Here is a 56,803-nt window from a genome sequence, read left to right as displayed (position 1 = left end):
CCGATTCTTGCACAACCTGGCCATCAGGCCACTGGTTGCGGGCTCAACCACTGGCGCACAGTGGGCTCATGAACGTTTTGTGGATCTCCGCCCACCCGGATCAGCGTTCGCTCAACGCCGCCCTGCGGGACGAGGGCCTGCGGGCGCTGACCGAGCAGGGCCACGAATACCAGCTGTCCGACCTCTACGCGATGCACTGGAACCCGGTGGTCGGCCACGAGGACTACGGACACGACCCGGCCGACCGGCTGCTGGTCGCCGGGGAGTCCGCCGCCGCACTGGCCGAGGGACGGCTGAGCGACGACATCCTGGCCGAGCAGGCGAAGATCACCTGGGCCGACGCCGTCGTGGTGCAGTTCCCGCTCTGGTGGTATGGGATGCCGGCGATCCTCAAGGGCTGGTTCGACCGGGTCTTCGTCAAGGGATTCGCCTACGGGGTCGCCGATTCCAGCGGCAAGGTGCTGCGCTACGGCGAGGGCAACCTGGCGGGCAAGCGGGCGCTGGCCGTGATCACCGTCGGCGGGCGGGAGTCCACCTTCAGCCCCCGCGGCGTCAACGGCGACCTGGAGCAGGTGCTGTTTCCCTTGCAGCACGGCACTTTCTGGTATGCCGGCCTGGCACCGCTGCCACCGCTGGTGTTCCACTCGGCGGACCGGATGCGCGAGGCCGAGTTCGCGACGGCCACCAAAGAGCTCCGCCGCCGGCTCGAAACCCTGGACACGGCCGAGCCGGTGCCGTTCCGCAGCCAGAACGGCGGCGATTACGACGAAGACCTCGTCCTCAGGCCGGAACTGGCCGCGGGGCGCACCGGGCTGGAGATCCACACCCGGTGACCAGGTCACTTCCGGCGCGCAAGCGCTTGCCCCGACGGGGAATCCGCCGCCAGCGCGCGTAGCAACCGGACAGTGGGCGCGATCGGCCTGCCGCCGATCCGCTCGGTCAGCGCCTGATGCAGGCTCGCCTCCACGCCGCGAACCCGCTTCGCGAGCTTGCGGCCCTCGGGGGTGAGCGAGAGCAGCACGTGCCGCCTGTCCGCCGGGTCGGTTTCGCGCAGCACCAGGCCCGCACCGACCAGCCGGTCCACGATCCGGCTCGGGCTGGTGCCCGACTCGCAGACCAGCAGCTCGCCGAGACCGTTGAGGCTCAACGGTTCCCGGTCGGCGAGCAGGCCGAGCGCCTCACCCTGGGCCGGGGTGAGCCCGAGCGGCCGCAGCCCGGCTGCCAGCATCCGGTTGCCTTCGCGCTGGACCGCCAGGATGAGGTAGCGCAGTTCCTCGATCTCGTTCATTTCGTGGTGAGCACGACCTTCCCGTTGAGCTCACGCCGTTCCAGCGCGGCGTGCACGCTTGCCGCTTCGCGCAGCGGGGCCACCGTGCCGACCTCGGCGCGAATGTCCCCGGTGTGCGCGAGCTCAAGCAGGCAGGTCAGGCTGCGCCGGTACCAGTCGTGATCGGACCGGATCTGTCTCGGCACCATACAGAGCGCCGTGCGCTTTCCCGGCAACAAGCCCCTGAGCTGTACCGCGACCGCGCCGCGGACGGTATCGGTGACCATGTGCCCTGGCCGCCCGGCGAAGGCGTAACTGACCAGCGTCCCGCCGGGCGCGAGTGCGCGGTAGCCCTTGCGCAACCCCGCCCCGCCGAGGTGATCGAAGACCGCGCGCACGCCGCCGGGCTCCTGCCCACGAAGCACTTCCTCGAAGTCCTCGTTCCGGTAGTCGATGAAGTGCACTCCGTTGCGCCGCAAGCGTTCCGGTTTGGATGCCGTGCCATACATCCGAAGGTGCCGTAGTTTTCCCAGCTGCGCCACGGCTTCCCCCACACCACCGCTCGCGCCGTGGATGAGCACGGGGTCGCCGTCGCGGACGCGGCCGTGGGTCTCGAGCAGGCTCAGCGCGGTCAGGTAGTCGAGCGGGATGGTGGCGGCGGTGTTCGTGTCGAGCCCGTCGGGCACCGGAACGGGCAGCCAGTCCGGGACTGTGATGTGTTCCCGGTATGCGCCCATGCTCGGCAGTGACATGGCGACACGTCTGCCGTCGCGCGTCTCGCCGACCAGCTCGTAGCCCGGCGTGAACGGCGGTTTGCGCTGCAGAAGGTAATCACCGGCACGCGCCATCAGGTCGGTGAACCCGACCCCGATGGCCAGCACCCGGACATCGACATGCCCCGGCCGCGTCGGCGCGGCGTCCTCCGCCACGTACTCAAGCACTTCCGGCCCGCCGAAGCGGTTGACGACCAGTTTCATGTCGACTCCAAGGTTTAGATGTGCCGACATCATATGTCGTGACATCTACTTACGCCAGGATTGGGCCGACTGCGCCATACCGCGGCTCCGGACGCAGTCACCTGCACCGATTCAGCGCCCGGAAAGCGTTTTCACCCGGTCAGCGAGGACACCCGAACGTGGACCGGGGGGCCCAGCGGCGCCGTCGGCTACGCGAGACGTTCGGACCCGAGTACGAGCGGACGGTGCAGGAGAGCCCGAACCGGATCAAGGCCGAAAAGGAGTTGCTGGAGCGGCAGAAGCGGCACGACAAGCTCGACATCCAGCCACTTTCCGACTCGGCGCGGGTGCACTACCGGCAGCAGTGGTCGCTGATCCAGGAACGGTTCGTGGACCGTCCCGGCGACGCGATCGTCGAGGCGGACCGGGTGCTGACGCAGCTGATGGCCGACCGCGGCTACCCGACAGAGGGCTACGAGCAGCAGGCCAGCGACCTGTCGGTCGAGCACGCGCGCACCCTGGAGCACTACCGGACAGCGCGGGAAACCTTGCACGGCCACGAAAAGACCAATGCCGACACGGAGTCGCTGCGCAAGGCGATGGTGCACTACCGGACCGTGTTCGACGACCTGCTCGGTGAGCGCGAGGGGAGCAAGTGAGATGAAGGCGGAGGGTTTGACCACGGAGGACCTCGCAGAGCCGGAGATCGAACTCTTCGAACGGGACAAGGTCGAGGACTTCCTGGACAGATGGCGCTCACTGCAGACCGGGTTCGTCGACGACCCCCGCGAGGCGGTGCACGACGCCGACCAGCTGGTCGCCGAGGTGATCCAGACGCTGGCGACGACGTTCGCCGAGCACAAGCGGGTACTGGAAAGCCAGTGCAGCAAGGAGAATCCGTCGCAACGGAAGACCTGCGTGTCGCGCTTCAGCGCTACCGCACGTTCTTCAACGAGCTGCTCCGCACCACCTGATCCCAGGCAGCACCGACCGCTCCGCCTTCCCGGCGGGGCGGTCGTGTCCACAACGGACATCCCGATCAGCTCCGGTGAGCCAGCGCGCCTCGATCAACACCAGGCGGCCATCCGGCTTCAGCAGGCGCAGCCACTTGTCCAAAGCAGCCGGGTTGGGCCAGGACCACGTCGTACGCACCCGGCGAGCATCGCGGATCGGCCATGTGGGCCAACCAAAACAAGGCCCGACGCGAAACAGCCCCCGCCGAACACGGCGGGGGCTGTTTGCGCTGGTCATCAAAGTGGCCAGGGCCGGGGTCGAACCGGCGACCTTCCGCTTTTCAGGCGGACGCTCGTACCAACTGAGCTACCTGGCCGGAAACGCCGGCTGGGAGCCAGACGCTATTGCGACCCTGACGGGACTCGAACCCGCGACCTTCGCCGTGACAGGGCGACGCGCTAACCAACTGCGCCACAGGGCCTTGCTTGTACTGCGTACTCCCAACGGGATTCGAACCCGCGTTGCCGCCTTGAAAGGGCGGAGTCCTAGGCCGCTGGACGATGGGAGCTCGGCCGGTTTCGGCGAACCGACCGACCGCGCTCTCAGGTCCCCCCGGGAGCGATTACCAGCATAGGGCACGCCTTTCAGCCCTTCCAAACCGGTATCCCCTAAGCCCGCGAACAAGGGTTGACCTGCACGGATCCACTCACGGTACGCCGAACAGCCGCGATTTCGGCGCCACTGGGCCGAACGTGGCCCGCGTCACTGTTCGCGGGCTAGCGTTGGGCCGGGTTCTGACCGTCCTCGTCAGGAATCAGGCCGAGCATGTCCAGCAGCTGGGCGCAGTCCGCCGCATCGGTCGCGCCCGCGGCCACAGCCAGCCGTGCCCGCCGCACCTGATCATCCGAGACCCGCGGCGCATCGGCCCCGCCGGCACGCTGCGAAGGCACCCCACCGTCGGCGCCTTCATACCGAAGGAGGAACTGTCGAACTTCCACAGACCCGCTCATAGCCCCTCCAAGACGACTCGTTCACAAGCGACTTGGCCGCGAGGCTAGTCAGCGGAATATCTCCACCACAGCCCCCCGCAGAGTGAACCTGCCCCATCCTGACCACGACAGACAGCCACCATCGCAGGTGAACGCACAGCGACCAGGAGATGACGCAACGACCGAAAAACTTGCCTCGACCACTCGCGTCCGCGGCCGAACTCATGTAACAATCGACTTGCTGACACACCCCCGGTCAGCGCCTGTGGAGATCCCCTCCGGCCCCCGCGTTCCTCCCCCTGGCGCGGGGGCCTCTCCATTCCTACTCGCGGCGGCTGCCGCTTCGCGGGGCCCTTATTCCCTGCGAGGCCGAGCCCCCAGCGGACCCCGGCGCGCCAAAAGCTCACTTGGTTGGTCGATGTGTTGTTGGTGGTTGACCTGGGCGGATAACGGACAGTTTGGTTCACGCTGGGCCATGTGGGGGCGGCGAGCGCCTGAATGGCGCAATCTGAGGCTCCGCTGAGTGTGTTGTGGGTCACAAAGGGGTGGGCGGCGAGATCTAAACGTTATCGTGGCCGGGTGCCTCTCCCATCTATAGGACGCCGCGGCAACACCCGGACCAACCTGAAGCCGGTGAACCCCGGTCGACACCGGAACTCGCCGGCCAAGGAAGCCGAGGCCGCCGTCGAAGACCACGAACTGACCAGCTACCTGGCCGCGCTCGCCCCCGAAGCGGGACCGGAAAGCACTGGTACCGGCAAGCGCTTCGGCGAAGCGCAGGTGTACCAGCTCCGCATGAACCTGGTCGCCAGCTCCCAGCTGCGCGAACTCGCCGACGAACGCGGGACGTCCCCGCAGGCGCTGGCACGCGACTGGGTGCTCGAGCGCCTGTCGTGGGAAGCCCAGGCCGCCTCCTCGCAGCGGCGGCAGTTCGCCGACCACACCGGCGACGCCCACACCGACCAGCACTTCTTCGACAAGACCTGGGACCCCCAGCAGGTCTGACCCCGCAAGACCCCCGCCCCCAGGAAATCCCCCGAAAACCTGGCCCCGACAACGAAAACAAGCCCCCGGCGGAATCCCGCCGGGGGCTTGCGACGTTCAGAACAGGAACGACGTCAGATGACGCGCACCTTCTGGGCCTGGGGGCCCTTCTGGCCCTGACCGACCTCGAACTCAACGCGCTGGTTCTCCTCGAGGGTGCGGAAGCCGCGCCCATCGATCTCCGAGTAGTGCACGAAGACGTCACCCTCGCCGCCATCCTGGGCGATGAAGCCGAAGCCTTTCTCGGCGTTGAACCACTTCACAGTGCCTTGCGCCACCGCTTTACTCCTCGTTACATCCGCATCGGCTGCCGCCGTAGCGACACCCGGGCCGCCCCGGGCGGTTCCAACGAGACGAGCAAAGAGCGTGCGGCTCCGGGCTCGCGTCAGAAGTTCCGCGAGTGTGAAGCCACTAACACGCAAAACGACGGCCTAGGGGCAGCGTACCGGGATCTGGCGAAATCTGAACCCCTATCCGGCCGCTCCCTTGATGTCACCTAAACGTCGTACAACTCGGCGTACGAAGATCAGGCATGCGCCCGATAGGCTGATCATCCTTCGGACGTTCGCAGCAAAAGTGACCTGCATCACAGCCCCTTGTGTCAACGTCCGAGCGCGCAGCGGCGTCTGATTGAGCAAATGGGGAAAAGGGGAACCAACCGGTGACAAGACTCAAGACCGCGCTGATCGGCCTTGGCCTGGCCGCGGTGCTCGGGCTCAGCGCCTGCACCAGCGGCTCGGACACCACGACGACGAACACCCAGGCGCCCGCCGGCGGCGCCGCGCCCGCGCAGGCGGAATCCGCCAAGCTGACCACCACCCCGGCGAACGGCGCACAGGACGTAGCGCCAGGCGAGCCGGTCACGGTGACGGTCGCGGACGGCGAGCTGCAGAACGTCGCGCTCACGAACGCCGATGGCAAACAGGTGGCGGGCCGGCTCGCCGCCGACAAACACACCTGGACCACCACCGAGGACCTCGGTTACAGCAAGACGTACACCTGGTCCGGCAGCGCCGTCGGCAGTGACGGCAAGCCGGTCCAGCTCACCGGTTCCTTCGGCACGGTCACGCCGAAGCGGCAGATCTCCGGCAGCCTCAACGTCGGCGACGGGCAGACCTACGGCATCGCGATGCCGATCGCGCTCACGTTCACCAGCAAGGTCACCGACAAGGCCGCCGCCGAGCGCGCGCTGTCGGTCGAGACCACGCCGAAGACCGAGGGCTCGTGGGCCTGGCTGTCCGACACCCAGGTGCACTGGCGGCCGAAGGCGTACTTCCAGCCCGGCACGAAGGTCACCGTCAACGCGAACATCTACGGAGTCAAGATAGGCGATGGGACGTACGGCAAGCAGGACCTGACGTCCACGTTCACGATCGGCCGCTCGCAGATCGTCAAGGGCGACACCACCACGCACCGGATGCAGGTGATCAGGGACGGCGTGCAGATCGCGGACTACCCGGTCAGCTACGGGCTCGACTCGGACCCGGGCCGGGTGACGCACAGCGGCATCCACGTCGTGATGTCCAAGTACCCGGTGTATTCGATGAGCAACCCGCGCTACGGCTACACCGATGTGAATGTGCCGTGGGCGGTGCGGATCTCCAACAACGGCGAGTTCATCCACGGGCTCGCGGCATCGGTGTGGGCGCAGGGAAAGAAGAACATCTCGCACGGCTGCCTGAACCTGTCACCGGCGAACGCGAAAATCTATTACGACGGGGTGCTCACCGGGGACCCGGTGGAAATCACCGGCAGCACGCAACAACTGTCGGCCAAGGACGGGGACTACTCGGACTGGACCTATTCCTGGGACGACTGGACGAAACTCTCCGCGCTCAACAGCTGAGCCCGAAAACGGCGATGGCCCGCCCGGACGCGAATCCGGGCGGGCCATCGCCGTTCGTACTCAGAAGACGTGCCCTTCGAGATTGGAATCGGCCGGCGGGATCACCTCGATCTTCTCGGTGACCTCGTGTTCGTCCAGCAGTGCGGGCACGGGGGTCATCTGCTGGGTCATGTCGTCGAGCAGCCTCGCGGCTTCCGCCACGCTGGGTGTGTCTGTCCTGTCGGTCATTTGCCGCCGTCTCCTCCCACGCGGTACCGCCTATCTTGCCGTGGCGCACATCACCGCTCAACGCCAGGTATCGGCGAAATACCCGGGGCCTCAGCGGCGATGAACTAGTGGGCCAAGCAAGTGGTCCGACCAAATCCCGAACCCGGCGACCGCGCGCGGTCCATGCCGGCCGGAAAGACTCCGAGGAGGAAGCACATGGTGTTCACGGCGCTGTTCGTGGAGGGTGGCCTTGCCGTTGGTATCGCGGCGCTGTTGGTGACCTGGTCGCGACGCCGCTTCATTCCTCGTCCCGAGGCCATCGCCGAGGTCACCGAGTGAAGTGAGCAAGAAAGTGCCCCGCCCTCCTCGGAGGACGGGGCTTTTCCTTGTCCCGCAATCAGTTCGCGGCGGCGCTCAGCCCCTGGGACGGCGTCGCCTGCAGGTTGATCTTGGCCATCGGCACCCGCGCGGTCTCCGGGATCCTGATGATCGGCACGAGCGCGATCGCCGCGGCGACCATCAGGTAGAACGCCGGCCAGTCCTCGTTGCCGGTGCCGTGGATCAGCGCGGTCACGATCACGCCACAGGTGCCACCGAACAGCGAGGTGGACACGTTGTAGCCGATCGCGAAGGAGCCGTACCGCACCCGCGTCGGGAACATCAGCGGGAAGGTCGAGCCGATCACGGCGAGCATCAGCACCAGCAGTAGTGCCACGATGCCGAAACCGACCACCAGCAGCGCGATGTTGCCGCTCTGCATCAGCTTGATCGACGGGTAGCTCAGCACGATGTAACCGATCGCGGCCGTCAGCAGCAATGGCTTCCGGCCGATCCGGTCGGACAGCGCGCCCAGCGGGGCGATCAGGATCATCTGCACGATCTCCACCCCGATGATGATCAGGGTCGAGGTGTTGTCGTTGATCTTCAACGTATCCGTGAAGTAGGTCGGCATCGTCGTCAGCAACATGTAGTCGGCGATGTTGAGCAGCAACACGATGCCGATCAGGTTCAGGATCATGCGCCAGTTCTGGGTCAGCGTCTCCAGCAGCGGCGCCTTCTCCGCCTTCTCGCCGGCCTTCTCCATGCGCCGGAACTCCGGCGTGTCCTCGAGCTTGGACCGGAGGTAAAGCCCGACCAGACCCAGCGGCAGCGCGACGAAGAACGGGATCCGCCAGGCCCAGCTCGTCACCTGGTCCGAAGTGAACGACAGGGTCACCGCCAGCACGACGACGTTGCCCAGCACGTAGCCGGCCAGGGTGCCCATCTCCAGGAAGCTGCCGAAGAAGCCCCGGCGCCTGGTCGGCGCGTACTCGGCGATGAACGTCGCCGCGCCGCCGTACTCACCACCGGTCGAGAAGCCCTGGATCAACCGCAGCAGCAGGACCAGGATCGGTGCCCCGATGCCGATCGCGTAACCGCCGGCGTAGGTCGGCAGGCAGCCGACCAGGAACGTACAGCCGGACATCAGCAGAATCGTGATCGCCAGAACCTTTTGCCGACCGATCTTGTCGCCCAAAGGGCCGAAGAACGCTCCGCCGAACGGCCTAACCACGAACCCGATCGCGACCAGTGCCAGCGACTTGAGAACGGCATTGCCTTCGCCGGGGAAGAACACCGTGCCGATCGCCGTCGCAATCGCACCGGAGGTGAACACACCGTAGTCGTACCATTCGGTCGCGTTACCCATCGCGGACGCCAGAACGGCCCGTTTCACCGTTCTCTGGTCGATTTCCGATTCTTGAGTCACTGCTTCTGCCATGCGCCCCGACCTCCTCGTCCACAGTTCCGTACCAGCGATCAAGGTTGCGACCTTAGTGGCATCCTCGCCATTGGTAGTAATTTTCTCGCGTCTCGTGGTTCTTGTCTCTTCGAGGACGGGGTATGCGCGAGCCGACGGGCGCACCGCGTTAACTTGGTCAGATGAGCGAGGCACCCCGCACCGGCCGGCGCACTCCGCCCTGGCCTCCGGTGGAGACAGAGCCGTCGGAGTTGCACCCTGACGCGCCAGGGCCCGGCGTCAAGCTGCCGAGGCACTACGACGAGTGCTTCGGCTGCGGAGACATCGAGAGCGGGCTGCACATGACTTCCACCGTCGGGGAAGGCCACGTGGTGCGCTCGCAGTTCGAGGTCACCGACGCGCACCAGGGCGCGCCGGGGCTGGCCCACGGCGGGCTGCTGGCCTGCGCGTTCGACGAGGCACTCGGTTCCGCGGTGGGAAATCTGCGGCGACGGCCCGCGGTGACCGGGAAGCTGGAGACCGACTTCCTGCGGCCGGTTCCGGTGGGCTCGACGCTGCACATCGTGGCAAAACTCGACGGGGTCGCCGGACGCAAGATCTACGCCAGCGCCAACGGCCACCTCGACGCCGAGGACGGGCCGGTGGCGCTCCGCGCCCGCGCGCTGTTCGTCGAGGTCAGCTTCGAGCATTTCACCACGCACGGGCATCCGGACGCGCTCGAGAAGTTTTCACAGACGGGCGGCCGGGCGCGCGAGGACTGGGACATCAACCCCTGATCGGTCAGGTGAGTGTGCGCGGGCGGATGGCGTTGGCGCGGTCCACCAGCTCGATGCGGTCCTCCTGGCTGTGGGCGAGGCGGGCCAGGGTGCGGTAACAGCTTTCCAGTCCGAAGCGAACGTCCCTTTCGGACAGTGGGAGGCCCAGCACCCTGGTGCCTGTCCGATGTCCCGGCGGAGCGGACTGCACCCACTGGAACGCCGCCTCCAGCACCTCCGCCGCCATCCTGGTGCGACGCTCGGCGTCCAGGCTCAGCCTGTCCAGGCGGGCGCTCGCGTCGGCGAGGTCGCCTTCGGACACCACGGCGTTGCCGTTCACCCTGGTCTTGATCTTGATCGCCGTCACCTGCGCCGCGACGAAGTGCGTGGACGAAGCGGGCACGGATTCCAGCACCTCGACGGCGCTCGTCCGCGCGCCCTGCGCCAGATAGACCCGAGCCAGGCCGAAAGCAGCACTCACGTACGACCGGTCGGTGCGCCACACCAGCTCGTACAGCCGCGAGGCCGCGAAGTAGTCGCCGACGCCTTCCGCGCTCACCGCGAGCGCGAGCTTCGGTGCGATCTCGCCGGGCAGGTCGTCGTACACCGCTTCGAACGCGACCTGTGCGACGCGCTGCCGTCCGCCGGCCAGCTCGATCAGCCCGCGGTGCCAGTCGATCCGCCAGTCGTGCGGGTAGCCGGCACGGATCGCGAGGTACTGGGCGGCCTGCAGTTGCCTGCTCGCCTCGGCCAGTTCGCCGAGCTCGATCCGGGCGCGCACGATGCGCAGCCGCACCTCGATCGATTGGCCCGGCGCGCTCGCCAGTGAGTCGATCGCGCCCTGCGGGTCGACCGCCGCCATCGTCGCGAGCACACCGGCCGCCGGGTCGCTGGTGTCCACCTGCGGGATCGGCAAGCCGGCCACAACCTCGCCGGCACCGGGCAGCGGCACCGGCGCGCCGGGGTCGGGCACCACGATGCCCACCCCGAAGCTGTTGGTCTCCGGACCGAACACAGTGGACGCTCCCGGCCGCGGCCGACCGGTGCCCATCGCCAAGATTTCGCGCAGCACACCGGAAAGCTGGTCGGCCATGTCCTCGGCCGTGATGAACCGGCGGTCCGGGTCGCGATGCGTCGCACGCTTGAGGAAGCGGTGGTAGGAACCGAAGAGCTTGAACAGCGGGACGGCGTCCGGGCTGGGCAGCGAGTCCTTGAACTTCGTGGTGTAACCGTTGAACTCGAAGCTCAATACCGCCAGCGTGCGGCCGACCGTGTAGAGGTCCGACGCGATCGACGCGCCCTGGGTGGCCAGTTCCGGCGCGCTGTAACCGGTGGTGAAGAACAGCGGGCTTTCGTAGTCGTCGAGCCGCCGCACCGCGCCGAGGTCGATCAGCTTGAGCTGCTCGTGGGTCTGGATCACGTTGTCCGGCTTGAGATCGCAGTACAGCATGTTCTGGCTGTGCAGGTAGCCCAGCGCGGGCAGGATCTCCAGCCCGTACGCCAGCACCTGCGCGATCGGCAGCGGTTCGGGGCGGCCGGCTTCGCGGTAGTGCGCGAGCGCGAGCTGCCGCAGCGACTGGCCGCCGACGTACTCCATCACGATGTACCCGACGGAATGGCCGGTCGTGGGGTCGGGATGCTGCACGAAGTTGTAGATCTTGACGATGTTCGGATGCTCGACCTCGGCCAGGAACCGGGTCTCGTTCACCGCCGCGGCGACCGCCGTCGCGTCGCCGGTGTCGATCAGTCCTTTGAGGACGACCCAGCGGTCGTTGACGTTGCGGTCCCTTGCCAGGTAGATCCAGCCCAGCCCGCCATACGCGATCGCGCCGAGCACCTCGTACTGGCCGCCGAGCAGGTCGCCCTCGCGAAGCTTGGGCAGGAACGAGTACGGCGTGCCGCACTTCTCGCAGGTGCCCTCGGGCCCGGCCTCACCGCGGCCGACCTTCGCCGAACAGTTGCCGCAGTAGCGTTTTTCCTCGCTCACCACGGGGTTGGCGAGCACCGCCGACGCCGGGTCGCGGTAGGGCACCGGCGGCACGTCGACCAGACCGGCGCCGAGCCTGCCGCGGCGCGACGTCCGGCGGCCGGTGCGCCGCGAACCGTGCGGGAACGCCCCGGTGCCGGTGCCCGGCCCGGTGCCGGAACCGCTGACCGGCCCGCTGCCCGAACCGGTGTGCCTGCCGTCGCTGGAGCGTTCCGGGAGCACGCTTTCCGTGCCGGGATCGGGAAGTTCCACCTTATCGGGCGGGGTCTGCACCGGCGGGGCCGGCGGCATGATGCTCTGCGTCGGCGGCGCCGGCGTGGCGAGCACGCTGGTCAGCTGGGTTTCGGGCGCCGCGTGCTGCGGGGTGGCTGGCGGCGACGCGACCGGCGGGATGAACGTCGTGCGCTCGGCGGCGTCTTCACTCAGACCGTCCAGGCGCCCCGAGATCGGCTCGTTGTCCGGTGCCGCGTGCCTTGGGCGGGAGTCTTCCGACATCATGCAACCTTCACTGGTACGAAACGTTCGGCGGCGACGCCGGGCCGAGCACGGGCGCGACCCAGTAGTTGTAGTTCTGCTGCCAGACCCCGTTGCCGCGAATGCTGTCGAGCACGGAGTTGACGAAGCGGACCAGGTCCTCCTGGCCCTTGGCGATCCCGACCCCGTAGTTCTCCTGCGTGAACCGGTCGCCGACGACCTCGAGATTCGGATCCTGTTTGGCCATCCCGGCGAGGATCACGTCATCGGTGGAGATCGCGTCGACCTGGCCCTGCTGCAGCAGCACGAGGCAGTCGGACCAGTTGCTCACCGACACCGGGACCGGTTTCGCCGGCGCGTTCTGGATCGCGGCCAGCGACGTGGAACTGCTTGCGGCGCAGACCTTTTTGGCGCCGAGGTCGGACATCCCGGTGATCCCGGAGTTCTTGCGCACCAGCACGCGCTGGCCGGCCTGGTAGTAGTTGGCCGAAAAGTTGATCCTGCTCAGCCGGTCGCAGGTGATGCTGTAGGTTCGCACCACCACGTCCACGGTGTGGTTCTCCAGCACGTCCTCGCGCTGCTTCGACGGGATCGCCGTCCACTGCACGTGCCCTTGCCACGTACCGAAAATGGCGTCCGCGATCTGCTTGACGATCTCGATGTCGAAACCCTCGAGATCCCCGGTGGACGGGTTGAGGAAGCCGAACAGGTAAGTGGTCTGGTCCACTCCGGCGATCAGCCTGCCGCGCTGTTTGATCCGGCTCATCGTGGAGCCGGACGGCATCGCCGAACTCGGCGAGAGGCTGCGGGTGTCGCAGTTGGTCGCGGCGCCACCGCCGGCGGTCTGCTCCGCACCACCGACGTTGGCCGGCATCGGTGCTTCGACGCTGCCCACCGGCGCCGGGTCGACCGGCGTGCCAGCGCTGCCACAGGCACTGCCCAGCAGCGCGAACGCCACGAGCAGCGCCGCGAGTCTTCTTCTGCTCACCGGTACTCCCTCAGGCGGTCGCGGATCCCCATCGTCACGCCGCCCGCCGCGACCACGGCCAGCACCGCCACCCCCGGCGCCAGCAACGTGAGCGTCCGGTCGGCGCCGCGGGTGCTGTCGAGGAAGTTCTGCCGCCCGATGTCGATCGCGTTGACCAGCGCGTCGTCGAGTCTGCCGAACGCGGCAGCGGAACCGTCGGGCAGTGAGGTGTCCACGGCCTTCTTGACCGCGTCCGAGTACGCGCCGCCGTCGTCCTTGGCGCGAACGTCCTTGTGCGCTACCAGCCACGCGTCCGCGGCGGACACGGCGGTGTCGATCTGCTTCGCCGCTTCGCCGGTCATCAGACCCTGCGCCTCGTGCAGCAGCCCGGTGAAGATCGGCGCCAGCTGCTGGAAGTTGATCTCGTAGTCGGCGCCGTCGCCGCGCGCGACCAGCGTCATGGTCTCGTCGGCGCGGCCCTGCACCGCCGCGCTGCGCGCACGCACCAGCACGTCCACCGGGTGGCTGCCGTCGTTCTGGCCGTCGCCGACCAGCGCGGACTGGACGATCAGCGCTACCGCACCCCACAACAGCACCAGCACCATCGCACCGGTCGCCACGACGAGACCGACGTTGAGCAGCCGGTTGGTCCGCTTCGTCAGATAGATCTGGGTGGCCACGAGCGCTGCGAGCAGGACAACGAGCAGCACCGTGCTGAACCACGGGAAACCGCTCACGTCGTCCTGTTCGGCGCCGAGCCGGTCGGTGTCGATGTGGTAGAGATCCGAGGCGGCGGGCAGGATCGTGGCGCGCATCAGGTTCGAGGCCTCGCGCAGGTAGGAAGCGCCGACCGGGAAGCCCTGCAGGTTGTTCGCGCGGGCCGTTTCGATGATGCCGGTGTAGACGGGCAGGTTGCGGCTGATGATGTCGACCTTGGTGGCCGCGTCGGCCACGCCTTCGGAGTCCGAAGCGGCCTTCGCGAGCGCGGCCCCGGCGCGCGCGATGTCCTGGTCGTAGCGGGCGCGTAGTTCGGGCGGTTCGGCGCCGACCACGAGGAAGGCGTTGGCCGAGGTGGCATCCGCGTCCGACAGCGAGCGGTAGACCTCCTGCGAAGCCGCCGTCAGCGGTTCGCGGTGGTCGATCAGCTCGTTGATGGTGTCCTTCTTGCCCTGCACGGCGATGGTGCCGACGAGCCCGGTGACCAGCGCGAGCACCACGAGCCCGACCCCGATCAAGGTGAGCCTGCCGGGGCTGGTGCGCACGGAGCGCGACAGCCCGCGCACAGCGGCGACCGGCAGGTCGAGCAGGCCCGCGAGACCGGATCGGCTGGGTTCGGACGAGGTGGGCGCGTCGGGCGCGGGCGGCGGTTCGGCCGTCGGCGCGCCAGGTCGCGTCGCGGTGCTCGTCATCAATTCCACCCCTCGCCCAGAACTACCACCGGCATGAAGGTATCCGAGTCGCCGTGGCCGTCGCCATCGACTCCGCCGGGTGGCCGGGATCAGCACTGGTTATGCGGTCGGCGTTATTGATATGTATCTCACCGGTTGCCGCGTCGAGTCACGATCGCCGGGGCCGTGGAAAAGGCAGCGCCTGCCCGGGCGCGTCGGGGCAACGCACGACCGCCTCGACCCGATCGCCGAACCGACGATCGTGAGTGCCGAGTCCGATTTGTTCAGGCGGTCGCCGCCGCTCGACCCGGCCAGGGTCCCGTCCTCCTCAGCGTGACACCGCGGGCACCACGTCCACCACGGCGGCCGGGGACTCCAGGTGCACCATGTGCCCGGCGCCTTCGACGTAATGCACCCCCGAGAGCGAGCGCGCGTTGCCCGGCGGGATGACCGAGTCCTGGTTGCCCCACACGAACTCGACCGGAACGTCCACTTCGGACAACAGCGGCCGCACGTCGAGCGGCTGCAGCAGCGTGTCGAGCAGCGTGGTGAGCACCTTGTCCACGCCGTCGAGCCGTTTGTACCTCATCAGGTCGTCCGCCAGTTTGCGGGTGGCCTGCGACGGGTCGGCGAACAGCGCCGCCAGCTGCGGTTTCAGCTCACGGCGGGACGAGGCGGCGGCGAACCCGCGCAGGTAGCCGGCGTTGATCTCCTCGCCGAACCCGGCGGGCGCCACCAGGGTCAGCGAAGACACCTTGCCCGGTTCCCTGGCCGCGACGACGACCGCCACCGCGCCACCGAGCGAGTGCCCGACCAGGTGTGCCCGCTCGATCCCTTGCGCGGCAAGGAAACCCAGCACCGCGCTCGCCAGCGTGTCGAGCGAACCGTCACCGACGTCCTTGCTCGACTCGCCGTGCCCTGGCAGGTCCAGCGCGTGCACGGTGCGCGTCTGGGAAAGCGGCTCCTGCACGAACAGCCAGGAGTTCTTGTCACCGCCGTACCCGTGGATCAGCACCACGTGCTCGTCGCCTTCGCCGAGGGTGGCATAGGCGAGCGTGCGGCCGTCGACCTGCACGGTGCCCGTGACCGGACCGGCGACCTCGGCGACCGCACCCGAATCCAGCTCCGCACGGGCCAGGCGGGCGGCTTCGTCGATCTCCTCCTCGGTCACGTCGGCCGGAGCGATCAGCGCGATGGTCCCGCCGACCGGCACTTCCTCGCCGACCTGCGCGATCACCCGGCGCAGCACGCCTTCGTCGGACGCTTCCAGGGTGCCGGTGATCTTGTCGGTGTCGATGTCGGCGAGGTCGTCGCCGTCGGAGATCTCGTCACCCTCCTGCGCGATCCACTCGGTGATCTTGCCGCTCGCCATGGACAGCCCCCATTTGGGCATCAGCACCCTGGCGATCATCGGGTCCACCCGGCCACCGCCTTGGCTGCGTTGACGACACGCTGCGCGTCGGGGATGTAGAGGTCTTCGAGCGCGTCGGAGAATGGCACGGGCGTGTGCGGCGCGGTGACCATCTCGATGGGCGCGCGCAGCGACCCGAACGCCTCCTTCGCGACCAGCGCGGAGATGTCGGTGGCCAGGTTGCAGCGCGGGGTCGCCTCGTCCACCACGACCAGCCTGCCGGTGTTGTCGACGCTTTCCAGGATCGTCTCGGTGTCGAGCGGGCTGGTGGTCCTCGGGTCGATGACCTCGGCCTCGATCCCGGAGCCTGCCAGCTCGGCGGCGGCCGCTTCGGCGACCGAGACCATCCGGCCGATGGCCACGATCGTCACGTCGTCGCCGTCGCGCACGATGTTCGCTTCGCCGAAGGGGATGGTGTAGCTGTCTTCGGGCACTTCGCCGCTCATGTCGTACAACGCCTTGTGCTCGCAGAAGATCACCGGGTCGTTGTCGCGGATCGACTGGATCAGCAGCCCCTTCGCCTCGTATGGGCTCGACGGGACAACCACCTTAAGACCGGGGATGTGCGTGAAGATCGAGTACAGCGCCTGAGAATGCTGCGCTGCCGCGCGGAGCCCGGCGCCGTACATCGTGCGGATCACTACCGGGGTCTGCGCCTTGCCGCCGAACATGTAGCGGAACTTGGCCGCCTGGTTGAAGATCTGGTCGAAACAGACGCCGAGGAAGTCGATGAACATGAGCTCCGCCACCGGCCGCATCCCGCGAGTGGCCGCCCCGATCGCGGCGCCGATGAACGCCGATTCGGTGATCGGCGTGTCCAGCACCCGGCCCGGGAACCGGTGGTAAAGCCCTTTGGTGACACCGAGTACGCCGCCCCACGCGTCGTCTTCGCCGGGGCTGCCCGCCCCGCCGGCGTTGTCCTCGCCCATCACGATGACCGACGAGTCCCGTTCCATCTCCTGCGCGAGCGCCTCGTTGATCGCCTCGCGGTAGCTGATCGTGCGTGCCATGGTCGCGCTCCTTTCAGTACGAGACGTAGACGTCGGTCTCGAGATCGGACCGGTCAGGTTTCGGCGCCGCCTTGGCCTCGGTGACGGCGGCTTCGATCAGGTCGGCCACCTGCGTGTCGACCGAGTCCAAAGTGGACTCATCCAGTTGGTCGGTCTCGGTGACGCGTGCCCGGAACCGCTTGAGGCAGTCCCGGTGCTCGCGCGCGTCAGCCACTTCACTGGCGCGGTAAGTCTGCTGGTCGCCCTCGAAATGCCCGAAGTAGCGGGTGAACTTGACCTCGATGAGCGTGGGGCCGCCACCTTCGCGGGCGCGCTGGATCGCTTCGCCCGCCGCCTCGTAGACGGCGAAGAAATCGAACCCGTCCACGATCACGCCCGGCATCCCGAACCCGGCAGCCCGGTCGGCGATGTTGTCCGCAGACACGGACCAGGTGCTGGACGTGGCCTCGGCGTAGCCGTTGTTTTCGGCGACGAAGACAGCCGGGAGCTGCCACACCGAAGCGAGGTTGAGCGCTTCGCACGTCGTGCCCTGGTTACTCGCTCCGTCGCCGAAGAACGCGACGCCGACTCCGCCCGTGCCCTGCTGCTTCGCGGCCAGCGCAGTGCCGCAGATCAGCGGCGGCCCACCGCCGACGATGCCGTTCGCGCCCAGCATCCCCTTGGACAGGTCGGCGATGTGCATGGAACCGCCCTTGCCGTGGCAGGACCCGGTCTTGCGGCCGTAGATCTCGGCCATCATCGCCTTGACGTCCACGCCCTTGGCGATGCAGTGCCCGTGCCCGCGGTGCGTGCTGGCGATCGAATCGCGGTCGTCGAGGTGCATGCACACGCCGGTCGCGGACGCCTCCTCGCCGGCGTAGAGGTGCACGAACCCGGGGATGTCGCCGGTCGCGAACTCGTCGTGCACCCGTTCCTCGAACGCACGGATGGTGCGCATCATCCGGTAGGCGTCGAGCAGCCCGTCGGCGTCAAGCCCGTGCGCGGCGGGTGTTCGCAAGGTGTCCGTCATCGTTGACGTTCCTTTCTGTGATCAACAAACCCAGCGCCGCCGCCTGAGTCAGGGCGGCGGTGACGTCGATGCAGCGCGGCCCATCGAGCCGCAGCCGGACAGTGGCGGGGGTGTCGCGTCGTAGTTCCAGCTCGCGCTCGCCGTCCACGGCGACGACCCCGCACGGCACGAGCTCGACGATCTCGCCGGCGGGCAGCCGCCGGAAATCCCGAACCCCGACGGGCACGACGAGCCCGGGCGCGATCGGCGCTTGCACGACCCAGCGGGCCTGCTCAGGCGGGGCGAAGGTGAGCGCGACACCCGAAGGCGTCTCGCGGTCGGTGGGACACAACTGCCCGGCCACGCTGGACAAACCGATGGCGTCGGGCTCGGCGAAAGTGCAGAACAGCTCGGTCAGCAGCTCCGGCTCCCACAACGCGCGCGAACCGACGTACGGGGACACGGAGCCACACACGTCGACGAGCGCCAGCTCGACCCTGTCCCCGGCGGCGACTTCGAGCACCGCGGCGCGATAGGTGGCGTCGACGGCGCCGGTCGCGACGAGACCAGCGGCCAGCCCGGCGACCGTAGCCTCCCGGAGCTGCGGGAACGCGTTGTTGGTGCCGGTGGACAGCGGGAGCAGCGGCACGTCGCCGCACGCGGCTGCAGCCACCCGCGCGGTGCCGTCGCCGCCGAGGCAGACGATCGCGCGGGCACCGTCGTCGATCATCCGGCGGACGGCGTTCGTGGTGTCGCGGGCCGTCTCGGTCAGCTGATCCCGGTCGCAGAACTCCACGTCCGGCCAGGGATCACGCCTGGTCCGGACTGCACGCAGAACAGCGGCGGAGATCCCGGCGAGGTCGGTCGACAGCAGCACCCGGCCGACGCCGACCGCACCCAGCGCGGTGAGCATCCGCTGCACCATGTTGGCCTTCTCGGCCGTCGGGAACACCGAGGCCTTCGCAACCAGGCGACGGATGTCCCGCCCGGAGGCCGGGTTCGCCACGATGCCCACTGTGCGCTCGGTCACATCTCAATGGGACACCCGGCGCCACCCGTCGCGGAAGGGTTGCAAGAGGTTGCACGCACGAAAGCAGCCCCCGCCCGAAACGGGCGGGGGCTGCTTTCGAAGACCTGATCAGATCACGTTGACCGAGGTCGCCTGCGGGCCCTTCTGGCCCTGGCCGATCTCGAACTCAACGCGAGCGTTCTCCTCGAGGCTACGGAAGCCGTTGCCCTGGATCTCGGAGTAGTGAACGAAGACGTCGCCGCCGCCGTTGTCGGGAGTGATGAAGCCAAACCCCTTCTCGGAGTTGAACCACTTCACAGTGCCCTGAGCCATAAAAGTATTCTCCATATACTGCAAATCAACAGGGCATCGCTTCGATACCCCAGGTCGACCGCGAGACGGTTTGCTCTCCCGAATGGGAAACCACTACGCCCGCGAGGTCTTGCGAGCGTGGGTAAACACGAACACAAAATCTTGAGACCACGTTCAGTACATCACAGATCGGGCTCGAACGCCAACTTGTCCAGCCTGGCGGGCGTCGGCCAGCGCACCTGCCAGGCCCAGCCGAGCTTCTCGAAGATCCAGATCAGCCGGGCCGTGATGTCGAGCTGCCCCCGCTTGACCCCGTGCCTGGCGCAGGTCGGGTCCGCGTGGTGCAGGTTGTGCCAGGACTCACCGAAGGAGAAGACCGCCAGCGGCCAGAAGTTCGCGGCCTTGTCGCGGCTCGCGAACGGGCGCTCGCCGATCATGTGGCAGATCGAGTTGACCGACCACGTGACGTGGTGCAGCAGGGCGACCCGGACGAACCCGGCCCAGAAGAACGCCGTCACGCCGCCCCACACGGACCAGCTGATCAGCCCGCCGGCGATGGCGGGCAACAGGAACGTGGCGGCCACCCACACCGGGAACAGCTTGTCGACGGTGCGCACGTCGCGGTCGGCGAGCAGGTCCGGGGCGAACCGCTCGGCGTTGGTCACCTCGCGCTCGAACAGCCAGCCCATGTGCGCGTGCCAGAAGCCCTTGGCCAGCGCCTTCGGCCCGGTGCCGAACAGCCACGGCGAGTGCGGGTCGCCCACCCTGTCGGAGAAGGCGTGGTGCCGCCGGTGGTCGGCCACCCAGGTGGTGGCCGGGCCTTGCGCGGACAGGTTCCCGGCGATCGCCAGCGCCACCCGCAGCGGGCGGTTCGCCTTGAACGAGCCGTGCGTGAAGTGGCGGTGGTAACCGGCTGTCACCCCCAGCCCGGAGATCACGAAGAACGCCGCCCCCAGCCCGATGTCGAGCCAGCTCAGTCCCCAGCCCCAGGCGAAGGGCACCGCCGCGACGAGCGCGACCAGTGGCAGCAGCACGAACACCTTCACCAGGACGTGTTCGGACAGCGACCGGGTACCGGAAATGATTGGTTTCGGTTTACGGACGGGAGTATCAACAGGCATACAGAAATACCAATATTTCGTGTTTAGGGGGAAATGGCAGCTAAAACTGACCCTACGCGAGCACGCACGGAAAGGCGAGAGCCCGACTTACCGGCCACACACAGATCACACGCAGATCTCAGTCGGCCCCGTGCTCGGCACGGAACAGCGCGGACAACCGCACATCCGGATTGATGACGTCCGGGTCCGTGCGCACGTCGATCACGCTGGGCCGCTGGTGGCGCAGCGCTCGGCCGACCGTGGGTTCCAGTTGCTCCGGCGATTCCACTGTGTAACCGACGGCGCCGAAAGAACGCGCCCAGGACGCGAAATCCACCGGATTGAGCGCCACCCCGGACAACCTGCCGTGCGTACGCGCCTGATGGACCGCGATGTCCCCGTACAGCCCGTTCTGGATGACGACCACGATGATCGGCGCCCGGTAGCGCACCGCCGTCTCCAGTTCCTGTCCGGTCATCATCACGCTGCCGTCGCCCACCATGGCGACCACGGTCCGCTTCGGCTGCGCGAGTTTCGCGGCGACCGCGGCAGGCACCGCGTAGCCCGCCACCCGATCGGCCGGGCCGAGCTGGGTGCGCGGTTCGGTGAAACACCAGTAGCGATGCACGAATCCGGCGAAACTACTCGAATCCATCGTGACCACGGTGTCCTCCGGCACCACCTTACGCACCGCCCGCACCACCTCGGCCGGGTGCACCAGCACGCTTTCCCTGGTGTCCGGCGGGGTCATGTACGTGTGCGTGGACGCGTTCGCCGCCGAGCTGCGACGGGTGCGCGGCTCGGCCACCGCGCACAGCTCGCGCAGGAACGGGCCGATCTCGCAGTCGATGCGGAAGGTCAGCCCGCGGCGGCGGGACGGGACGAGCCCAGTGCCGATCATCACCAGGGTCTGGCCTGCCGACGGGTAGCGGAAGTTCTGCGTGGTGATCTCGTCCAGCCGGGTGCCGACGGCGAGCACCAGATCGGCGCGGTCGAGTGCGTCCAGCTGTCGCGCCGGGACACCGATCCCGAGGTGTCCGGCGTAGCGGGCGTGGTTCTCGGGGAAGGCGTCCTGACGGCGAAAAGCGTTGTACACGGCGAAACCGAGCTGGTCGGCCGCGGTGATCAGCTCGGCGCGTGCGCTCCGGGCCCGGCTGCCGGCGATCACCACCGGGTAGCGCGAGTCGGCCAGCAGCGCGGCCACCTCGTCGGCCGACCGGATGAGCTGTCCACTCCGGTCCGGCGGCGGCGCCGGCTTCGACAACACCGCGTCGAACGGGGCGACCCAGAAGTCCGTCGGCACCGACAGTACGGCCGGACCGCGCCGGCCTCGCCGCACCTCCTGCAGCGCTTCGACCAGCAACTCCGGCACCTCGGCCGCCGTCTCGGCGCGGGCCGTCCACTTCGAGAACGGGCGGAACAGGCCGAGCTGGTCCGGGCCCTCCTCCATGTCCGGCACCAGGTCGTTCGACGGGCGGTCGGCCAGCAGCACGATCATCGGGGTCTCGTCCTGGTGCGCCGTCTGCACGCCGATGGCCAGGTTCATCACGCTGGGCCCCGGCGCGCCGAGCAGGATCGCCGGGACGTCACGGAGTTTGCCCTCCGCCTCGGCCATGAACGCGGCGGCGGACTCGTGCCTGGCGGTGACGAGCGTCATCGACGGTTCGAACTGGATCGCGTCGAGAAGTTCGAGAAAAGAGTCACTCGGCACCGTGTACGCGCGCCGCACACCGGCGTCGACCAATATCCGGACCGCCGTGCGCGCAACGGTCCAACCTCGCTGATACGTGATGGATCAAGGTAATCAGCGTGCACAACTCCGGTCAAGTGAGGCCCATACGCCTAAGCTCGGGCTGTGTCCGAAGAAACGGTGTTCACCTACGGGGCGCCCGCGCTGAAGTACGGAGCGGGCGCCAGCGACGAAATCGGCTACGACCTCAAACAGACCGGCGCGCGCCGCGCGCTCGTGGTGACCGATCCCGGGGTCGCCGCCACCGGCTGGCCGCAGCGGGTCGCCGACGGACTGACCGGATATGGCCTGGTGGCAGAGGTTTTCGACGGCGTGCACGTCGAGCCGACCGACATCAGCATGGCCAAGGCGGTCGAGTACGCGCGCGGTAGCGGGCCGTGGGACGCGTTCGTCGCTGTCGGTGGCGGGTCGGCGATCGACACCGCGAAGGCGGTGAACCTGTTGACCAGCAACGAAGGCGAGCTGATGGACTACATCAACCCGCCGGTCGGCGGCGGCCGCGCGCCCAGTGCTCCGCTGAAGCCGCTCGTCGCCGTCCCGACCACAACCGGTACGGGGTCCGAAAGCACCACGGTGTGTGTGCTGGATGTGTTGTCGCTGCGGGTGAAAACCGGTATCAGCCACCTGAAACTGCGGCCGACGCTGGCCGTGGTGGATCCCCGCCTGACCGTGACGCAGCCGGCCGGGGTTACGGCGGCGAGCGGGATGGACATCCTGTGTCACGCCGTGGAGAGCTACACGGCCAAGCCGTACACGGATTTCGAGCGCAAGCAGCCCGAACAGCGGGTGCCCTACTGCGGTTCGAACCCCGTCGCCGACATGTTCGCCGAACGGGCGCTGACGTTGCTGCGGGACGCGCTGCCCGCCGCGGTGGCCGACGGCGAGGACCTGCACGCGCGGGAAAACCTTTCGCTGGCCGCGACTTTCGCCGGGATGGGCTTCGGCAACGCCGGGGTGCACATCCCGCACGCGAACGCGTACCCGATCGCCGGGCAGGTGCGCGACTTCGTCCCCGACGGCTACCCGCCCGAGGAACCCCTTGTGCCACATGGAATGGCGGTGTCACTCACCGCGCCGGAGGCGTTCCGGTTCACCTTCGAGGCGGCGCCGCGGCGGCATCTCCACGTCGCCGAACTGCTCGGCCCGGACGTGCCGCGCCCTGCCGACGACGCCGACTACCTGCCCGAAGTGCTGCGGCGATTGATGTCGCGGATCGGCATCCCCAACGGGATCGGCGCGGTCGGCTACGGCGAGTCCGATGTGGACAGCCTCGTCGAGGGCACGGTCAAGCAGCAGCGGCTGTTGTCGATCGCGCCGCGCACACCGACCGAGGAGGACCTGGCCGGCATCCTGCGGCGGTCGGTGAGCCTGTGGTGAGCTACCCGCACTGGCGCACCGTGCCGACCCGTTGGAAGGACAACGACGTCTACGGGCACGTCAACAACGTCGTGCACTACTCGGTGATGGACACGGTGATCAACACCTGGCTCATCGAACACGGCGGGCTGGACGTGGAGCAGAGCCCGGTGATCGGGCTGTGCGTGGAATCGCACTGCAACTACCACGGCTCGGTGTCCTTTCCGGACGTACTGGAGGTGGGCCTGCGGGTGGCGCACCTCGGGCGGTCCAGCGTCCGGTACGAGATCGGCATCCACCGCCATGACCGGTCGGAGGTGGTCGCGGAGGGACATTTCGTGCACGTCTTCGTCGACCGCGCGACGCGGCGGCCGGTGCCGGTCGAGGGCAAACTGCGCGAATGCCTCGAAGCCCTGCGGCCCTAGCGGCTCACCTGCCGCACACGTTCGCGGTGGGAAGATGGGTTCGGGAGCGGCGCACTTGGCCTGCGCCGCTCCCGTCTAAACTTCGGCCGTGATCTCTGGTTTCGCGATAGCCGTGACGGTGTGCGCACTGGCCGTGGCGATCTGGAGCTTCCTGCAGGCCGCGCGGAACAAGGAGCCGGACCGTCCGCTGCTGATCAGCATCGGCGTGGTCGAGGTGCTGCTGGTGGCGCAGCTGGTGATCGGGGTCGTGCTGCTGATCGGCGGCGGCCGCCCAGGGAACCTGGTCACGTACCTCGCCTACCTGATCGGTGCGCTGGTGATCATCCCGGTCGGCGCCGCGTGGGCACTGGCCGAACGCAGCCGGTCGAGCACCGTGATCCTGGGCATCGCGTGCCTCGCGATCCCGGTGATGGTGCTGCGCCTGCACGAGATCTGGGGAGGGGCCAGTGCCTGAACCGAAGAACACCGCGACCGGGCCCGGCCGCATCCTGGTGGCCGTCTACGGGATCTTCGCCCTCGCCGCCACTTCGCGCGCGGCCGTGCAGATCTCGACGAAGTTTCACGAGGCCCCGCTGGCCTACATCCTGTCCGCGCTCGCCGCGGTGATCTACATCGTGGCCACCGTGGCACTGGCTCGCCGCGGCGCCACGTCCTGGCGGGTCGCGCTGGTCTGCCTGTCGGTGGAGCTGCTGGGGGTGCTCGTCGTCGGCACCCTGAGCGTCTTCGACCGCGAAGCCTTCCCGGACGCGACGGTGTGGTCGGTCTACGGGGAGGGTTACGTGTTCATCCCGCTCGTACTGCCGATCATCGGCCTGTACTGGCTGCGCCGCACGGCGCGGGTGCCTAGCGGCTCGTAAGGCGTCCAGCTCGCGACGAGGACCTCGGTGCGCGGCCGGGTCCGGCACTCGAGGCCGTGTTGGCGCTGTCACAGGACGCCGGCCTCGTCGTGGGGCGGCGGGGAGTCCAGTGTGGACTGTTCCTGTGGCCAGTGTGACGGTTGGGGCGGGGTGATCACCCCGGCCTGACGACACCGGCGTGGGGCCGCCCGTTAGACTGCGCGTGAGGGCCGTTAGCTCAATTGGTAGAGCTGTGGACTTTTAATCCATAGGTTCCGGGTTCGAGCCCCGGGCGGCCCACTCTTTCCCCAGGTCAGGGAGCTACCCGGGTTCGCCGGTTGATCTTGGTGCCGGTTTTGCCCAGGACGTTCAGCACCAGCGCGGGCTCGCGCGATCCGGCCGACGTAGGTGTCGGTCGTCTGCGACACCCGCGAGTGGCCGGCCATGTCGCTGGTCTCCCGTGCAGGTAGGGCATCGGTGACTCGGGTAGCCATGGTCCGCCGGAATGTCCGGGGCACGTCTCGCCCCCGGACCATCGGGCCTATTCGCCGCAATGCCGGAATGGCCGTCGCCAAGTGCGATGCTCACCCAGTGCCCCCGGAACCGGTCGCCCAGCTGCAATGGGCGCAACCCTCGGCCGCGCGACCAATTGCGGCCGGTCCGGGTCGCCGCGCGTTGCTAAGGCCCTTCCCCCTCAGACAGCGCCGACGTAAATCGCTGGAACGCAGGCATCCGCGATGCAAGCCTGATCAGTATCCCGACAACAGGCGCGCCCGGGACGCCCGAGGCGAAGAGTCGAACCGGTGGGAGTAAGAGGCGGCAGACGGGGCGCCCGCGCGCGTAGCGCATGCAGACGGCGCCCTGAGTCGGCCCTACCGGACCCGGTACATACGACACCATTGATTTTGTACCCACAGGTTCCGGGTTCGGGCCCCGGACGGCCCACCGATGCTGCTTGAGCGGTCGGCCTCCCTCAGGTAACGAGGTGCGCCTTCCTAGCAAGCAGGTGGACCTCCGGGAACTGGCGTCGGTCGGTGGGCTGGGGCTCTCGGACCATCCGGGCGACCTCGGCCAGGCCGGACTTGCGCAGCAGCGCGGCAAGGTGGTCGGGCGACCACCGGTAGGCCGGGGCGACGGCATGGTCGAAGACCTGCGTCAGGTGGGCCGCGCCCTCAGTTGCGGAAAAGCCGAGGAGGAGGTGACCACCGGGGGCCAGCACGCGGTGGAACTCCGCCAGGATGGCGGGGACCTCTGGCGGCGGCGTGTGGATGATGGACCACCGTGAGAGCACGCCGCCCAGTGAGCCGTCGGCGATGTTCAGCGCGGCCATCGAGCCCACGTCGAACCGCAGACTCGGGCAGGCCTCCCGGGCCAGCTTGATCATCGCCGGAGAGGCGTCGACACCGAAGGCCGCCACGCCCAGCCCGTCCAGATAGGCCGTGACGTGGCCGGGCCCGCAGCCCAGGTCCGCGACCGGACCATTCGGACCTACCGCCTCGGCGAAGGCGTTCAACATCGCGCGGTCCAGGGGGCTGTCACGCAGCGAGTCACGGAACAGCTCCGCATAAGTTGCGGCGGCAGCGTCGTAAGCCGAGCGGGTGGCCACGCCCGCGAGAGTAGTCGAATCGCGATCCAGCACGTCGCGGCGTTTCAGCTCGGCTCCTCGAAGACGGTAGAAGCACGGTAGGTTCCCGGCGCCGTGCCGAACTCGCGCTTGAAAGCCTTGGCGAAGGCGAACTCCGACGTGTAGCCGACCTCCTTGGCGATGGTCCGCAAGGGCGCGTCGCCGCGGCGCAGTAGGTACGCCGCCTTCGTCATCCGCCACCACGTCAGGTACCGGAGCGGCGGCTGACCGGCAATCGTCGTGAAGCGGCGGGCGAAGGGGGCGCGGGAGAGGCCCGCCCTGGTGCCGAGTTCCTCGACGGTCCACGGGTGCGCCGGGTCGCGGTGGATGGCCAGCAGCGCCGCGGAAACCGCCGGATCGCTCAACGCCGCAGCCCAGCCGGTCGCCGCCGGTTGTTCGGCGTACCACGCGCGCAGGATGTAGAGCAGCAGCGTGTCCAACAACGCGGGCACGACGATTTCCCCGCCAGGCCTTGGTTCCGCCATCTCCGTGCCCAGCAGGTCGATGGCCGCTCGCAGCGAGGGATGGCGCCCCAGCCGGGCCGGCAGGTGGATCACGGCGGGCAGCTCGTCGAGCAACGGATGCACCCTGACCCGATTCAGCAGATACGCCCCGCACAGCAAGACGGTTGGAGCGTTCCGGTCGATCTGCTCTGCCGGCTCGCCGTCGCGTTCCAGGCGCAGCTCGGCCGAAGTCGCGGGCCCGGCCGCGGTGTCGGCCAGTTCGTGGGCGGCCCCGTGCGGCAGTAACGCCACATCGCCCGGGCCGAGCCGGACCGGCTGGCCATCGACGGTCAGCGTCAGCGAACCTTGCAGCACCACGTGAAAACCCGCGCCGGCGAACTCGGGCGCCCGCAGCCGCCACGGTGGCCGCAGCTGCTGCCGCGACGAATGGGGGCTACCGGTGCGCATGGCAGCGATCGCGTCGCTGAGCACGTCCATGCTCACGACTCTAGTGAGTCGAGACGATCGGACATGTCCAGGATTTGACCGACCGAGTTGGTCAATCAATACTACGGAACATGCGAGGTCGGGTTCCGCCGCAGCCGGTGGAGAAGATCGCCGAAGCCGCGGCGCGGGTGTTTCTGGCCAAGGGGTACCGGGCGGCCGGGATATCCGACGTGTCCGCGGCTCTCGGCATGAGCCATGGCGCGGTGTATACGTACGCGAAGAGCAAGGAAGCCTTGCTGTATCTGGCTTTGCTACGTCTGGCCAAGCCGGAGTCCTTCGCCGGGCTGAAGATCCCGGTCGCCACACCGGCCCCCGAGGAGATCGTGGCCTTGATCGAAGCCGGCGCCGCCCGCAGCGGGTTGCCGGTGCTGACCGGGGCGAGCGGGCCGCGGCGCGTGCCGATCGCCGAGGAGTTCGGCGCGATCGTCGACGAGTTGTACGAGTTCGTCGGCGGCAACCGGCATCTGCTGGCGCTGGTCGAGCGGTGCGCTCAAGACCTGCCGGAGCTGGCGCAGGTCTACTTCGTGCAGCACCGCCGGAAAATGCTGGCCGACCTGGATGACTACTTGACCCGACGGATCCGCTCGGGTGGGCTGCGCGCGGTTCCGGACGTGCCGGCGGCGGCGCGGTTCATCACCGAAACCGTCACCTGGTTCGCCTGGCACCGGCTCGACGATCCGGACTCGGCGATGCTCGACGACGAGGCCTGCCGCCGGACCGTCCGGCACCTCCTGCTCACCGCGTTCCTGCCCGACACGACAGAAAGCGGCTAGTCCTTAAGGTGAAGGCGTGACGAACTACGTTCTGGTGCATGGGGCCTGGCACGGCGGCTGGGCCTGGGAGCGCGTGGCTGCGAAGCTGCGGGCGCAGGGGCACGAGGTGCACGCGCCGACCCTGGCCGGTCTTGGCGATCGGACGGACGAGCTGAGCCCGGAGATCGGGCTCCGGCAGCACGCCGCGGAGATCGCGGATCTGCTCGCCGGCCTGGAAGACGTGGTGCTCGTCGGGCACAGCTACGGCGGTCTCGTGGTCCGCGAGGCGGCGGACCGGGTGCCGGTGCGCGAGATCGTGCTGGTCGACGGCTGGGTCGGGCGCGACGGCGAGTCGATGGACAGCCGCGCGCCGGAGGGTTTCCGTGCCTGGATCGACAAACTGACCACCGACGGCGTCATCGCCGTGCCGCGCGCCGCACACGTCGGGGTGACCGATCCGGAGGACGCCCGCTGGGTGGAGTCGCAGATGACGCCGCAGCCCCGGCTGTCGTTCTCCGAACCGACCGAACTCACCGGCGCGGTCGAGCAGATTCCTTGTCACGCGGTGCTTTGCGTGCCCAATCCGAAGATCCCGTTCAGCGCATGGGCGGCGGAGTTCGGCTGGCCGGTCACCGAGATCGAATCCGGGCACGACGTGATGGTCACCGCGCCGGATGAGCTGGCGGCGGTACTCACCGCTCGGTGAACGCGCTACCCAGCTGCGGCGATCTAAACTCGACGCATGCGCGGACGTCGTCCGGTGACCGAGGTGCCCGATGTAGTCGGCTTGGGCGCCGAGGACGCCTGCGACATCGTGCGCCGCGCGGGACTGGTGCCGCGCGGCCCCGAGGGTGAGCCGGCGCCGCAGCCCGGCGTGGTCGTCGCGCAGGCGCCGGTGGCCGGTGCGGGCTCGACCCGCGGCGACGAGGTCGTGCTGTGGACGCAGCTCGGCCCGGGTTCCGAAGCCGACCTCCGCCCGCCGACGCCGTCGGATTCGGCGCTACAGCCGGTCTGAGCAGCGCCGGTACTGCCGCGCACGGCCGGAAAACCGGTGACCCGGCCGCCCATCGAAGGTATTGACATCGTGCTGTAGCCGCCGCCATAGTACCGGTACTAGAGCGCGCTAGTAGAGCGCGCTAACCGGTGCCAGCACAAGGAGGTGGGTCCGGGTGAGCCCGAGTTTCGACCTCGTCACCGTCGGCCGGATCGGGGTCGACATCTATCCGCTGCAGACGGGGGTCGGGCTGGAGGACGTCGAAACCTTCGGCAAGTATCTTGGCGGTACGGCGACCAACGTCGCGGTCGCCGCCGCGCGGTACGGCCTGCGCAGCGCGGTGATGACCAAGACCGGGGCGGATCCGTTCGGCCGGTTCATCCGCCGCGCGCTGCAGGGTTACGGCGTGGACGACCGGTTCGTCGGAACCAGCGCGCACCTGCCGACCCCGGTGACGTTCTGCGAGATCTTCCCGCCGGACGATTTTCCGCTCTACTTCTACCGGTTCCCGAAGGCCCCGGACCTGGACCTGCACCCGGAAGACCTGGACCTGGACGCGATACGGGCGGCGAAGATCTTCTGGGTCACCGGCACCGGCCTGTCCGAGGAGCCGAGCCGGTCGAGCACGCTCGCGGCATTGGAAGTCAGGGGCCGCAACGGCATCACTGTGCTCGACCTCGACTACCGGCCGATGTTCTGGAGCTCTCGCGAGGAGGCGCGCGGCTGGATGCAGCAGGCGCTCGAACACGTCACCGTCGCCGTGGGCAACCTCGACGAGTGCGACACCGCGGTCGGCACCCGTGAGCCCCGTGCGGCCGCGAAAGCGTTGCGGGACAAGGGAGTTGGGCTCGCTGTCGTGAAGCAGGGCCCGAAGGGCGTGCTTGCGGTGGACGACAGCGGCGAGGTCGAGGTGCCGCCGGTACCCGTGGACGTGGTCAACGGCCTCGGCGCGGGCGACGCGTTCGGCGGCGCGCTGTGCCACGGGCTGCTGGCGGACTGGGACACCGAGCGCGTCATGCGCTTCGCGAACGCCGCGGGAGCTTACGTAGCCGGAGAGATCGCCTGCTCGGACGCGATGCCGACGGAGGAACAGGTGCTGCGCAAACTGGGAGAAACACAGCGTGTCTGACAAAGTGAGCAGGATCGTCGAGCGACGGGTCCGGCATCCGGAGTCGATCGCCGAGGCGGCGGCGGCCCGCACCCGGCCCGGTTCGCTGTTCGGCTCGCACGGCCGAACGATGATCATCGCGGCGGATCACCCGGCGCGCGGCGCGAACAGGGTCGGCGACGATCCGCTGGCGATGGCCGACCGCGGTGAACTGCTGGACAGGCTGTGCGTCGCGCTGGAGCGGCCCGGCGTCACCGGCGTGCTCGCCACCGCCGACATCCTCGAAGACCTGTTACTCCTTGGCGCCCTGGAGCACAAGTCGGTGTTCGGCTCGATGAACCGCACCGGGCTGGCCGGGTCGAGTTTCGAGATCGACGACCGGTTCGCGGGCTACGACGCGGAGACCATCGGGCGGATGCGGTTCGACGGCGGCAAAATGCTCACCCGGATCGCGCTCGACGACCCGCACACTCCCGGCGTACTCGCCGATTCCGCAAACGCGGTCAACGAACTGGCCGAACGCGGGCTGATCGGGATGATCGAGCCGTTCCTGTCGCACTGGGCGGCTGGGAAGATCACCAACGACCTCTCGCCGGCCGCGGTGATCCGCTCGATCACCATCGCCTCCGGGCTCGGCCGCACCTCCGCCTACACCTGGCTGAAGCTGCCCGTGGTCGCGGAGATGGAGCGCGTGCTGGCGTCGTCGACGCTGCCGGCCGTGCTGCTCGGCGGCGAGGTCAAGGACCCGGACGCGGCGTTCGCCTCCTGGCAGAAAGCGCTTTCCCTGCCGACGGTGCAAGGGCTCGTGGTGGGGCGTTCGTTGCTGTATCCACGCGACGGGGACGTCGCCAAGGCAGTCGACACGGCAGTGGGGTTGCTATGAACCTGCATCGCCCCGCGGGCAGCACCGCGGCCGGACCGTTTTCCACCGTGATCACCCCCGAGTCCGCGAACTGGGGCTATTCGGGACTGCGTGTGCTGGAGCTCGACGGCACCGAAACCGTCACGACCGGCGGGTTCGAGGCGCTCGTGTTGCCACTGTCCGGCAGCTGCACGGTGGCCGTGGACGGGGAGAAGTTCGAGCTGGCCGGCCGCACGGGCGTGTTCGACGCGGTCACCGATTTCGCCTACCTCCCAAGCGGTTCCGAGGCGACGCTCACCGGATCCGGACGCATCGCGTTGCCTGCGGCGAAAACCGGCAAGAAGTTGTCCGCGCGCTACCAGCCGGCCGCCGCCACCCCGTCGGAGCTGCGCGGTGCCGGGAACTGCAGCCGCCAGGTGAACAACTACTGCCTGCCGGACACCTTCGAAGCCGACCAGCTGCTGGTGTGCGAAGTGCTGACGCCAGGCGGGAACTGGTCGTCCTACCCGCCGCACAAGCACGACGAAGCGCGTGAAGGCGAGAGTGAGCTGGAGGAGATCTACTACTTCGAAGTCGCCGATCAGGGCATGGGCTACCAGCGCGTTTACGGCACCGCGGAGCGTCCGATCGAAGTCCTTGCCGAGGTGCGCGGCGGCGACGTGGTGCTGATCCCGCACGGCTGGCACGGCCCGTCGATGGCCGCGCCGGGTTACGACCTCTACTACCTCAACGTGATGGCCGGCCCTGGGCAGGAACGCGCCTGGCTGATCTGCGACGACCCGGCGCACGGCTGGGTGCGCCAGACCTGGGAGTCCCAGGACGTCGATCCGCGGCTGCCGTTCGGGAGGAAGCCATGAGACTGACCACGGCGCAGGCGCTCGTCCGGTTCCTGGCGAACCAGTACTCCGAGCGCGACGGACTGGAGCAAAGGTTCATCCCTGCGATGTGGGGAATCTTCGGGCACGGCAACGTCGCCGGGCTCGGCCAGGCGCTGCTGCAGTACCCGCGGGAGATGCCGTACTACCTCGCCCGCAACGAGCAGGGCCAGGTACATGCGTCAGCCGCGTTCGCGAAGATGCGCGACCGGTTGCAGACCTTCGCGTGCACGGCTTCGACCGGGCCGGGTTCGACGAACATGATCACCGGCGCCGCACTGGCCACCACCAACCGGCTCCCGGTCTTGTTGCTGCCGAGCGACATGTTCGCCACTCGCGCGCCGGATCCGGTGTTGCAGCAGCTGGAGGACACGCGCGCAGGCGACGTGTCGGTGAACGACGCTTTCCGCCCGGTGTCCAAGTACTTCGACCGCATCACCCGACCCGAGCAGCTGATCCCCGCCGCGCTCGCCGCGATGCGGGTGCTCACCGATCCGGCTGAAACCGGCGCGGTGACGCTCGCGTTGCCGCAGGACGTGCAGGCCGAAGCGTTCGACTGGCCGGAGGAGTTCTTCCGCCGCCGCGTCTGGCACATCGGACGGCCGGTGCCGGAGGAACCGGCACTGGCCCGGGTCGCGGAGTTGTTGCGTGGCGCGAAGTCTCCGCTGATCGTCGCCGGTGGCGGGGTCGTGTACTCCGGCGCCGAGCACGAGCTGCGCAAGTTCGCCGAAGCCACCGGCATCCCCGTCGCCGACACCCACGCCGGCAAGGGCGCGGTGCCGTGGGACCACCCTTGCGCAGTCGGCGGCATCGGCTCCACCGGTACGTCGGCTGCGAACGCGCTGGCCGCCGAAGCCGACGTCGTGCTGGGGATCGGCACCCGGTATTCCGACTTCACCACCGCCTCGCACACGGTGTTCGGCAACCCGGACGTCACGTTCGCCAACCTCAACGTGGCACGGCTCGACGCGGCGAAGCACTCGGCGGAAATGCTGCTGGCAGACGCGAAACTCGGCATCTCCGCACTGCACACGGCGTTGCACGACTGGGAGGTGGACGAGGCCTACCGGTCCCGCACCCGGATGCTGGCCGACGAATGGCAGCGCACCGTCGACGCGTGCTTCACCGTGGGCCACCACCCGTTGCCTGCGCAGACGGAGATCCTGGGCGCGCTCAACAACGCCCTCGACGACCGCGACGTGGTGATCAACGCGGCCGGCTCGATGCCCGGCGATCTGCAGATGCTTTGGCGCGCAAGGGATCCCAAGGCCTACAACGTGGAGTACGCCTACTCGTGCATGGGCTACGAGGTGGCCGCCGGGGTCGGCACGAAGCTGGCGGCGCCGGACCGCGAGGTGGTCGTGCTCGTCGGCGACGGCTCGTACCTGATGATGTCCCAGGAGCTGGTCACGATGATCGCCGAGGGGCTCAAGGTGATCGTCGTGGTGGTGCAGAACCACGGCTTCGCCTCCATCGGCTCGCTCTCGGAATCCCTCGGCTCACAACGGTTCGGCACCTCGTACCGGTACCGCAGCGACTCCGGGCAGCTCGACGGCGGGAAGCTGCCGGTGGACCTGGCCGCCAACGCCGAAAGCCTCGGTGCGACGGTGCTTCGTGCGTCCACAGTGGACGACTTCACCGCGGCGATCGTGCAGGCCAAGGCGAACGAGCACACCACGGTCGTCCACGTGGAAACCGATCTGTACGGACCGAACCCGCCCGGCTCGGCGTGGTGGGACGTGCCGGTCAGCGAGGTTTCCGAACTCGAGTCCACCAGTAAGGCCCACGAGACCTACGCCGCGCTCAAGCGGACCCAACGCCACTATCTCTAGGAGCGAAGTGCAGACCATCGAACACTGGATCAACGGCGCGGCGACCTCCGCCGGGTCCACCCGCACCGCGCCGGTCTACAACCCCGCCACCGGCCGGCAGCGGGCCTCCGTGCTGCTCGCCGAGTCGTCCGATGTGGACACCGCAGTTGCCGCTGCGGGCAAGGCTTTCGAGTCCTGGGGCAATTCCTCGTTGTCCCAGCGGATCAGGGTGATGTTCGCCTTCCGCGAGCTGCTGGTGCGACACGAGGACGAGCTGGCGAGGATCATCTCCGGCGAGCACGGCAAGGTCATCGACGACGCGCGTGGCGAGATCGTGCGGGGCCGGGAAGTGGTGGAGTACGCCTGCGGGATCGCCGACGCGCTCAAGGGCAGCTTCTCCGACCAGGTCTCCCGGGACGTGGATGTGCACAACTTCCGGCAGCCGTTCGGTGTGGTCGCCGGGATCACGCCGTTCAACTTCCCGATCATGGTCCCGCTGTGGATGCACCCGATCGCCATCGCGACCGGCAACACCTTCGTGCTCAAGCCCAGCGAGCGCGACCCCTCCGCGTCGCGCCTGGTCGCCGAGCTGTACGCGGAAGCCGGGCTGCCCGACGGCGTGTTCAACGTCGTCAACGGGGACAAGGTCGCGGTCGACGCGCTGCTGGATCACCCGGACATCGCGGCGGTGTCGTTCGTCGGCTCCACTCCGATCGCGAAATACGTGCACGAGCGCGGAACAGCCGCGGGCAAACGCGTGCAAGCGTTGGGCGGCGCGAAGAACCACGCCGTCGTACTGCCGGACGCGGACCTGGAGTTCGCCGCGAACCACCTGACCGCCGCCGCTTTCGGCTCCGCCGGGCAGCGGTGCATGGCGATTTCCGTCGGCGTCGCGGTCGGGCAGGCCGGCGACGAGCTGATCAAGGTGCTGGCACGCAAGGCGAACGAGGTCAAGGTCGGCCCCGGCGACGACGCGAGCAACGACATGGGCCCCGTGGTCACCGAGGCCGCGCGCGAGCGGGTGGTCGGCGCCGTCACGAAGGGCGGCGAGCAGGGCGCGACCGTGGTGGTCGACGGGCGCGGTCTCACCGTCGAAGGGCACGAAGAGGGTTTCTTCGTCGGACCGTCCCTTTTGGACCATGTGACCACCGAAATGGACGCGTACCGCGAGGAGATCTTCGGTCCGGTGCTCGGGATCGTGCGGGTTGACACCGTGGACGAGGCGATAGCGCTGATCAACGCCAACCCCTACGGCAACGGCACCGCGATCTTCACCGGCAGCGGCGAGGCGGCGCGGAAGTTCCAGCGCGAGGTCAAGGTCGGCATGATCGGCGTCAACGTGCCCATCCCGGTTCCGATGTCGTACTACTCCTTCGGCGGCTGGAAGGACTCGCTCATCGGTGACAGCCCCGTCCACGGTCCCGAAGGCGTCCGCTTCTACACCCGCGCCAAGGTCGTGACCACGCGCTGGCCACACACCGAAGCCGCCTTCAACTTCCCGACCTCGAACTAGGAGGACTCGCAATGACAACGGCGTCGCTCATCGGCAACCTCTGCCTCGGCAGCGCACCGGATTCCTGGGGGATCTGGTTCCCCCAGGACGAACACCAGACCCCGTACGCCCGCTTCCTCGACGAGCTGGCCGAAGCCGGTTACAAATGGCTCGAAATCGGCCCATACGGCTACCTGCCGACGGACCCGAAGGTGCTGGCCGAGGAGGTCGGCAAGCGTGGTTTGCAGGTGTCCGGCGGTACCACCTTCGGCGCACTGCACCGGCCCGGCGAGTGGGCCGAAATGCTCGCTCACACCAGGAAAATCGCCGAGCTGACGGCTGCGGCGGGCGCGCACCACCTGGTGTTCATCCCGACGATGTACCGTGACGAGAAGACCGGCGCGTTGACCGAGTCTCCCGAGCTGACCGCCCCGCAGTGGGCCTCGTTCGGCAGCCGCGCCAGCGAGCTTGGCAAGATCCTGCTGGACGAGTACGACGTCCGGCTCTGCCTGCATCCACATGCGGACAGCCATATCCAGACCCAGGCCGAGATCGAGCGCTACCTCAACGAAAGCGACTCCCGCTACGCGAACCTGTGCCTGGACACCGGGCACGTGGCGTACGGCCGCGGGGACAACATCGACCTCATCCGCCGGTACGGCGAGCGGATCGGATACGTGCACATCAAGCAGATGGACCCGGCGATCCTCGACCAGGTCCACGCCGAGAACCTCAGCTTCGGCGAGGCGGTGAAGCGCGGTGTGTGCGTCGAACCGCCCGCAGGCGTGCCGAACCCCGCCGAGATCGTCACCGAGTTGTCTACTTTGGACGCGAGGCTGTTCGTGATCGTAGAACAGGATCTGTATCCGTGCGCGCCCGAAGTACCGCTGCCCATCGCCGTCCGCACCCGTGAGTACCTCGGCAGCTGTGGACTGTCCGGCACCACCCGTCCAGGAGCGAGCGCATGACTGTGCACATCGGGGTGATCGGCGCCGGGATGATCGGCCAGGACCACATCCGCCGGATCACCGACGTGGTCACCGGCGCCGACGTGGTCGCGGTGACGGATGTGGATACCGCTCGCTCGCAGGAGGTCGCCTCGGGTGTGAATGCCCGCGCGTTGTCCACAGGCCACGATGTGATCAACGATCAGCTTGTGGATGCCGTAGTAGTCACCTCTTGGGGGCCCACACACGCCGAGTACGTGCTGGGCGCGATCGAAGCAGGCAAGTACGTGTTCTGCGAAAAACCCTTGGCCACCACAGCAGAGGACTGCCTGCGCATCGTCGAAGCCGAGCAGGCGTTCGGTCGGCGGCTGGTGCAGGTCGGGTTCATGCGCCGGTACGACGCCGGCTACCGCGCGATGAAGCAGGTGCTCGACAGTGGCGAGATCGGTGCCCCGCTGATGATGCACTGCGCGCACCGGAACGCGAGCTCACCCGAGTCGTACCATTCGGACATGGCGGTGCAGGACACCGCGGTGCACGAGTTCGACATCATCCGCTGGCTGCTGGCCGAGGACATCGTGTCCGCGCAGGTCATCAAGCCGCGCAAGACTTCCCGGCGGTTCGAGCACCTGCAGGACCCGCAGTTCATGCTGTTCGAGACGGCGAGCGGGGTGCGGGTGGACCTGGAGGTGTTCGTCAACTGCCAGTACGGCTACGACATCCAGTGTGAAACCGTCGGTGAGACCGGCACGGTGCGGCTGCCCGATCCGGCCGACGTTTGGGTGCGCGGCGCGGGGCAGTTGCGCACGGGCGTGTTGCAGGACTGGAAGCAGCGCTTCGCCGCGGCCTTCGACCGGGAGTTCGTCGAGTGGGTGGCGTCCATTGAGGACGGTCGGCTGGCCGGTCCGAGCGCCTGGGACGGCTACGCCACCGCCGTGATCAGCGACGCGACCACCGAAGCCCTGCATTCCGGCCGGGTCGTGTCAGTGGATTTGAAGGACCGTCCCGCGTTCTACGGGAGCTGAGATGAAAATCGCCCTCGACCCGTACATGTTGCGCGCGTTGCCGATGACGGAAATGGTGCGCACGGTCGCCGATATCGGTTACGAGCACATCGAACTCTCCCCGCGCGAGGAGTTCATGCCGTTCTTCCTGCACCCGCGCGCGGACAACGAAAAAGTCGCGGAACTGAAAGCCGTGCTACGCGAAACCGGAGTGCAACTGGCGAGCGTGCTGCCACTGTACAAATGGTCCAGCCCGGACGAAACGGAACGGCAGGCCGCGGTCCGCTACTGGAAGCGGATGATCGAGGTGACCGCCGAACTCGGCTGCGAGTTGATGAACTCCGAGTTCAACGGCAGACCGGAACGGGCAGCGGAAAGCGAGGCGGCCTTCTGGCGTTCGCTGGAAGAACTGCTCCCCATCTTCGAGCGTGAGGGAATCGCGCTGAACCTGGAAGCGCATCCGGACGATTTCTGCGAGCTGAACGATCCGGCCGTGGATCTCGTCCGGGCCATCAACAGGCCCTGGGTGAACTACCTTTACTGCGCCCCGCACACCTTCCACCTGTCGGACGGCACGGGCGATATCGCGCGGATGATGCACTACGCCGGCAACACGCTTCGCCACGTGCACATCGCGGATTCGTTCAACCACAAGGCTTCGTCCGGCCTGCGTTACATCCTGAACCCGCCCGGCACCCCGGCGCGGATCCATCAGCACCTCGATATCGACCAGGGCGAGGTGAACTGGCCGGAGTTCTTCGGCACCCTGCGTGAACTGGAATTCGACGGGGTGGCCACTGTGTGCGTTTTCGCGTGGGAAGAACGCGCGGTGGAATCGGGAAGAACCATGCTCGAACGCGTGAGCAAGGAATTGTCCGTATAACGGAAGAGCGATTATGACACACGTCAAAGAAGACGGGGTGCAAACGCGCCCGCAAACCGATCGCAGGCTGCGGCTGATCACGATTGTCGCCACGTTCGGCGGACTGTTGTTCGGTTACGACACGGGAGTGGTCAACGGCGCGCTGCCGTACATGAAGGCCGACCTCGGGCTGTCCGCGTTCACCGAAGGTCTGGTCACCAGCTCGCTGCTGCTCGGCGCCGCACTGGGCGCCGTGTGCACGGGGCGGCTGGCGGACAGGCGTGGCAGAAGGCGGATGATCCTGCTGCTGGCAGTGGTTTTCCTGGTCGGCACCATCGGCTGCAGTGTCGCGCCGGACACAGCCGTGCTGGTCGGCTGCCGGTTCGTGCTCGGGCTCGCCGTCGGCGGCGCGTCGGTGGCCGTGCCGACGTACCTGGCCGAGGTCTCGCCGGCGCAGCGCCGCGGCAGGCTGGTCACCCAGAACGAGCTGATGATCGTCTCGGGGCAGCTGCTCGCGTTCTCGTGCAATGCCGTGATCGGCAACCTGTTCGGCGAAACGGGCGGAGTCTGGCGGTGGATGCTGGTCATCGCCACCCTGCCCGCGGTGGCGCTTTGGCTCGGCATGCTCGCGATGCCGGAAAGCCCGCGCTGGCTGGCTTCCAAACAGCGCTTCGGCGACGCGCTCGAAGTGCTGCGGCAGATCCGCCCGGCCGGGCGCGCCGAAGCCGAGCTGGCCGAGGTGCGGGAGTTGGCGGCGCGCGACGAGGAAGCCAAGAGGGGCGGCTGGGCGGACCTGACCGCCCCCTGGCTCCGGCGGCTGGTGTGCATCGGCATCGGGATCGCGATCGTGCAGCAGATCACCGGGGTCAACTCGATCATGTACTACGGCACCCAGATCCTGACCGACGCCGGCTTCTCCGCGGACGCCGCGCTCACCGCGAACATCGCCAACGGGGTGATCTCCGTGGCCGCGACGTTCGTCGGAATCTATTTGCTCGGCAAGAAGAACCGGCGCCCGATGCTGCTCACCGGACAGGTGGGCACCACCAGCGCGCTGTTGCTGATCGGCGTGTTCTCCCTACTGCTACCGGAAGGCATCGGGCGCGCGTTCGTGATACTGGCGCTGACCGTGACGTTCCTGGCCTTCCAGCAGGGCGCGATCTCGCCGGTGACCTGGCTGATGCTCTCGGAGATCTTTCCACTGCGGATGCGGGGTTTCGGCTTCGGCGTATGCGCGCTGGTGTTGTGGCTGACCAACTTCGCGGTCGGCCTGTTGTTCCCGGTGCTGGTGGACGCCATCCACATTTCCGGCACCTTCTTCATCTTCGTCGCGCTCGGCGTACTGGCGATCACGTTCGTCGCGAGGTACGTGCCGGAAACACGGGGTCGTTCCTTGGAGAAGCTGGAACGGGAGCTGCACGCGAGACTGTCCTAAACGGACAGTCTCGCGTGGACGGTCACTGGTTGACCGAAGCCATCCCCTTGGGCGCGGTGGCGATCGCGCGGTGGATCGCGTCGGCCAGCTCCAGCGCGGCCTCCTCGGTCAGCTCCACCGGCACCCGCGCGGACGGACCCTCACCGGGGTTGATGAAGTCGATGTTCACGGTGTGCCCGAAGGGCGCGTGCACCGGGTGATCGACGTAGACCGTGGCGTGCGAGAGCTTGAACCAGCCCTGCGCCGACTTCCCGCTGCCGGTCATCTCGATCTTTTCGGTCTGGTACGTGCACATGAGCTGTCTCCTTACGCCGAGAGGTGCTTGCCGAAGAAGCCGAAGACCCGCTTCCAGCCGTCCACCGCCGCTTCCGGGCGGTAGGCGGGCCGGTCCACCGCGAAGAACGAGTGCCCGGCACCGTCATAGGTGTGGAATTCGTGCGGCTTGCCCAGCTTGTCCAGTTCCGCGCTCAGCTTCGCCGTGGCCTCCGGCGACGGATGCTGGTCCTCGGCGCCGAACAGGCCAAGCAGCGGACACGACAGCTGCGGAGCCAACCCCAGCAGGGGCTTCATCGAAGCCATGTTCGGAGGCGGGTCTTCGACCACGAAGGCGCCGTAGCAGTCCACGGCCGCGTCGATCTGCAGGCTGCACGCGGACAGGAACGTCTGCCTGCCGCCCGAGCAGTGCCCGATCACGCCGATCTTGCCGTTGGCCCCGTCCAGCGACCGCAGGTAGTTCGCCGCGCCCTCGACGTCGCCGACCAGCCTGTCGTCCGGCACGCCGCCCGCGGCGCGGACAGTGGCCGCGGCGTCGTCCGGATCAGCGCCCGGAGCTTCCCGCGAGTACAGGTTCGGGCACAGCGCCTGGTAGCCGTTGACCGCGAGCTTGCGCACCATTTCCTTGGTGGCGGCGTCGTAGCCGGGCATGTGATGGATCACGACGACTCCGCCGTGCGAGGCGCCGTCTTCCGGAGTTGCCAGGTAGGCCTCGATCTCGTCACCGCCGTGCCCGGTGATCGTGATCGTTCCGGCCCTCATCGCATCGATCATGAGGCCAGCTTGGCACGACCACCCATCCGGGTCACGGCCGCCACTTGCTGAACCGCCGGCGCCCCCGGGTCACGGTGGCGCCGACGGCGCGGCAGTGCGGCCTCAGCCGGCCTGCTCCTCGCCCTCTTCGGGCTGCTCGGCGTTGCCGCCGACGAGCTGCTCCAGCTGCTCGACACCGAACTCCGCGGTCAACGCGGCGAAGATCGGGGTGGTCTCCAGCTCCTTCTGGGACACACTCATGTCGTACACCCTCCTCACCCGCCCGTGAAGTCACGCGCGGTTCGTTCCCGCAGGAAAGACGCCATCCCCTACGCCTTCGGTTCCCACGAGAGTGTTAACGCGAAGTTATCGTACCTACTCACGGTGAGCGACTGCCCGACAACCGGAAAAAGTTCACACAGATCGCCACGATGACAACTGCCCGGCATCGGCTCATAATGAAAGGGAAGAGGCGGTGCGGGCATGGCACTTCACGGAGAAGAGCAGCGGCGGCTGTCCGAGATCGAGCGGCAGCTCGCCGAGGAGAATCCACGCCTGGCGCAGCGGTTGTCCGAACTGCGTCCGATGCGGATTCCAAGCATGATTCTCGCGATCCTTGGTGCCTTCTGCGCGATAGCCTGCGGATTGTTCCTGATGGTGGCCGGTGCGCAGGCACACACTTCGTTCCTGATCGTCCTCGGCACCGTGCTCTGCGTCGGTGTGCCGACGGCGATCGTCTGGCGGTCGGTGATCTACCGCTTCCGCTGACCCCGGCGCACGATCTGGTAGCCCGCGTCCGCCAGCACCTCCGGCAGGGAGAGCACCACGTTGCGGTCCTTCTGCCGTTCTTCCTCGCCCAGCTGTGACCAAGGCCGCAGGTCGGGGTGCAGTTTCTGCTCGTTGTCCCGCTTCGGGCCGTAGCGCCAGCCGTCGGCTTGGCGCTCCTTCATCCAACGCTCGTGCTCGATCACCGCGAGCCGCTCCACCTCGGCGGCTTCGAAGGCGAACGGCACCTCTTCCAGGCTGGGCACGGCGGCACAACCCACCAGCTCCAGCTTGCGCTCGATGTCCCCGGCCTGCGCACGGTTGGCTTCGCGCAGCGTTTCGGGCAGATCGTCCCAGTTCACGAGGGAGGGGTTGCTCGCGGCCGTCTGCCCCAGCGCGGTCTGATCGCGCAGGTAACGCCGATGCACGGCACGCGCCAGTGAATCGGTGATCCGCTCGGACAGATACACGCTCGCCATGTCCAGTACTCCTACGAACCGCAGCCGGTCCTCTTGACCGTGCTGGACAATCATCTCACCGACGCCGGCCAGCTGCGCCATCCTGACGATCACAGTACCCCGGGTCGCGTCCACCGTAGCTGCCGCCGTGAGGCCGTCACGGAGCGCCCGTTCCTCGTCATCGTGACAGACGAACACCCGGTGCGCACCCGGTTCCGGATGGTAGACAGGCACCACTTCGACCGTGCAGGCCTTGCCGAAAAACGGGTGCCGGGCGCGGAGTTCGGCCACCGCGGAGTCCCCGTCGGTGTCCACAACGGTGACTTTCACCGGGCCGTTCCCGGCCCGGTCCGCGCGTCGCGCCAGCTCCAGCAACAGCGCCCGGCCGAAGCCGCTCAGCCCGATCACCACGAGCCGTGCGCCGTCCGGCGGCTCGGCCTGAACCACCTCTTTGGCGGCCACGCCGTCGAGGGAAAAGAAGTCGACCTCCAGCCCGGCCTGCCAGCGACCACCGCGCAACGCGTCGCCCAGCTCGGGGTCGGCGACGTGCGCGTAGATCTCCAGCGGCGCGCGCACCTTCCGGTCCACCTGGCTGGCGGCGAGCACCGTCGCGATGTTCGCGGGAGTCTCGTCGGCGCAGGCGTACAACCGCGCGGCGCGGGCGAGGCCGGCCGCGTCCAGCGTGCCGGCATTACGCGCGCTGGCAACGGAAACAACCCTGTGCCCCGCCTCGCCGAGGTGCGCCGCGAGCGTGCGCGCCGCGACCGACTCGCCGCAGACGACGATGTGTCCTTCCCGGCGGCGTGCCCGCAACCGGGCGATCTCGCTGGCGAACAGCAGCCGGGCCGCCTCGATCACGGCGTAACCGGTGACGGCCGGGGTCAGGAACCGGCTCAGTTCCAGCGGCCACGGGTACGGCCCGCCGTTGGTGACCGGACCGGAGTTGATCACGAAGAGCTGCAGGTCGTAGTAGACGAGGTCGATCGGCCGGTGCGTGAACTGGTCCGAATGCGCCAGGTACTCGGCGAGGCCGAGGTAGCCGAGCACGAGCGAACCCACCGCGAGTACGGCGAAGAGGACACGGATCAGCACAGCCGGTCGTGACGTCAACGAGCTCTCCGCACGGTAAGAACAAGGGCGTGTCCAGTGTGGAGCAACTTCTGCGGCTAGTCGACGACGAGTTGCCCGCCGCGACCGCCCTGCGGGAGCGGCTGCACGCGGTCCCGGAAAGCGGTTTCCACGAGGTGCGCACCGCGGCCCTGATCGCCGAGGCGCTGCCTGTCGAACCGGTTCGCGTGGCCGGAACCGGCCTGCTGGCCCGGTTCGGCGGGCCACGCGGAGTGCTCGTGCGCGCCGAGCTCGACGGGCTGGAAATCCCCGAGGAGACGGGCGCGCCCTTCGCTTCGGCCAACGGGCATATGCACGCCTGCGGGCACGACGTGCATCTCGCGGCGCTGGTGGCCGTCACACGGGCGGCATACCGGATGCGCGACGAGCTCCCGGCGCCGTTCGCCGCGGTTTTCCAGCCCAGCGAAGAACGGCATCCGTCCGGGGCGGTCGCGCTACTCGAAGAACCCGAGCTGGCGAGCGGTTTCGACGTTGTGGTGGCCGCGCATCTGCATCCGTTGCTCGCATGGGGATCCATCGGCGTGGAGCCGGGCGCGGTGAACGCGGCCTCGGACGCGGCGGAGATCGTGGTCGACGGGCTCGGCGGGCACGGCGCTTATCCGCATCTGGCGGCGGATCCGGTGCTGGCGCTGGCGCAGGTGGTCGTCACGCTGCATACGGTGGTCGGGCGGCGGATCGACCCGACCCACGCGGCCGCGCTGACGGTGGGGAAGATCGAAGCAGGGACTTCGGAGAACGTGATCCCGCCGCGTGCGCGAGCATGGGCGACGCTGCGCGCGCTGGACGCGGCCGATCAGGCTGTGTTGCGCGAAGTGGTCGTCTCGACGGTCGAGGCGGTGGCCCGGGCGCACGGCTGCACGGCAACGGTGCGCTTCACGAAGAGCGAGCCGCCGCTGGTGAACGACGAACGCCTGGCACAGCTGACAGCGGCACTCGCACCGACGGTCGGCTTGGCAGTCGCACCGCCGTGGCGTTCGTGCGGCGGGGACGACTTCGCGCACCTGCACCGGCTCGGCCCGGCGCTGATGGCCTTCGTCGGCTTGCACGAAGCGCCCGGCTTCCGCCCGCGCCCCCTGCACCACCCGGAATTCCTGCCCCCGCCGTCTGCCGTCTCCGCCGTCGCCCGCACGCAGGCCGCCGCCTACCTGGCGGGTTCGCGGCTGTAGCGCTCAGTCCTTGCCGGGCCGGTCCTTCTGGAAGACCACGATCCGGAACGGCAGCGTCGGCGCGCCGACCACCTTCACCCGCGTCTTGAACCCGTGCGTCTCAGCTGCCTTGCGCAGCAAGGAAACCGGGGCCGCGCTGGTCATGTCGGTGTTGCCGGCCATGTAGCCCTCGACCTTGTCCTCCGCGAGTCCGTAGCGCACCATCCACTCGCGCCACTTCTCCATCGCCGAAGCACCCCGGCGGTCCCCGTTCACCCCGAACACGTCCGCGAAGATCAGCGTGCCGTCCTCGGTGGTGTGCTCGGCGCAGTTCGTGAAGAACTCGTCCAGCGTTTCGTCCGTCGGGTCCGGGCCGATCAGGAAGTGCATCACCAGCGAGCCGAACACGACGTCGTAGCGCCCGTCCACGTCCTCCCACGCGGTGCCGCGGACGAGCCGCATGTCCAGGCCCGTCTGCTGCTCGGGCATCAGCCGCTCGCGCGCGAACTCGACCATCTGCTCCGCGCGGTCGACGCCGCGGTACTGCCGCACCGGGCCGTGGTGCTCCAGGTCGTAGAACGGGCGGTTGATGTTGCGGATCCACGGCACGATCTCGCTGGTCAGCCTGCCGGTGCCGTAGCCGATTTCGAGCACGTCCACCGAGCGCATACTGTCCGCGTAGATCCGCAGGATCTCGCGGAACACCGTGGCCGCGCTGTCCCGGATCATCTGCGCGTAGCGCGGGATCCAGCAGCGGATATGCCGCTCGTAGGAGTCGAAGTAGTCCGGCGAACGGAACTCGGTCTCGCTCGTCCAGTCCTCGTCCCAGTGCCCGATGTCGTTGCGCGCGACCCAGGCGCGGCGCAGGTCGGCCGCCTTCATGTTCGGCTCGAACCGCACGGCACGGGACTTGATCGAGTCGTAGAACTGGGCCGCGCTGGCGAACCGCAGCGAGTTACGCTCGATGACCAGCTGACGGCTGTCGATACGGCCGGGGTTGGGCCGGTAGCCGCCGATCAGGTCCGGGTCGAGCAGCAGCAGGTGGTGCCCGACAGCCGAGGGCCCCATCGGGTGCACCTCGCCCGGCCGCAGCTCCTCCTTGGCGGCGATGAAGATCTCGTACGGGCCGTCGCGGTGCCGGGCCTGATGCCGTTTCCACAGGTCGATCTGCCGCGCGAGCTTGTCCTCGTTCTCGAAGAACCAGGACCAGTCGATGAGGAAGACACGTTCGCTGACGTTCGCGGTCATTTCCTCGGGGTGGTCCGGGGTCCAGAACTCCTCGGTCTCGTCGGTGAGGTCGGCGATCGCCCGCACCTGCCCGCCATCCCAGCCGCGCAGGCTGGAGAAGCTGGGCAGGTAGTAGTCGGCGTCGACGACCAGCTGCGAGGCGCCGCCGGAATCCAGCTCGTGGGCGAGCGCGCCGGCCCAGCCGCCGAGCAGGTGCAGGCTGGCGTGTTCCTCGGGGTAGCCGTCGATGAACTTGTTGATCTGCTCGTTGAGCGAGTTCCGGCCACGACGCGCCGAACGCTGGCCGGGGGAAAGCGTGGTGGCGGCCAGTTTGCCCAGCCAGTCGGCGAAGCGGGCCTCGAAGGTCTTGAAACCGTTTTCGTCACCGATGTCGGCCGGGTACGAGAGGTAGTCCGGCTCGCCGAAGTTCTCCGGCAGCCGCTCGGAGCCGGTCTGCTTGATCACCACCAGCGGCAGGTGCAGAGCGTGCGCGAAGCCGACCTCGTACGCCAGGTTCGGGCGCTGCTTGCTGCCCTCGAGGATGACCAGATCGGATTTCAGCAGTTCATCGGACACCTTCGCGCCGATGTCCTTGTTGACGCTCTGGTTCTCGTTCCAGTCGTAATAGTCGAAGCCGTGCTCACCGAGCTTGTTCTTCATCACCGACAACGCCTTCTTCACGGCGTCCGGTGAGCCGGCCTGGGTGGACCAGGCGAGGAATGCGGTGAGCCGGGTCAAGGAGACCTCCGAATAGGAACAAGGCAAGGAGCAGCAGTTTATCGACGCACCGGGAGTCCGGAGGCGGTTCATTGAAACCGTTACGGACGGGCGCCGGAAATCAACCGCGGGATGACGAACCACGTCACGATGAATCCGATGCCGACGAGCCCGCCGACGACGGCCATCGCGATCGGGCCGTAGACCACCTTCGCGATCAGGGCGACGGTATCGGTGACCGCCGCGGCGAGGCACACGAGTCCCAGCAAGGCGGCGCGGTTGCCTGCTCGGAGGATGGCGTCGCGGCTGCCGGTGCGGAACAGGAGCCGGTGCCACGCCACGGGTGCGGTGAGCAACGCGGTGGCCGACGCGGCGAGCACGACGGCGACGAGGTGCATGCCCTTTTCGAAGCCGCTGGCCTCGCGGAACTGCGCGGTGAACACCACCGACAGCAGAAAACCGAACAGGATTTGGACCCCGGCCTGCGCGACGCGCAGCTCGCTCAGCAGGTCGGTGACGTTGCGGGCGATCCGCTGTTCCCGGGTCTCGCCCTCGAGCTCGTCCACTCGTTCAGGCTACGGCGGTTGGCGCCGATCAGCGACGGAGCCGAGTGGACGCGCGGACGACCAGCTCCGGTTTGAAGACGACCTCGCGGTGCTCGACGGGCTCGTCACGCTCGGTGGTTTCGGCGATCAGTAGCTCCGCCGCGGTGCGGCCGAGCCGTTTCGCCGGCTGGCGGACCGACGTCAGCGGAACGGCGGCGGCGCCCGCGAACTCGATGTCGTCGTAGCCGACGATCGCCATTTCCGACGGGACCCGCACCCCGGCCGTCACCATCGCCTGCAACACGCCGAGCGCGAGCAGGTCGTTGGCGCAGAACACCGCCGTCGGCCGCGGGCTCATGCCGAGCAGCCGCGCGCCCGCGTCCCGCCCGGACGGCACGTCGAGCGCCCCCGTCTCCAGTACCGAAAGCCGCACACCGGAATCGGCGAGCGCCGAACGCACGCCTTCTTCACGTTCGCGGCACTGGGTCAGGATCGTCGGCCCGTTCACGAACGCGATGTCGGTGTGCCCTGTCTCCAGCAGATGTCGCGCGGCCAGCGCACCGCCCGCGACGTCGTCGACCGACACCGAACTCGCCTCCGACACCGGCACATTCCGGTCCACCAGCACGTACGGGATGCCGCGGCGCCGGAACGTCTGCAGCGACTCACCCGTGCTGTCCACCGGGCTGATCAGCACCCCGCGCACCCGCTGTTCCGCGAGCATCGCCAGGTACGAAGTCTCCAGATCGACCCGCTGGCCGCTGTTGCAGGTGATCACGTTGAGGCCCTCGTCGTGCGCGGCTTCCTCCGCGCCGCGGGCGAGATCCACGAAGAACGGGTTGCCGAGATCGAGCACCAGCAACGCCATGATGCGGCTGCGGCCCGCCCGCAGCTGCCGCGCGGATTCGTCGCGGACGTAACCCAGCTCCTCGATCACCGACAGCACGCGCGTGCGGGTGGCGGCCGAGACCACGTGTGGCCGATTGACCACATTGGACACCGTGCCGATGGAAACACCCGCGCGGCGGGCGACTTCCTTGATGCCGACCATTGGCCCCCTTGCTCAAGTCCTCGGCCAAGCCTATCATGAACATGAAACGTTTCAAGAAGCCGGAAATCGCTCACTGTGGAGACGATATGGGCGCGAACATCAAGGCACTTCTGCGCGATCAGCGCATCGAAACCCCTTCCTGGGCCTACGGAAACTCCGGCACCCGCTTCAAGGTGTTCGCACAGCCTGGAGTGCCCCGCACCGTCGAGGAAAAGATCGACGACGCCGCGCAGGTACACGCCTTCACCGGCGTCGCGCCGACTGTCGCCCTGCACATTCCCTGGGACCGCGTAGACGATTACGGCAAGCTCGCCAAATACGCGGAAAACGCGGGCGTCGGCCTCGGCACGATCAATGCCAACGTGTTCCAGGACGACGACTACAAACTGGGCAGCGTCACCAACCCGGACCCGCGGATCCGCCGCAAGGCACTGGCGCACCTGCTGGACTGCGTGGACATCATGGACGCCACCGGTTCGGCCGATCTCAAGCTCTGGTTCTCCGACGGCACCAACTATCCCGGCCAGGACGACATCCGCGACCGGCAGGACCGGCTCGCCGAGGCCCTGCACGCGGTGTACGAACGCCTCGGCGACGACCAGCGGCTACTGCTGGAATACAAACTCTTCGAACCCGCCTTCTACACCACCGACGTGCCGGACTGGGGCACTTCGTACGCGCATTGCCTGGAACTGGGCGAAAAGGCGGCGGTATGCGTGGACACCGGGCACCACGCCCCCGGCACCAACATCGAATTCATCGTGGCGTTCCTGCTGCGCGCCGGGAAACTGGGCGCCTTCGATTTCAATTCGCGGTTCTACGCCGACGACGATCTGATGGTCGGCGCCGCGGATCCCTTCCAGCTCTTCCGCATCATGTACGAGGTCGTGCGCGGCGGCGGCTACGACCCGGCGGCCGGCGTGGCCTTCATGCTCGACCAGTGCCACAACATCGAGGCGAAGATCCCCGGCCAGATCCGGTCGGTCTGCAACGTCCAGGAAGCCACCGCGAAGGCGCTGCTCGTGGACCGCGTCGCGCTCGGCGAGGCGCAGCGTTCCGGCGACGTCATCGCGGCGAACGACGTGATCATGGATGCCTACAACACCGACGTGCGGCCGTTGCTGGCGGAACTGCGGGCCGAGGCGGGGCTCGATCCCGATCCGGTCGCCGCGTACCGGCGCTCCGGCTACCAGGAGCGGATCGTCGCCGAGCGAGTCGGCGGCACGCAGGCCGGCTGGGGCGCTTGACCGGCGTCCGCGAGCCATCCGGACGGCTCCGGCGGGCACCCTGCGTCCGCGTTCCCGTCACTCGCCGTGAAACGATTCATTGATTTCCTTCAGATCGGAAAACGGGCCTTGTGCCAGTGGACACCTTTGGCTACTCTCACCGATTAATACGTTTCAATTTGTGACCTACGTCAATGCCGACTAGGAGGCACACATGACATCCCCGGAGACCGTCGGCCTGACTCCGGCCGAAGACGGTGACGCTGTCACCCGTGAACAGTGGAAATGGTCCGTACTCGCCGGGATGGCTTCCTATCTCGACGCCGGATCCATCGTGGCCCTCGGTTCCGGGCTGGCCCTCTTCCAGGCGTATCTCGGCCTGAGCGACGACGCGGTGGGCGCACTCGCCGCGATCGGGCCGAACGCCATCGGCTGCGCGATCGGCGCGGTGATCGGCGGGCGGCTCGGCGACAAACTGGGCCGGAAGCGGATCTACAAGTACGACCTGCTGGTCTACGCGCTGGGCATCGCCTGCATCGGACTCGCGGTGAACGCCCCGATGCTGTTCATCGGCACCTTCGTCGTCGGGCTCGCGGTCGGCGCGGACGTACCGACCTCACTCGCGCTGGTCGGCGAGTTCTCCCCGTCCAAGCATCGCGGGAAACTGCTCAGTTTCACCCAGATCGCCTGGAACGCGGGACCAGTCGTCGTGCTGCTCATGGCACTGGCACTGTCCTCTTTGGACCTGCTCGGGATCCGGATCGTGTTCGGGATGCTGTTCGTGGTCGCGCTCGTCACCTGGGGGCTGCGCCGGGGGCTCGCGGAATCCGCCCGCTGGCAGGCCGCTTCCCAGGAGCCGGTCAAGCATCGGCTGCGCGCGCTGTTCTCCGGGCCGAACCTGAAGGCAGTGGTCTGGACCGCGACGATCTACCTGTTCTGGAACATCGCGGCAGGCACGAACGGCATCTTCACCCCGTACATCATCAAGACGCTGCACGCCGGCAGCCAGGCCGCGAGCGTCGCGCTGGGCTGTGCCGGGTTCGTGATCGGTGGCCTCGCCACGATTCCGTTCATGCGGCTGGTGGACAAGGGGCATCTGAACCGCAAGAAGATGTGGGCCGCCGGCGCGGTGATGCAGGTACTCGCGTTCGTGGCGTACCTGATCTTCCCGTTCGCCATCCCGGTGATCATCGCCAACATCCTGCTGTTCGGTGTGGGCGCGGCGTTCGCGGGCGAAGCGGTGTACAAGATCTTCAGCCAGGAGCTGTTCCCGACGATGCTGCGTGGCACCGCGCAGGGCTTCACCTTCGGCATCGCGCGGACGTTCCTGGGTGTCTGGAGCTTCTTCGTGCCGACGCTGGCGAGCACCGGTATCGGACCGGTCGCCGCGCTGCTGGCCGGGTGCCTGCTGATCAGCGGCGTGGTCGGGTTCTTCTTCATGCCGAACACCGCTGGCAAGTCGCTGGAACAGATCCAGACGGAGCGGGTTGCCGCATGAGTCTGCTCCAACGGTTCACCAGCCCTGGCCCCGAGTTCTCGCCGCTACCGATCTGGTGGTGGAGCGGGGCCAGGGTGACCCGGGACCGGCTGCGGCGCCAGATGGAACGACTGACGGCGCAGGGCGTCCGGCAGGCCGTGGTGATGTGCCTGGCGCCCACCGGCCCGATGTTCGGCTCGGTGGCGGATGATCCGCCCTTTCTCAGTCCGGAATGGACAGAACTGCTCGACGGCGCCTGCGCCGACGCCGCCGAGCTGGGTTTTCACCTCTGGATGTACGACCAGATCGGCTTCTCCGGCGCGAACTTCCAGGGCAGGCTGACCGCGGCGAACCCGGAGTTCGCCGGGCTCGCGCTCTGCCGCGACAGCACCGGAATCGGGCACAAGGTCAGCGGATTCGACTATTTCAACGCCGAAGCCTGCGCGGCACTGCTGGACAAGGTGCACGGCACGCTCGAACGGACCGTCGGCCGCTGGTTCGGCACCGTCATCCCCGGCTTCTTCCAGGACGAACTGCCGGCCATGCCGACGTGGGGCCGCGATTTCGCGGAGACCTTCACCGAGCACTACGGCTACGAACTCGCACTACCCGCATTGTTCGAGGGCGAGGACGAAGAGTCGGCCCGGGTCCGTCGCGACTACCACGAGCATCGCGCCAGGCTCGCCCGGCGCGCCTTCTTCGACCCGCTGGACTCGTGGTTCGCCGACCGCGGCCTGATCTGCGGTTTCGACCAGGCTTCCCCGGCGCGCGAAGGCGATCCGGTCGGCGGGGTGCAGGTCTACGGCGACTACCTCGGCACACATTCGGGTTTCGGCGCGCCGGGCAGCGACCACTGGGGTGACCCGAAGGTGCACAGCTCACTCGCGCACGCGCACGGCCGCCCGCGCACATGGATCGAGGCGTTCCACTCTTCGGGCTGGGGCGGCTCGCTGGAAGAGACCTACGACTGGCTCGCGCCGTTCCTTCGTCGGGGCGCCAATCTTTACGATCCGCATGCGGTGTACTACTCGACGGTCGGCGGTTGGTGGGAATGGGCGCCTCCGTCGACGTGCTGGCGGCAGCCGTATTGGCCCGCGTACCACCAGTTCTCCACCGCCGTTTCCCGGCTGTGCTCCGTGCTGAGCGGAGGCACGCACGTTTGCGACACGATTCTGGCGTCGCCGACGACGACAGCGCAGGCCTTCACGACACTGGATGGCCCACTGGAACCGGCGAAGCGCGCCGCTGCCTGTTACCACCGGCTCAACGGCGTCAGCACCTGGTTCGCCGAAGAACGCGGTGTCCTGGAGCAGGCCGGGATCGACCACGACACGTTGGACGAGCACACCATCGCGAGTGGCACGATCATCCACAACGGACTCCGGATCGGCGAGGAGACCTACCGCAACGTCGTCCTGCCCGACGTGACGATGCTGAATCCCGAAGCCGCACAACGGCTTTCCGAGCTTGCCGCCATCGGCGGTACGGTGGTCTGTGTCGGTTCGGTGCCCGAAGGACTGCAGGGTGCGACGCAGGTCGAACGCCCCGAGGACGTCTCGCTGCCGCAACCGGAAGTCCGCGCGGACGCGCCGTTCTTGTTGCGGCGATACGGACGTACGAACGTTCTGCTGCTCACGGCGCACGACGAGCAGAGCGGCACGCAGGCCCCGATCGTGCAGCTCGGCAAGGACGACTGGGCCAGCACGGGCTTCCCGTGGGAGGACTACTGGCGGCAGCTGCGGGAGAACGGCTACGACTTCGTCTCGCCCGCAACGCGCGTCGCCCGCGTGGAGGGGCTGACTTCGCATGCACAGCAATGGGATCCGCGCACCGGTGCCCGCACCGAGCTGAAGGTGACCGGCGGCGTGGCCGAGGTCCCGTTCGACGACGGGCCGATTTCGCTCGTGGTATTCGGCGACGATCTGCCCGAACCGACCCGCACTCCGCTCGGCTCGCCGGCCGGAGTCACCACGCTCGACGGTCCGTGGCGCGCGCTTGCGGAGTCCACATTGGACAACGGTGACGGTGATCTCGGCGCGTCGACGAGGAAGGGCATGCTGCCGATCGAGGTGTGGCGGCTGGAGCACGAGGGCCGCACGGTCGTCGCCGGGTACGGCGAGTTCGCCGAGGGCGTCGAATGGTCGCTCTCACGCGGTATCCACAAGGACCCCGTGCACAACGACACTTTGGGCCCCAAGGGTTATGTGCCCGAGGAGTTCCTCGACTGGCGGCAGGTGGGCGCCGGGGAGACGGTGCGGGTGCGGACGCACCTGCCGCTGCCCGAACGCACCGGGCTGTTCCTCGCCGTCGGATCCGGCGCGGCCCGGCGAGTGCTCGTCGACGGGCGGGAGCTGGCGGCGGATGGCCGAGGTTACCAAACCTTCAGCCCGCTACCAGCGGAAACGGCAGGCCGGACGGTGCCGCTGGAGTTGGAGTTCACCGCGGACGAGGACGGCCCCTTGCGCGCGTCCTTCGCCGTGGTCGCCGATCCCGACGCTTACCGCAGGCCGGAATGGCTCTCCGGCACGGAACTGACGCGGCGCTTCCGGCTCGACGAACTCCCTGCCGACACGACGATCCACGTCGCGAGCGAGGGCGCCTGCCGCGTGTTCGTGAACGGCACCGAGGTCGGCAAACAGGGCGACTTCAACCCGTATCCCGGGCATCGCGAGATCCGGGTGCACCCCTATGAGCTGCGCCAAGTCCTGCGGATCGGCGAGAACACGGTTTCGCTGGAGCTCACCGGCGACGCCGTGGCGGCCGTCGACGGGCCGGGGCTGGGCCTGCTCAGCGGGCCGGACTGGACCGGTGGCACGGTGCGCCGCAAGCACACCCGCGATCCGCGATTCCTCTGCGCGGGGCCGCGGCCGCATCCGCTGCCGGGCGCGCACTGGCTCGAACCCGGTGCGGCGCAGGGGGATGTGGTCATCCCGGTCATTCCCGACGCACGGCCGAGCGGCGAGCGCGTCGAAGAGCTGCGCTTCGCGGCCCCGCTGGGCACGACGGCGATGCGCGTCCCCACCGACCTCGACCTCGTGGTGCGGATCGGGGACGCCGAGTACAAACCGGTGGAGCAGCGCGTCCGGCTGTCCGAGCCGCTGCCCGCCGGCACCCCGGTCGTCCTGCGCATCACCGCTGTGGACGGCCGTCGTGGCGGGGCCTTGCTGGATTCCGCGATCGAGGTCGAGGTCGCCGAGGCCGAAACAACCCTGCTGAGCTGGGAAGACCTCGGACTGCGGGCGCTGGGCGGGCAGGTCCGCTACCGCACCACGTTCCGCGGTCCCGGCGGGCGCGTGCTGCTCGATCTCGGTGCTGTCCGCGGTACCGCGGACGTGCTGGTCAACGGCGTGCTCGTCGACCGGCTCGTCTGGGCGCCGTGGCGCGCGGATGTCACCTACGCGTTGCGTGCCGGGGAAAACGAACTGGAGGTCGTCGTGCGGGGCACCCTCGCCGGGTATCTCGACGACGCCTCCCCGACCACGGCCGTCGCGGCCGGGCAGGTCCGCACCGGATTGTTCGGGCCGGTGCGGCTCATCGAGTACGGAGAGAGGCCATGACTGTCAGTCCCGTTCGGTTCGAGCACCGCGACCGCGCCCTCGGCGTCGGAACCGCCACGCCACGGTTGTCCTGGCAGGTGAGCACCGACGATCCGGAGTGGGCGCAGACGGCCTACGAAGTCGAATCCGGCGGCACAGTGGTGCGGGTGGACTCGGCGGAGCAGGTGCTGGTGCCCTGGCCGTTCGAGCCGTTGGCCGCGCGGGAGCGGGCCGAGGTGCGCGTCCGGGTCGCGTCCGGGGAGCAGTGGTCGGACTGGAGCGAACCGTCCACAGTGGAGGCCGGCCTGCTGTCGCCGGACGACTGGTCGGCTCAGTTCGTCAGCCCGGTGCAGGACCGCCCGGCCCCGATCCTGCGCCGGACGGTGACGCTGCGCCTGGGCATCAAATCGGCCCGGCTGTACGCGACCGCGCACGGCGTTTACGAGGCGACGCTGAACGGCGCGCGTGTCGGCGACGAGGTGCTGGCCCCGGGCTGGACTTCGTATGAGCACCGCCTGCGCTATCAGACGCACGACGTCACCGCACTGCTGCGGGAAGGCGAGAACACACTGGATGTGTTGCTGGGCAACGGCTGGTTCCGCGGCCGGCTCACGTGGTCGGGCAAAAGCGCGTTCTACGGCGACCGGCTGGCGCTGCTGGCGCAGTTGGAAGTCACCTACGAAGACGGCTCCACCGAGGTGATCGGCACCGACGAACAGTGGTCCGCGCACGCCAGCGGCATCCTGGCCGACGATCTGTATGACGGACAGCGCACCGATCTCGGGCCGGTCGAGTCCACTGTGGACGCTGTCGAGGTGATCGAGGCGGACAAGAGCAGGCTGGTCGCGCCGGAGGGCCCGCCGGTGCGGGTGACCGAGGTGCTGCCGTCGGTGCGGGTGTGGCAGTCGCCGTCAGGCAAGACGCTGGTGGACTTCGGGCAGAACGTGGTCGGCTGGGTGCGGCTGCGCGTCCGCGGGCCGGGCGAGGTCGCCGTGCGCCATGCGGAAGTGCTGGAGAACGGCGAACTCGGCGTGCGCCCGCTCCGGTCGGCGAAGGCGACGGACAGTTATCTGCTGCCCGCGGGCGAGCACGTGCTGGAGCCGAGCCTGACGTTCCACGGGTTCCGGTATGCCGAGGTCAGCGGGGCCGCGGAGGTCACCGCCGAGGCCGTCGTCGTGGGCACCGATCTCCGGCGCACCGGCTGGTTCGAATGTTCGGACGAGGACCTCAACCAGTTCCACCGGAACGTGGTGTGGGGTATGCGCGGAAACTTCCTGGACGTGCCGACGGACTGCCCACAGCGCGACGAGCGGCTCGGCTGGACCGGGGACATCCAGGTGTTCTCGCCGACCGCGAGTTTCCTGTTCGACACCGCGGGTTTCCTGTCCAGCTGGCTCGCGGACCTCGCGGTCGACCAGCACAAGGACGGTGCGGTGCCGTACGTGATCCCGGACGTGCTCTACGACAGCGAGCCGACCGCCACGGCCTGGGGCGATGCCGCGGCCGTTGTGCCGTGGGTGTTGTACCAGCGGTATGGCGACGCGTCGATTCTCGAGCGGCAGTACGACAGCATGTGCGCCTGGGTGGACAAGATCGCTTCGCTCACCACGGACGGCGTGTGGGCCGGCGGTTTCCAGTTCGGCGACTGGCTCGACCCGGCGGCGCCGCCCGACAATCCCTTCCTCGCCAAGACTTATCCGGACGTGGTGGCCACGGCCTACTTGGCCCGCTCGGCGGAGATCGTGGCCGAATCCGCGCGCGTGATCGGCAAGGACCCGTCGCACTACGCCGATTTGGCTGCCCGCACGCGGGAAGCATTCGCGCGGCACTACGTGACAGAGACAGGCCGCGTGCTCTCGGACGCCCCGACGGCGTACGCGCTGGCGCTCGAATGGGCTTTGCTGCCCACGGACTCGCAGCGCGCGAACGCGTCAGCACGGCTTGCGGATTTGGTGCGCGGTAACGGTTTCCGCATCGCGACCGGGTTCGTCGGCACACCGCTGATGACCGACGCGCTCGTGACGGCCGGGCGGCCGGACCTGGCTTACCGGCTGTTGCTGGAGAAGGGGTGCCCGTCGTGGTTGTACCCGGTCACGATGGGTGCGACGACGATCTGGGAGCGGTGGGACAGCATGTTGCCGGACGGCAGCATCAACCCGGGCGAGATGACCTCGTTCAATCACTACGCGCTCGGCGCCGTCGCGGACTGGATGCACCGCTCGGTCGCCGGCCTCGCCCCGGCGGCGCCCGGTTACCGGGAGATCACGGTGAACCCGTTGCCGTACAAGGCTTTGACACACGCCTCGGCCCGGCACGACACGCCCTACGGCGAGGCCGCGGTATCGTGGCGGCGGGCGGACGGGAAGCTGACCGTCGAGGTCACGGTCCCGGTCGGCAGCCGGGCGACGGTGCATTTGCCCGGGGGTACGGAGGTCGCCGGGGGTACAGAGGTCGTGCGGCATGGGCGGCACTCCTGGACGGTTGACGAGCCGGCCGTCGAGGAACGGCCGATCCGCACGGTGCGCGACCTCGTCGACTCGCCGAAGCTCTGGGACGGCGCCGTCGCGGTGATCGTCGCGCACGGGCTGGCGACGGACCCGGCCGACGTCGCGGCCCAGGCGGCGCCGTACTTCGACGCACCGGCGGCGGATCTGGCTTTGCACCTGGCCCGCAAGGACCCGACGGGCAGCGGCGAGTTGGCCCGGGAGGAGCTGGTGAAGCTACTGAGTTGAGTGGTTCCGGGGGTCGGGACGGGCGGGCCCGGGCGCGGTTCGGGCGGGGCGGGCTTCAGGCGGACCGGGCGCGGTTCGGGACCGGCGCGGTTCAGGCGGGGCCGGGCGTGGTTCAGGCGGGGCCGGGCGCGGTTCGGGACCGGCGCGGTTCAGGCCGAGCCGGGCGCGGTTCGAGGCCGGGCGCGGTTCGGGACCGGGGCCCTTCAGGCCGAGCCGGGCGCGGTTCGAGGCCGGGCGCGGTTCGGGACCGGGGCCCTTCAGGCCGAGCCGGGCGCGGTTCGAGGC

General features: G+C 68.3%; 55 protein-coding genes and 4 tRNA genes (1 of these 59 cut by a window edge). 29 read left to right on the top strand and 30 right to left on the bottom strand.

What is annotated here, in order from left to right:
- On the bottom strand, window positions 1–24 hold the 5' end (the start) of the coding sequence (locus VHD82_RS29040) for a GlxA family transcriptional regulator (protein WP_325711165.1). Its footprint begins 966 nt before the window's first position; only the first 24 of its 990 coding nucleotides appear in the window; the start codon lies at window positions 22–24; its stop codon lies beyond the left edge, outside the window.
- Window positions 25–68: 44 nt separating this feature from the next.
- Here VHD82_RS29040 and VHD82_RS29035 point away from each other — a divergent pair, with 44 nt between their 5' ends.
- Window positions 69–833, top strand: coding sequence for an NAD(P)H-dependent oxidoreductase (locus tag VHD82_RS29035; protein ID WP_325711037.1), 765 nt, complete (start codon window positions 69–71; stop codon window positions 831–833).
- Window positions 834–838: 5 nt separating this feature from the next.
- Here VHD82_RS29035 and VHD82_RS29030 read toward each other — a convergent pair whose 3' ends face one another.
- Together VHD82_RS29030 and VHD82_RS29025 are read right to left on the bottom strand one after the other, a co-directional pair.
- The gene (locus tag VHD82_RS29030) at window positions 839–1,288 is read right to left on the bottom strand and encodes a MarR family winged helix-turn-helix transcriptional regulator (RefSeq protein WP_325711034.1); all 450 of its coding nucleotides are present in this window, start codon (window positions 1,286–1,288) and stop codon (window positions 839–841) included.
- A complete protein-coding gene (locus VHD82_RS29025; protein ID WP_325711031.1) occupies window positions 1,285–2,244 on the bottom strand; it encodes a zinc-binding dehydrogenase in 960 nt (319 codons plus the stop codon). Before VHD82_RS29025 ends, VHD82_RS29030 begins: the two co-directional genes overlap by 4 nt.
- Window positions 2,245–2,402: 158 nt before the next feature.
- On the opposite strand from VHD82_RS29025, the gene VHD82_RS29020 reads away from it, so the two are divergent.
- On the top strand, window positions 2,403–2,882 hold the full coding sequence (locus tag VHD82_RS29020) for a hypothetical protein (RefSeq protein ID WP_325711028.1): 480 nt from the start codon (window positions 2,403–2,405) through the stop codon (window positions 2,880–2,882).
- 97 nt (window positions 2,883–2,979) lie between these two features.
- On the opposite strand, the gene VHD82_RS29015 is transcribed toward VHD82_RS29020, so the two are convergent.
- The 5 genes from VHD82_RS29015 to VHD82_RS28995 form a co-directional block, all read right to left on the bottom strand.
- Window positions 2,980–3,129: a hypothetical protein gene (locus VHD82_RS29015; protein WP_325711025.1), complete on the bottom strand. Its 150-nt coding sequence runs from the start codon at window positions 3,127–3,129 to the stop codon at window positions 2,980–2,982.
- 350 nt (window positions 3,130–3,479) lie between these two features.
- Window positions 3,480–3,553: transfer RNA gene (locus VHD82_RS29010), tRNA-Phe, on the bottom strand.
- A 31-nt stretch (window positions 3,554–3,584) separates the two neighbouring features.
- Window positions 3,585–3,658, bottom strand: a tRNA-Asp gene (locus VHD82_RS29005).
- A 14-nt stretch (window positions 3,659–3,672) separates the two neighbouring features.
- Window positions 3,673–3,745 (bottom strand) — tRNA-Glu (locus VHD82_RS29000).
- A 208-nt stretch (window positions 3,746–3,953) separates the two neighbouring features.
- Window positions 3,954–4,187: a hypothetical protein gene (locus tag VHD82_RS28995; RefSeq protein ID WP_325711022.1), complete on the bottom strand. Its 234-nt coding sequence runs from the start codon at window positions 4,185–4,187 to the stop codon at window positions 3,954–3,956.
- 558 nt (window positions 4,188–4,745) lie between these two features.
- Between VHD82_RS28995 and VHD82_RS28990 the strand changes: the two genes are divergently transcribed.
- Window positions 4,746–5,171 (top strand): hypothetical protein, encoded by a 426-nt coding sequence (locus tag VHD82_RS28990; protein ID WP_325711019.1) that lies wholly within the window; start codon window positions 4,746–4,748, stop codon window positions 5,169–5,171.
- Between the two features lie 113 nt (window positions 5,172–5,284).
- On the opposite strand, the gene VHD82_RS28985 is transcribed toward VHD82_RS28990, so the two are convergent.
- Window positions 5,285–5,488: a cold-shock protein gene (locus VHD82_RS28985; protein ID WP_027941311.1), complete on the bottom strand. Its 204-nt coding sequence runs from the start codon at window positions 5,486–5,488 to the stop codon at window positions 5,285–5,287.
- A gap of 383 nt (window positions 5,489–5,871) precedes the next feature.
- Here VHD82_RS28985 and VHD82_RS28980 point away from each other — a divergent pair, with 383 nt between their 5' ends.
- Complete coding sequence (locus tag VHD82_RS28980; protein ID WP_325711016.1) at window positions 5,872–7,056, top strand: L,D-transpeptidase; 1,185 nt, start codon at window positions 5,872–5,874, stop codon at window positions 7,054–7,056.
- 60 nt (window positions 7,057–7,116) lie between these two features.
- Here VHD82_RS28980 and VHD82_RS28975 read toward each other — a convergent pair whose 3' ends face one another.
- Window positions 7,117–7,284, bottom strand: coding sequence for a hypothetical protein (locus VHD82_RS28975; protein WP_325711014.1), 168 nt, complete (start codon window positions 7,282–7,284; stop codon window positions 7,117–7,119).
- A 195-nt stretch (window positions 7,285–7,479) separates the two neighbouring features.
- Here VHD82_RS28975 and VHD82_RS28970 point away from each other — a divergent pair, with 195 nt between their 5' ends.
- A complete protein-coding gene (locus VHD82_RS28970) occupies window positions 7,480–7,602 on the top strand; it encodes a hypothetical protein (RefSeq protein WP_325711011.1) in 123 nt (40 codons plus the stop codon).
- Between the two features lie 58 nt (window positions 7,603–7,660).
- Here VHD82_RS28970 and VHD82_RS28965 read toward each other — a convergent pair whose 3' ends face one another.
- Complete coding sequence (locus VHD82_RS28965) at window positions 7,661–8,950, bottom strand: MFS transporter (protein WP_325711008.1); 1,290 nt, start codon at window positions 8,948–8,950, stop codon at window positions 7,661–7,663.
- 233 nt (window positions 8,951–9,183) lie between these two features.
- Between VHD82_RS28965 and VHD82_RS28960 the strand changes: the two genes are divergently transcribed.
- A complete protein-coding gene (locus tag VHD82_RS28960; RefSeq protein ID WP_325711005.1) occupies window positions 9,184–9,777 on the top strand; it encodes a PaaI family thioesterase in 594 nt (197 codons plus the stop codon).
- 4 nt (window positions 9,778–9,781) lie between these two features.
- On the opposite strand, the gene VHD82_RS28955 is transcribed toward VHD82_RS28960, so the two are convergent.
- The 10 genes from VHD82_RS28955 to VHD82_RS28910 all read right to left on the bottom strand — a co-directional run bounded on the left by VHD82_RS28955 (window position 9,782) and on the right by VHD82_RS28910 (window position 22,194).
- The gene (locus VHD82_RS28955; RefSeq protein ID WP_325711002.1) at window positions 9,782–12,241 is read right to left on the bottom strand and encodes a serine/threonine-protein kinase; all 2,460 of its coding nucleotides are present in this window, start codon (window positions 12,239–12,241) and stop codon (window positions 9,782–9,784) included.
- Between the two features lie 7 nt (window positions 12,242–12,248).
- Window positions 12,249–13,205 carry a glutamate ABC transporter substrate-binding protein gene (locus tag VHD82_RS28950; protein ID WP_325710999.1) on the bottom strand — a complete coding sequence of 319 codons (957 nt, stop codon included), beginning with the start codon at window positions 13,203–13,205 and terminating at the stop codon, window positions 12,249–12,251.
- Entirely contained in the window at window positions 13,202–14,593 is a 1,392-nt protein-coding gene (locus VHD82_RS28945; RefSeq protein WP_325710997.1) for a hypothetical protein, read from the bottom strand. The genes VHD82_RS28950 and VHD82_RS28945 overlap by 4 nt, the downstream gene beginning before the upstream one ends.
- Window positions 14,594–14,900: 307 nt before the next feature.
- Complete coding sequence (locus VHD82_RS28940) at window positions 14,901–15,983, bottom strand: acetoin dehydrogenase dihydrolipoyllysine-residue acetyltransferase subunit (protein ID WP_325711162.1); 1,083 nt, start codon at window positions 15,981–15,983, stop codon at window positions 14,901–14,903.
- Window positions 15,980–16,993, bottom strand: coding sequence for an alpha-ketoacid dehydrogenase subunit beta (locus VHD82_RS28935; protein ID WP_325710994.1), 1,014 nt, complete (start codon window positions 16,991–16,993; stop codon window positions 15,980–15,982). The genes VHD82_RS28940 and VHD82_RS28935 overlap by 4 nt, the downstream gene beginning before the upstream one ends.
- Before the next feature lie 13 nt (window positions 16,994–17,006).
- A complete protein-coding gene (locus VHD82_RS28930) occupies window positions 17,007–18,002 on the bottom strand; it encodes a thiamine pyrophosphate-dependent dehydrogenase E1 component subunit alpha (protein WP_325710990.1) in 996 nt (331 codons plus the stop codon).
- Window positions 17,962–19,011 (bottom strand): ATP-NAD kinase family protein, encoded by a 1,050-nt coding sequence (locus VHD82_RS28925; RefSeq protein WP_325710986.1) that lies wholly within the window; start codon window positions 19,009–19,011, stop codon window positions 17,962–17,964. The genes VHD82_RS28930 and VHD82_RS28925 overlap by 41 nt, the downstream gene beginning before the upstream one ends.
- 108 nt (window positions 19,012–19,119) lie before the next feature.
- A complete protein-coding gene (locus VHD82_RS28920) occupies window positions 19,120–19,323 on the bottom strand; it encodes a cold-shock protein (protein ID WP_325710983.1) in 204 nt (67 codons plus the stop codon).
- Window positions 19,324–19,484: 161 nt separating this feature from the next.
- Window positions 19,485–20,423, bottom strand: coding sequence for an acyl-CoA desaturase (locus VHD82_RS28915; RefSeq protein WP_325710981.1), 939 nt, complete (start codon window positions 20,421–20,423; stop codon window positions 19,485–19,487).
- A gap of 118 nt (window positions 20,424–20,541) precedes the next feature.
- Window positions 20,542–22,194, bottom strand: a complete 1,653-nt coding sequence (locus tag VHD82_RS28910) for a thiamine pyrophosphate-binding protein (protein ID WP_325711159.1) — start codon at window positions 22,192–22,194, stop codon at window positions 20,542–20,544.
- A 63-nt stretch (window positions 22,195–22,257) separates the two neighbouring features.
- Here VHD82_RS28910 and VHD82_RS28905 point away from each other — a divergent pair, with 63 nt between their 5' ends.
- The 5 genes from VHD82_RS28905 (at window position 22,258) to VHD82_RS28885 (ending at window position 25,069) form a co-directional block, all read left to right on the top strand.
- Entirely contained in the window at window positions 22,258–23,529 is a 1,272-nt protein-coding gene (locus tag VHD82_RS28905) for a hydroxyacid-oxoacid transhydrogenase (protein WP_325710979.1), read from the top strand.
- On the top strand, window positions 23,523–23,933 hold the full coding sequence (locus VHD82_RS28900; protein WP_325710977.1) for a thioesterase family protein: 411 nt from the start codon (window positions 23,523–23,525) through the stop codon (window positions 23,931–23,933). The genes VHD82_RS28905 and VHD82_RS28900 overlap by 7 nt, the downstream gene beginning before the upstream one ends.
- 88 nt (window positions 23,934–24,021) lie before the next feature.
- Window positions 24,022–24,387: a hypothetical protein gene (locus VHD82_RS28895; protein WP_325710974.1), complete on the top strand. Its 366-nt coding sequence runs from the start codon at window positions 24,022–24,024 to the stop codon at window positions 24,385–24,387.
- A gap of 31 nt (window positions 24,388–24,418) precedes the next feature.
- Window positions 24,419–24,790 (top strand): hypothetical protein, encoded by a 372-nt coding sequence (locus tag VHD82_RS28890; protein WP_325711156.1) that lies wholly within the window; start codon window positions 24,419–24,421, stop codon window positions 24,788–24,790.
- A 206-nt stretch (window positions 24,791–24,996) separates the two neighbouring features.
- Window positions 24,997–25,069: transfer RNA gene (locus VHD82_RS28885), tRNA-Lys, on the top strand.
- Window positions 25,070–25,742: 673 nt separating this feature from the next.
- On the opposite strand, the gene VHD82_RS28880 is transcribed toward VHD82_RS28885, so the two are convergent.
- The gene (locus tag VHD82_RS28880; RefSeq protein ID WP_325710971.1) at window positions 25,743–26,375 is read right to left on the bottom strand and encodes a class I SAM-dependent methyltransferase; all 633 of its coding nucleotides are present in this window, start codon (window positions 26,373–26,375) and stop codon (window positions 25,743–25,745) included.
- A 44-nt stretch (window positions 26,376–26,419) separates the two neighbouring features.
- Window positions 26,420–27,334 carry an AraC family transcriptional regulator gene (locus VHD82_RS28875; RefSeq protein WP_325710968.1) on the bottom strand — a complete coding sequence of 305 codons (915 nt, stop codon included), beginning with the start codon at window positions 27,332–27,334 and terminating at the stop codon, window positions 26,420–26,422.
- A gap of 80 nt (window positions 27,335–27,414) precedes the next feature.
- Between VHD82_RS28875 and VHD82_RS28870 the strand changes: the two genes are divergently transcribed.
- From VHD82_RS28870 to VHD82_RS28815, 12 genes are all read left to right on the top strand, one after another.
- The gene (locus VHD82_RS28870; protein ID WP_325710965.1) at window positions 27,415–28,116 is read left to right on the top strand and encodes a helix-turn-helix domain-containing protein; all 702 of its coding nucleotides are present in this window, start codon (window positions 27,415–27,417) and stop codon (window positions 28,114–28,116) included.
- 16 nt (window positions 28,117–28,132) lie between these two features.
- Window positions 28,133–28,801 (top strand): alpha/beta hydrolase, encoded by a 669-nt coding sequence (locus VHD82_RS28865; protein WP_325710962.1) that lies wholly within the window; start codon window positions 28,133–28,135, stop codon window positions 28,799–28,801.
- 36 nt (window positions 28,802–28,837) lie between these two features.
- On the top strand, window positions 28,838–29,110 hold the full coding sequence (locus VHD82_RS28860; RefSeq protein ID WP_325710959.1) for a PASTA domain-containing protein: 273 nt from the start codon (window positions 28,838–28,840) through the stop codon (window positions 29,108–29,110).
- 154 nt (window positions 29,111–29,264) lie between these two features.
- Entirely contained in the window at window positions 29,265–30,218 is a 954-nt protein-coding gene (gene iolC / locus VHD82_RS28855) for a 5-dehydro-2-deoxygluconokinase (RefSeq protein ID WP_325710956.1), read from the top strand.
- Window positions 30,211–31,080, top strand: coding sequence for a Cgl0159 family (beta/alpha)8-fold protein (locus VHD82_RS28850; RefSeq protein WP_325710953.1), 870 nt, complete (start codon window positions 30,211–30,213; stop codon window positions 31,078–31,080). Before iolC ends, VHD82_RS28850 begins: the two co-directional genes overlap by 8 nt.
- Window positions 31,077–31,916 carry a 5-deoxy-glucuronate isomerase gene (iolB, locus tag VHD82_RS28845; protein ID WP_325710950.1) on the top strand — a complete coding sequence of 280 codons (840 nt, stop codon included), beginning with the start codon at window positions 31,077–31,079 and terminating at the stop codon, window positions 31,914–31,916. The genes VHD82_RS28850 and iolB overlap by 4 nt, the downstream gene beginning before the upstream one ends.
- Window positions 31,913–33,766, top strand: coding sequence for a 3D-(3,5/4)-trihydroxycyclohexane-1,2-dione acylhydrolase (decyclizing) (gene iolD, locus VHD82_RS28840; RefSeq protein WP_325710948.1), 1,854 nt, complete (start codon window positions 31,913–31,915; stop codon window positions 33,764–33,766). The genes iolB and iolD overlap by 4 nt, the downstream gene beginning before the upstream one ends.
- A gap of 7 nt (window positions 33,767–33,773) precedes the next feature.
- Window positions 33,774–35,258, top strand: coding sequence for a CoA-acylating methylmalonate-semialdehyde dehydrogenase (locus tag VHD82_RS28835; protein ID WP_325710945.1), 1,485 nt, complete (start codon window positions 33,774–33,776; stop codon window positions 35,256–35,258).
- 11 nt (window positions 35,259–35,269) lie between these two features.
- Window positions 35,270–36,205 (top strand): TIM barrel protein, encoded by a 936-nt coding sequence (locus VHD82_RS28830; RefSeq protein ID WP_325710942.1) that lies wholly within the window; start codon window positions 35,270–35,272, stop codon window positions 36,203–36,205.
- On the top strand, window positions 36,202–37,209 hold the full coding sequence (locus VHD82_RS28825) for a Gfo/Idh/MocA family oxidoreductase (protein WP_325710939.1): 1,008 nt from the start codon (window positions 36,202–36,204) through the stop codon (window positions 37,207–37,209). The genes VHD82_RS28830 and VHD82_RS28825 overlap by 4 nt, the downstream gene beginning before the upstream one ends.
- A gap of 1 nt (window position 37,210) precedes the next feature.
- Window positions 37,211–38,071, top strand: a complete 861-nt coding sequence (locus VHD82_RS28820; protein ID WP_325710936.1) for a sugar phosphate isomerase/epimerase — start codon at window positions 37,211–37,213, stop codon at window positions 38,069–38,071.
- A 13-nt stretch (window positions 38,072–38,084) separates the two neighbouring features.
- Window positions 38,085–39,485 (top strand): sugar porter family MFS transporter, encoded by a 1,401-nt coding sequence (locus VHD82_RS28815; protein ID WP_325710932.1) that lies wholly within the window; start codon window positions 38,085–38,087, stop codon window positions 39,483–39,485.
- A gap of 22 nt (window positions 39,486–39,507) precedes the next feature.
- Here the strand turns inward: VHD82_RS28815 and VHD82_RS28810 are convergent, their stop codons facing one another.
- The 3 genes from VHD82_RS28810 to VHD82_RS28800 all read right to left on the bottom strand — a co-directional run bounded on the left by VHD82_RS28810 (window position 39,508) and on the right by VHD82_RS28800 (window position 40,772).
- Window positions 39,508–39,780: a DUF6295 family protein gene (locus VHD82_RS28810; protein WP_325710929.1), complete on the bottom strand. Its 273-nt coding sequence runs from the start codon at window positions 39,778–39,780 to the stop codon at window positions 39,508–39,510.
- Between the two features lie 11 nt (window positions 39,781–39,791).
- Window positions 39,792–40,532 (bottom strand): dienelactone hydrolase family protein, encoded by a 741-nt coding sequence (locus VHD82_RS28805; protein ID WP_325710926.1) that lies wholly within the window; start codon window positions 40,530–40,532, stop codon window positions 39,792–39,794.
- 102 nt (window positions 40,533–40,634) lie between these two features.
- A complete protein-coding gene (locus VHD82_RS28800) occupies window positions 40,635–40,772 on the bottom strand; it encodes a hypothetical protein (RefSeq protein ID WP_325710923.1) in 138 nt (45 codons plus the stop codon).
- Between the two features lie 222 nt (window positions 40,773–40,994).
- On the opposite strand from VHD82_RS28800, the gene VHD82_RS28795 reads away from it, so the two are divergent.
- Window positions 40,995–41,279, top strand: a complete 285-nt coding sequence (locus VHD82_RS28795) for a DUF3040 domain-containing protein (protein WP_325710921.1) — start codon at window positions 40,995–40,997, stop codon at window positions 41,277–41,279.
- Here the strand turns inward: VHD82_RS28795 and VHD82_RS28790 are convergent.
- Window positions 41,264–42,844, bottom strand: a complete 1,581-nt coding sequence (locus VHD82_RS28790) for a RyR domain-containing protein (protein ID WP_325710917.1) — start codon at window positions 42,842–42,844, stop codon at window positions 41,264–41,266. The genes VHD82_RS28795 and VHD82_RS28790 overlap by 16 nt on opposite strands.
- A 29-nt stretch (window positions 42,845–42,873) precedes the next feature.
- Here VHD82_RS28790 and VHD82_RS28785 point away from each other — a divergent pair, with 29 nt between their 5' ends.
- A complete protein-coding gene (locus tag VHD82_RS28785) occupies window positions 42,874–44,028 on the top strand; it encodes a M20 family metallopeptidase (RefSeq protein ID WP_325710914.1) in 1,155 nt (384 codons plus the stop codon).
- Window positions 44,029–44,031: 3 nt separating this feature from the next.
- Here the strand turns inward: VHD82_RS28785 and VHD82_RS28780 are convergent, their stop codons facing one another.
- The 3 genes from VHD82_RS28780 to VHD82_RS28770 all read right to left on the bottom strand — a co-directional run bounded on the left by VHD82_RS28780 (window position 44,032) and on the right by VHD82_RS28770 (window position 47,547).
- Complete coding sequence (locus VHD82_RS28780) at window positions 44,032–45,972, bottom strand: class I SAM-dependent methyltransferase (protein ID WP_325710911.1); 1,941 nt, start codon at window positions 45,970–45,972, stop codon at window positions 44,032–44,034.
- A gap of 80 nt (window positions 45,973–46,052) precedes the next feature.
- Window positions 46,053–46,517, bottom strand: a complete 465-nt coding sequence (locus VHD82_RS28775) for a DUF6328 family protein (protein WP_325710908.1) — start codon at window positions 46,515–46,517, stop codon at window positions 46,053–46,055.
- A gap of 28 nt (window positions 46,518–46,545) precedes the next feature.
- On the bottom strand, window positions 46,546–47,547 hold the full coding sequence (locus VHD82_RS28770) for a LacI family DNA-binding transcriptional regulator (RefSeq protein WP_325710905.1): 1,002 nt from the start codon (window positions 47,545–47,547) through the stop codon (window positions 46,546–46,548).
- Between the two features lie 86 nt (window positions 47,548–47,633).
- On the opposite strand from VHD82_RS28770, the gene rhaI reads away from it, so the two are divergent.
- The 4 genes from rhaI (at window position 47,634) to VHD82_RS28750 (ending at window position 56,518) form a co-directional block, all read left to right on the top strand.
- Entirely contained in the window at window positions 47,634–48,794 is a 1,161-nt protein-coding gene (gene rhaI, locus VHD82_RS28765; RefSeq protein ID WP_325710902.1) for an L-rhamnose isomerase, read from the top strand.
- 193 nt (window positions 48,795–48,987) lie between these two features.
- Entirely contained in the window at window positions 48,988–50,271 is a 1,284-nt protein-coding gene (locus tag VHD82_RS28760; protein ID WP_325710899.1) for an MFS transporter, read from the top strand.
- Entirely contained in the window at window positions 50,268–53,807 is a 3,540-nt protein-coding gene (locus VHD82_RS28755; protein WP_325710896.1) for a hypothetical protein, read from the top strand. Before VHD82_RS28760 ends, VHD82_RS28755 begins: the two co-directional genes overlap by 4 nt.
- Window positions 53,804–56,518, top strand: a complete 2,715-nt coding sequence (locus VHD82_RS28750; RefSeq protein WP_325710893.1) for a glycoside hydrolase family 78 protein — start codon at window positions 53,804–53,806, stop codon at window positions 56,516–56,518. Before VHD82_RS28755 ends, VHD82_RS28750 begins: the two co-directional genes overlap by 4 nt.
- Window positions 56,519–56,803: the final 285 nt, after the last annotated feature.

The organism is Amycolatopsis sp. (assembly GCF_035546795.1).
GTDB lineage: Bacteria > Actinomycetota > Actinomycetes > Mycobacteriales > Pseudonocardiaceae > Amycolatopsis_E.
The sequence above is the reverse complement of the archived record's forward strand: the minus strand, read 5'-3'. Positions and strand labels throughout refer to the sequence as shown.

Coding starts and splice junctions, on each gene's coding strand:
- VHD82_RS29035 (WP_325711037.1), top strand. CDS start 69: ATGAACGTTTTGTGGATCTCCGCCCACCCGGATCAGCGTTCGCTCAAC.
- VHD82_RS29030 (WP_325711034.1), bottom strand. CDS start 1,288: ATGAACGAGATCGAGGAACTGCGCTACCTCATCCTGGCGGTCCAGCGC.
- VHD82_RS29025 (WP_325711031.1), bottom strand. CDS start 2,244: ATGAAACTGGTCGTCAACCGCTTCGGCGGGCCGGAAGTGCTTGAGTAC.
- VHD82_RS28995 (WP_325711022.1), bottom strand. CDS start 4,187: ATGAGCGGGTCTGTGGAAGTTCGACAGTTCCTCCTTCGGTATGAAGGC.
- VHD82_RS28975 (WP_325711014.1), bottom strand. CDS start 7,284: ATGACCGACAGGACAGACACACCCAGCGTGGCGGAAGCCGCGAGGCTG.
- VHD82_RS28970 (WP_325711011.1), top strand. CDS start 7,480: ATGGTGTTCACGGCGCTGTTCGTGGAGGGTGGCCTTGCCGTTGGTATC.
- VHD82_RS28965 (WP_325711008.1), bottom strand. CDS start 8,950: ATGGGTAACGCGACCGAATGGTACGACTACGGTGTGTTCACCTCCGGT.
- VHD82_RS28960 (WP_325711005.1), top strand. CDS start 9,184: ATGAGCGAGGCACCCCGCACCGGCCGGCGCACTCCGCCCTGGCCTCCG.
- VHD82_RS28955 (WP_325711002.1), bottom strand. CDS start 12,241: ATGATGTCGGAAGACTCCCGCCCAAGGCACGCGGCACCGGACAACGAG.
- VHD82_RS28945 (WP_325710997.1), bottom strand. CDS start 14,593: ATGACGAGCACCGCGACGCGACCTGGCGCGCCGACGGCCGAACCGCCG.
- VHD82_RS28940 (WP_325711162.1), bottom strand. CDS start 15,983: ATGATCGCCAGGGTGCTGATGCCCAAATGGGGGCTGTCCATGGCGAGC.
- VHD82_RS28935 (WP_325710994.1), bottom strand. CDS start 16,993: ATGGCACGCACGATCAGCTACCGCGAGGCGATCAACGAGGCGCTCGCG.
- VHD82_RS28930 (WP_325710990.1), bottom strand. CDS start 18,002: ATGACGGACACCTTGCGAACACCCGCCGCGCACGGGCTTGACGCCGAC.
- VHD82_RS28920 (WP_325710983.1), bottom strand. CDS start 19,323: ATGGCTCAGGGCACTGTGAAGTGGTTCAACTCCGAGAAGGGGTTTGGC.
- VHD82_RS28915 (WP_325710981.1), bottom strand. CDS start 20,423: ATGCCTGTTGATACTCCCGTCCGTAAACCGAAACCAATCATTTCCGGT.
- VHD82_RS28875 (WP_325710968.1), bottom strand. CDS start 27,334: ATGGACGTGCTCAGCGACGCGATCGCTGCCATGCGCACCGGTAGCCCC.
- VHD82_RS28870 (WP_325710965.1), top strand. CDS start 27,415: ATGCGAGGTCGGGTTCCGCCGCAGCCGGTGGAGAAGATCGCCGAAGCC.
- VHD82_RS28860 (WP_325710959.1), top strand. CDS start 28,838: ATGCGCGGACGTCGTCCGGTGACCGAGGTGCCCGATGTAGTCGGCTTG.
- iolB (WP_325710950.1), top strand. CDS start 31,077: ATGAACCTGCATCGCCCCGCGGGCAGCACCGCGGCCGGACCGTTTTCC.
- iolD (WP_325710948.1), top strand. CDS start 31,913: ATGAGACTGACCACGGCGCAGGCGCTCGTCCGGTTCCTGGCGAACCAG.
- VHD82_RS28830 (WP_325710942.1), top strand. CDS start 35,270: ATGACAACGGCGTCGCTCATCGGCAACCTCTGCCTCGGCAGCGCACCG.
- VHD82_RS28825 (WP_325710939.1), top strand. CDS start 36,202: ATGACTGTGCACATCGGGGTGATCGGCGCCGGGATGATCGGCCAGGAC.
- VHD82_RS28820 (WP_325710936.1), top strand. CDS start 37,211: ATGAAAATCGCCCTCGACCCGTACATGTTGCGCGCGTTGCCGATGACG.
- VHD82_RS28815 (WP_325710932.1), top strand. CDS start 38,085: ATGACACACGTCAAAGAAGACGGGGTGCAAACGCGCCCGCAAACCGAT.
- VHD82_RS28810 (WP_325710929.1), bottom strand. CDS start 39,780: ATGTGCACGTACCAGACCGAAAAGATCGAGATGACCGGCAGCGGGAAG.
- VHD82_RS28805 (WP_325710926.1), bottom strand. CDS start 40,532: ATGATCGATGCGATGAGGGCCGGAACGATCACGATCACCGGGCACGGC.
- VHD82_RS28800 (WP_325710923.1), bottom strand. CDS start 40,772: ATGAGTGTGTCCCAGAAGGAGCTGGAGACCACCCCGATCTTCGCCGCG.
- VHD82_RS28795 (WP_325710921.1), top strand. CDS start 40,995: ATGGCACTTCACGGAGAAGAGCAGCGGCGGCTGTCCGAGATCGAGCGG.
- VHD82_RS28770 (WP_325710905.1), bottom strand. CDS start 47,547: ATGGTCGGCATCAAGGAAGTCGCCCGCCGCGCGGGTGTTTCCATCGGC.
- rhaI (WP_325710902.1), top strand. CDS start 47,634: ATGGGCGCGAACATCAAGGCACTTCTGCGCGATCAGCGCATCGAAACC.
- VHD82_RS28760 (WP_325710899.1), top strand. CDS start 48,988: ATGACATCCCCGGAGACCGTCGGCCTGACTCCGGCCGAAGACGGTGAC.
- VHD82_RS28755 (WP_325710896.1), top strand. CDS start 50,268: ATGAGTCTGCTCCAACGGTTCACCAGCCCTGGCCCCGAGTTCTCGCCG.
- VHD82_RS28750 (WP_325710893.1), top strand. CDS start 53,804: ATGACTGTCAGTCCCGTTCGGTTCGAGCACCGCGACCGCGCCCTCGGC.